The following is a 55,167-nucleotide window of genomic DNA, read 5'->3' on the forward strand; positions in this document are numbered from 1 at the left end:
GTCCCCGGCGGCTTGCCTGATCGGCATGTTGCTCAGCTACCTGATCTGGAACTGGCGGCGCCTGAGCGTGATCCTGGCCTACTTCGGTTGGGAGCTGGCACGCCTGGACAACGAACCCAAAGTGCTCCCGGAGCGGCGTAGGGCGCCCGCCAGCCAAGGTGATGTATTACAGGGACGGATCTTTGCCCTGGAACAAGCGGTCAGCCGTACCCGGGACACGCGACGCTTTATGGCCGATGGCCTGGAGTGTTTGCCGGTAGCAACCTTGATTACCGATCCCAAGGGCAACGTCCTGCTGGCCAACCGGATTGCCCGTGATGTATTCGGCAATGAGCTGGTGGCGGAAAACCTCTTGGAACAGCTCGCGGCATTGGGGTACCCACCGCTGCAGGACGGCGTTCGCCCTGCCCTGTCGGCACTGGAAATCGTCGAATTCTGCGACACTCATAACCGTAGCCTGCGCCTCGACCTGGCCCCGCTGCTGCCTGCGGACGGTGACGTGGCATTGGGCTGGCTACTCAGCCTCACAGACCTGAGCATTGAGCGCGATGCCCAGCAGCAGCGGGAAACCTTGCTGCGCTTTCTGTCCCACGACCTGCGTGCTCCGCATTCGGCGATCCTCGCCCTGTTGGATGTCCAGGACACTGCAACGCCAATATTTGCCCAGATCGAACAACAAGTCCGTCGCGCCCTGAACCTGACCGAATCATTCGTGCAGCTGGCGAAAGCCGAATCTGACGGCTACCAATTCCAGCCCAGCCTGTTCGCCATGCTGGTGCTCGACGCATTTGATCAAGTCGCGGTGCACACCCAGTTGAAAGGCATCCATCTGGTTCACGATCTGAATGAAGACGGTGAGGAAATGGTCTGGGCCGATCAATCACTGCTGACCCGTGCCTTGTTCAACCTGTTGGAGAACGCGGTTAAATACAGTCCTTCGGGGACCACCGTGACGTTGAGCCTGACCAGCAGCGAGGATGGTTTGGAATGCCGCATCAGCGACCAGGGGCGAGGAATCGCTGCACAGGACTTGCCAGAACTCTTCGCTCAATACCGGCGCTTCGCCTCCGCTCAAGGCAGTGAAGGATTGGGGTTGGGCCTGACCATGGTCAAAGCCGTCGTGGATCGCCATGGTGGGCGAATTGGCTGCGAAAGTGTGGTGGATAAAGGTACGACCTTCATCCTTCAACTGCCGTTATGGAAAGAGTGAACTGTTGCTTTTTACCTGTGCATAAAAAACCGGTCTCAAGGACCGGTTTTTTAATGCGGAAAAAACTTATGCACCTTTTCTGCTGTTTTATTAGCTTGAGAAATATGTAATCAAATCAGAAGCCTACAGGCGAAAAAGGGCAATTCGCCAACAAACCGTACACAGGTTATCCACAGAAACTCAAATCACCGGAGTGTCGACGACAACCGGCTCCGGCGGCAGCGAACCCATGGCTCTTTGTTGCGCTTCATTCCAAGCCTGGGCACGGTCGTTCAGCGCTGCAATAGCGCGTGGGCCTTCGCCCTCGGCATACATCGGTTCGCCAATCACCACAGTGATGGTGCCTTCACGCTTGGCCCAGCCGGTCTTTGGCCAGAACTTGCCGGCGTTGTGGGCAATCGGCAGCACCGGCAGGCCGGCGTTCACCGCCAAGGCCGTACCGCCACGTGAGAACTTGCCCACAGTGCCGTAGGGCACTCGCGTACCTTCGGGGAAGATCAGCACCCAAACGCCGTCCTTGAGCAGCTCGTCGCCCTTCTTGGCCACATGCTTGAGTGCCGCCTTGGGGTTGTCGCGATCGATGGCGATCGGGCGCAGCATGGCCATGGCCCAGCCGAAGAACGGCACATACAGCAGCTCACGCTTGAGCACCTGGCTCAGGGGCGAGAAGTACGCAGACAGGAAGAAGGTTTCCCAGGTGCTCTGGTGGTTCGACAGAATCACGCAAGGCTGGTCAGGGACGTTTTCGGCGCCCTTGATCTCGAAACGAATGTTCAGGAACACCTTGGTCAACCACAACGCGCAGTTGCACCAAAAGACGTTGATGAAACGATAGCGCGCCTTGAACGGCAGAAAAGGCGCGATAAAAAAGCTCAGGGTGCACCAGAGGAAAGAACTGGTGCCCAGCAGCAGGTAAAAGAAGAAGGTTCTGATGGCCTGCAAAATCGACATGGCGGCATTTACCGTTGCGGGACAACGCCCGCCTGTTAAAAGCGCGCTCCCGAACAATCCTTGGTCAGGAAGTCAGAAGGGCTGCTAGTTGTTGATAAGTTCTGCGGCAACCGCCGCCAGATCGTCAAAAATCAAGGTACCTACCGGCAGGGTTTTAGCCTGGGTCTTTTCGCCTTTCCCGGTTTTTACCAAAACTGGCTGAGAGTCGACGGCTTTGGCAGCTTCCAGGTCACCGAGGCTGTCCCCGACAAACCATAGACCAGCCAATGGCACGTTGTAATGTTCAGCAATAGTTTTAAGCATACCCGGTTTGGGCTTGCGGCAATCGCAGCCTTCATCCGGGCCGTGCGGGCAATACACCACCAGCCCAATTTCACCGCCCTGCTCGGCCACCAACATGCGCAGGCGCGCGTGCATGGCGTCGAGGGTGGCGATGTTGTAGTAGCCGCGGGCGATGCCGGACTGGTTGGTGGCGATGGCCACCGTCCAGCCCGCTTTGCTCAACTGCGCGATGGCCTCGATCGAGCCGGGCAGTGGAATCCATTCCGCCACCGATTTGATGTAAGCGTCGGAGTCGTAATTGATCACTCCGTCCCGATCGAGAATCAGCAGTTTCAACATGATCAGCCCAGTACGGAAATGTCAGCGATATTGATGAACAAGCCACGCAGACGCGCCAGCATGGCGTAGCGGTTTTTCCGCACACCCGCCTCTTCGGCATTGATCATCACCGCTTCGAAGAACGCATCCACCGGCTCACGCAAGGTGGCCAGGCGCGCCAGTGCTTCGGCGTAGTTACGTTCGGCGATCAGCGGCTTCACTGCGTTTTCTGCCTTGGCGATGGCCGAGTTCAGCGAGAACTCCTTGGCATCGGCAAACAGGCCGGGGTCGACTTCGGCATTGCCGAGGTTGTCGGCCTTGCTCAGCAGGTTCGACACGCGCTTGTTCACCGCGGCCAGGGCACCGGCTTCCGGCAGCTTGCGGAAGGCCTGAACGGCCTGCACGCGTTGGTCGAAGTCCAGCGCCGAACCCGGTTGCAGGGCACGTACCGACAGGTACACCGAAACGTCCACGCCTTCGTCTTCGTAACGCGCACGCAGGCGGTCGAAGACGAACTCCAGCACTTGTTCGGCCAGGCCCGCTTGCTTGACCTTGGCACCGAACTGGCCGACAGCGAACACCACGGCCTGGGTCAGGTCGAGGTCGAGTTTCTTGTCGATCAGGATCCGCAGCACACCCAGGGCCGCACGGCGCAGGGCATACGGGTCTTTGCTGCCGGTAGGCAACATGCCGATACCGAAGATACCGACGAGGGTATCCAGTTTGTCAGCGATGGCCACGGCCGCACCAGTGAGGGTGGTCGGCAGCTCGGCGCCAGCACCGCGCGGCATGTACTGCTCGTTCAGCGCCAGGGCGACGTCTTCCGGCTCGCCATCATTGAGGGCGTAGTAGTAACCGGCAACACCTTGCATCTCCGGGAACTCGCCAACCATCTCGGTGGCCAGGTCGCACTTGGACAGCAGGCCGGCACGCGCAGCCCAGGCAGCATCGCCACCAATGCGTGGCGCGATGTAAGCCGCCAGCTTGGAAACGCGCACGGCCTTGTCGTAGACGCTGCCGAGCTTTTCCTGGAACACCACGTTTTGCAGGCGCAGGTTGAAGTCTTCCAGCTTCTGCTTTTTGTCTTGCTTGAAGAAGAACTCGGCGTCAGTCAGGCGCGGACGAACGACTTTCTCGTTACCGGCGATGATCTGCTGCGGGTCCTTGCTTTCAATGTTGGCCACGGTGATGAACCGAGGCAGCAACTTGCCCTCGACGTCCAGCAGGCAGAAATACTTCTGGTTGTCCTGCATGGTGGTGATCAGTGCTTCTTGTGGCACGTCCAGGAAGCGTTCCTCGAACGAGCACACCAGCGGCACTGGCCATTCAACCAAAGCCGTCACTTCGTCCAGCAGGCTTGGCGGCACGATGGCGGTGCCTTCCTGCAGGCGCGCCAGCTCTTCGGTGCGCTTGCTGATCAGCTCGCGGCGCTCATTGGCATCGGCCAGCACGTAGGCAGCCCGCAGGTCAGCAGCGTAGTTGGCCGGCGAGGTGATGCGCACGGCTTGAGGATGGTGGAAACGGTGACCACGGGAATCACGGCCGGCCTTTTGGGCGAGGATGGTGCAGTCGATGACTTGGTCACCGAGCAGCATCACCAGCCATTGGGTCGGACGCACAAACTCTTCCTTGCGGGCACCCCAGCGCATGCGCTTCGGGATAGGCAGGTCGTTCAGGGAATCTTCAACGATGGTGGGCAACAGGCTGGCAGTCGGCTTACCGGTGATGACCTGGCTGAAGCGCAGTTTCGGGCCGCTCTGGTCGATCTCGCTCAGCTCGACGCCACACTTCTTGGCAAAACCAAGGGCGGCTTGAGTCGGGTTGCCTTCAGCATCGAAGGCGGCCTGGCGTGGCGGGCCGTCGAGGTTGATGCTGCGGTCCGGCTGCTGGGTTTCCAGCGCGGTGAGCAACACCGCCAGGCGACGCGGCGCGGCGTAGACCTTCTTCGCTGCGAACTTCAGGCCAGCGGTTTGCAGGCCTTTTTCGATACCGGCCAGAAACGCGTCGGCCAGGGTGTTCAGTGCCTTGGGAGGCAGCTCTTCGGTGCCCAGTTCAACCAGGAAATCTTGAGCACTCATTGTGCAGCCTCCAGCTTAGCCAACACTTCATCACGCAGGTCCGGGGTTGCCATCGGGAAGCCCAGCTTGGCGCGAGCCAGCAGGTAGGCTTGGGCGACGGAACGCGCCAGGGTGCGTACACGCAGGATGTATTGCTGGCGCGCGGTGACCGAGATGGCACGGCGAGCATCCAGCAGGTTGAAGGTGTGGGATGCCTTCAGAACCATCTCATAGCTCGGCAACGGCAGCGGCTGATCCAGTTCGATCAGGCGCTTGGCTTCGCTTTCATAGAAGTCGAACAGCTCGAACAGTTTCTCGACGTTGGCGTGTTCAAAGTTGTAGGTCGATTGCTCCACTTCGTTCTGGTGGAACACATCGCCATAGGTGACCTTGCCGAACGGGCCGTCAGCCCACACCAGGTCGTAGACCGAATCCACGCCTTGCAGGTACATGGCCAGGCGCTCGAGACCGTAGGTGATCTCGCCGGTCACCGGGTAGCACTCGATGCCACCGGCTTGCTGGAAGTAAGTGAATTGCGTCACTTCCATGCCGTTGAGCCAGACTTCCCAGCCCAGGCCCCAGGCGCCCAGGGTTGGCGATTCCCAGTTGTCTTCGACGAAACGGATGTCGTGGACCAGCGGGTCCAGGCCGACATGTTTCAGCGAGCCCAGGTACAGCTCCTGGAAGTTGTCCGGGTTCGGCTTCAGTACCACCTGGAACTGGTAGTAGTGCTGCAAGCGGTTCGGGTTTTCGCCGTAGCGGCCGTCAGTCGGGCGACGACTGGGCTGCACATAAGCGGCGTTCCAGGTTTCCGGGCCAATGGCCCGCAGGAAGGTAGCGGTGTGGAAAGTGCCGGCGCCTACTTCCATATCGTAGGGCTGAAGTACCACACAACCTTGCTCGGCCCAGTATTGCTGGAGGGCGAGGATCAAGTCTTGGAAGGTACGCACGGCTGGCGTAGGCTGGCTCACGAAATTCACCTGTTACTTGGGCTGCGATTTAAAGAGCGGGAGTATACCCGATTCGGCCGCGCCACCATCCCCTGGAGCCTTATGCCACGCTGCTTTTGGTGTTCTGAAGATCCGCTGTACATGGCTTATCACGATCAGGAGTGGGGAACGCCGCTGCGCGATGCGCAGGGACTGTTCGAGTTGCTTTTGCTCGAAGGGTTCCAGGCGGGCCTGTCCTGGATCACCGTTTTACGCAAACGCGAGCACTATCGAAAGGTCTTGTTTGGCTTTGATGCACAGCGTTTGGCCCAACTGAGCGGTGCCGAGATCGAAGCGCTGATGCTCGATCCGGGCATCGTGCGTAACCGCCTGAAACTCAATGCCACTCGGCGCAATGCCGCCGCCTGGCTGGCGCTGGAGGACCCGGTGGGGTTGCTCTGGTCGTTTGTCGGAGGGGTGCCCAAGGTCAATCATTTCAAGGATCGCAGCCAGGTTCCGGCGATTACGCCTGAAGCGGAAGCCATGAGCAAATCCCTGAAAAAAGCCGGCTTTACGTTCGTCGGACCCACCATCTGTTACGCGTTCATGCAGGCCTCGGGCATGGTCATGGACCACACTCAGGACTGCGACCGTTACGCGGACCTGGCCAACGCCGGTTAGAATGGCGGCTTTGCGCACCACACACGATCAGGAGTGACCTGTGGAAAAGTTTAAAGGCGCCTTGCTGGTAGGCGCTCTTCGGTTGTTTGCCCTGCTGCCTTGGCGCGCGGTGCAAGCGGTCGGTTCGGCGATTGGCTGGATCATGTGGAAAACCCCCAACCGCTCCCGCGAGACGGTGCGGATCAACCTGTCCAAATGCTTCCCCGACATGGACCCGGCCGAGCGCGAGCGCCTCGTTGGACGCAGCTTGATGGACATCGGCAAGTCCCTGACCGAAAGTGCCTGCGCCTGGATCTGGCCGGCCCAGCGCTCCATCGATCTGGTACGCGAAGTCGAAGGCCTGGAAGTGCTGCACGAAGCCCTGGCCTCGGGTAAAGGCGTGGTGGGCATCACCAGCCACCTGGGCAACTGGGAAGTGTTGAACCACTTCTATTGCAGCCAATGCAAACCGATCATTTTCTACCGTCCGCCCAAGCTCAAGGCGGTGGATGACTTGCTGCGCAAGCAACGGGTGCAACTGGGCAACCGCGTGGCGGCGTCCACCAAGGAAGGCATCCTCAGTGTCATCAAGGAAGTGCGCAAAGGCGGCCAGGTGGGCATTCCTGCCGACCCGGAGCCGGCAGAGTCCGCCGGGATCTTCGTGCCGTTCTTCGCTACCCAGGCGCTGACCAGCAAGTTCGTGCCGAACATGTTGGCGGGGCACAAGGCGGTTGGGGTGTTTCTGCATGCCCTGCGGCTGCCGGATGGCTCGGGCTACAAAGTGATCCTGGAAGCGGCGCCGGAAGATATGTACAGCACCGACACCGCCACTTCATGTGCGGCAATGAGCAAGGTGGTGGAGCGGTATGTGGCCGCTTACCCAAGCCAGTACATGTGGAGCATGAAGCGCTTCAAGAAACGCCCGCCGGGTGAGGCGCGGTGGTACTGATATACGGCTGACTCAAGGTTGGCACAAAACTGATGTGGGAGCGGGCTTGCTCGCGAAGGCGGTATATCAGACACAAATTCGGTGACTGACACGACCCCTTCGCGAGCAAGCCCGCTCCCACATTGGGGTCTGCCTAAGCCTGGCGGTCGAGTTTCTTCAGGAACACTGTCATTTCTTTTTCGGCCTGCTTATCGCCATGGGCCAAGGCTGCTTCAATACCCTTCTCCCAAGCCAACCGCGCCGCAGCATTATCACCCTGCCCCAACTGCGCCTTGCCCAACAGCTTCCACGCCGCCGAATACTTCGGATCAAACTCGACGCACTTCTGCAAATGCTCCGCCGCCTTGGCATTGTCCTTCAGATCCAGATAACCCTTGCCCAAACCAAACCGCAGCAGTGAATTATCCACACCCTTGGCGAGCATTTTTTCCAGGGATTCGAGCATGTCGGTCACTCCGTTTGATCAGAAAAAGCTCAGGCCCACGTGGAACAGCTTCTCCACATCGCGGATATGTTTTTTATCCACAAGGAACAGAATCACATGGTCGCCGGTGGCGATCACCGTGTCGTCGTGGGCGATGATCACTTCTTCATCGCGAATGATTGCGCCAATGGTAGTACCCGGCGGCAAGCCAATATCGCGGATCGCCTTGCCAATCACCTTGCTCGACTTCGAGTCGCCGTGGGCAATCGCCTCGATGGCTTCCGCCGCGCCTCGGCGCAACGAGTGCACACTGACGATATCGCCGCGCCGCACGTGGGCCAGCAAGGTGCCGATGGTTGCCAATTGCGGGCTGATGGCGATGTCGATATCGCCGCCCTGGATCAGGTCGACATAGGCCGGGTTGTTGATGATGGTCATCACCTTCTTCGCCCCCAGCCGCTTGGCCAGCAACGACGACATGATGTTGGCTTCGTCATCGTTGGTCAGGGCCAGGAAGATGTCGGCATCGGCGATGTTTTCTTCCAGCAGCAGGTCACGGTCCGAGGCGCTGCCTTGCAGGACCACGGTGCTGTCGAGGGTGTCGGACAAATACCGGCAGCGTGCCGGATTCATCTCGATGATCTTCACCTGATAGCGGCTTTCGATGGCCTCGGCCAAGCGTTCGCCGATCTGCCCGCCACCCGCGATGACGATGCGTTTGTAGGTCTCATCCAGACGGCGCATTTCACTCATCACCGCGCGAATATTCGCCTTGGCGGCGATGAAAAATACTTCGTCGTCGGCTTCGATCACCGTATCGCCCTGAGGCAGGATCGGCCGGTCGCGACGGAAGATTGCCGCCACCCGTGTCTCGACGTTGGGCATGTGCTCGCGCAACTGGCGCAGTTGCTGGCCCACCAACGGCCCGCCGTAGTACGCCTTGACCGCCACCAGCTGCGCCTTGCCTTCGGCGAAATCGATCACCTGCAAGGCGCCCGGGTGTTCGATCAGGCGCTTGATGTAGTGGGTCACCACCTGTTCCGGGCTGATCAGCACGTCCACCGGGATCGCGTCGTTGTCGAACAGCCCGGCGCGAGTCAGGTAGGCCGCCTCACGCACCCGGGCGATTTTGGTCGGGGTGTGGAACAGGGTATGTGCGACCTGGCAGGCGACCATGTTGGTCTCGTCACTGTTGGTGACCGCCACCAGCATGTCGGCATCGTCGGCACCGGCCTGGCGCAGCACCGTAGGAAACGAGGCACGGCCCTGTACGGTACGGATGTCCAAACGGTCGCCCAAATCCCGCAGGCGCTCCGCGTCGGTGTCGACCACGGTGATGTCGTTGGCTTCGCTGGCCAAATGCTCGGCCAGCGTGCCGCCGACCTGCCCTGCGCCGAGGATGATGATTTTCATCCGGTCACTCCCTTAAAACCATTCAGCCGCGAGCGGCGGCAATCTTGATCAGCTTGGCGTAATAGAACCCGTCGTGGCCGCCTTCCTGGGCCAGCAACTGGCGGCCATGATGCTGCTTGATCCCGGCCTGGATGTCGAGGTCCAGTTCCCGTGCGCCGCTGGTGCGAGCCAGGAAGGCTTCGATGACTTCGGTGTTTTCGGTGGGCAGCGTCGAGCAGGTGGCGTACAGCAGGATGCCGCCGACTTCGAGGGTCGGCCACAGCGCGTCCAGCAACTCGCCTTGCAGCACGGCCAAGGCGGCGATGTCGTCGGGTTGGCGGGTCAGTTTGATGTCCGGGTGACGGCGGATCACGCCGGTGGCGGAGCACGGGGCGTCCAGCAGGATGCGCTGGAAGGGCTTGCCGTCCCACCAGGTGGCGGTGTCGCGGCCGTCGGCGGCAATCAGTTCGGCGCTCAGGCCCAGACGCGCGAGGTTTTCCCGCACGCGCACCAGGCGCTTGGCTTCCAGGTCGACGGCGACGACGCCGGCCAGGTCCGCTTGCACTTCCATGATGTGGCAGGTTTTGCCACCGGGGGCGCAGCAGGCGTCCAGCACTCGTTGGCCAGGCGCCAGGTCCAGCAGGTCAGCGGCCAGTTGCGCGGCTTCGTCCTGCACGCTGATCCAGCCTTCGGCGAACCCGGGCAAGTTACGGACATCACCCGGTTCTGTAAGAACGATGCCGTCCTGACTGTAGACACAGGCCGTGGCGGCTACACCGGCTTCGCCAAGCAACGTGAGATAAGCGTCGCGGGTGTGATGACGGCGATTGACCCGCAGGATCATCGGCGGGTGCGCATTGTTGGCGGCGCAGATGGCTTCCCATTGCGCGGGCCAGAATGCCTTCAGGGATTTTTGCAGCCAGCGCGGGTGAGCGGTGCGCACCACCGGATCATGTTCCAGCTCGGCCAGCAGCGCTTCGCTTTCGCGCTGGGCGCGGCGTAGCACGGCGTTGAGCAAGGCCTTGGCCCAGGGCTTTTTCAGCTTGTCGGCGCAACCCACGGTTTCGCCGATGGCGGCGTGGGCCGGCACGCGGGTGTAGAGCAGTTGATAGAGGCCCACCAGCAGCAGTGCCTCGACATCGGCATCTGCCGCCTTGAACGGCTTTTGCAGCAGTTTGGCCGCCAGCGCCGACAAACGTGGCTGCCAGCGGGCGGTGCCGAAAGCCAGGTCTTGGGTAAAGCCGCGATCGCGGTCTTCAACTTTATCCAGTTGGGTCGGCAACGAACTGTTGAGGGAAGCCTTGCCGTTGAGTACGGCGGCCAGGGCCTTGGCGGCGGCCAGACGTGGGTTCATTGAGCGTCCACCGCTTGGCCGAGGACGATACCTACGGCAAATTTCTCACGGCGGCTGTTGAACAAATCGCTGAAGTTCAGCGCCTTGCCGCCGGGCAATTGCAGACGGGTCAGGCACAGCGCCTGTTCACCGCAGGCCACCAGCAGGCCGTCCTTACTGGCGCCGATGATCTCGCCGGGGGCTCCTTTGCCATCGGCCAAGGTGGCGGCCAGTACTTTCAAGGCTTCGCCATTGAGGGTGCTGTGGCAGATTGGCCACGGGTTGAAGGCGCGTACCAGGCGTTCCAGCTCAACGGCCGGGCGGCTCCAGTCGATGCGGGCTTCATCCTTGTTCAGTTTGTGGGCGTAGGTGGCGAGGCTGTCGTCCTGTACTTCGCCTTCCAAGGTGCCGGCGGCCAGGCCGGCGATGGCTTGGATTACAGCCGGCGGGCCCATTTCGGCGAGGCGGTCGTGCAGGCTGCCGCCGGTGTCTTGACCGGTGATCGGGGTGGTGACTTTCAACAGCATCGGGCCCGTGTCCAGGCCCGCTTCCATGCGCATCACGGTCACACCACTTTCGGCGTCACCGGCTTCAACGGCGCGCTGGATCGGTGCCGCGCCACGCCAGCGAGGCAGCAGCGAGGCGTGGCTGTTGATGCAACCCAGGCGCGGGATATCCAGCACGGCCTGGGGCAGGATCAAACCATAAGCCACTACCACCAGCAGGTCCGGCTTCAGCGCAGCCAGTTCGGCCTGGGCGTCGGCGTTGCGCAGGGTTGGCGGCTGCAGCACGACAATGTTGTTCTCAAGTGCAAGCTGTTTGACCGGGCTGGGCATCAGCTTTTGCCCACGACCGGCCGGGCGATCGGGCTGGGTGTAGACCGCCACGATTTCATACGGGCTGGCGAGCAGGGCCTTGAGATGTTCGGCGGCGAATTCGGGGGTGCCGGCAAAAACGATGCGCAGTGGCTCGGTCATGGGAAACGTCTCACAAAAGAAAAAGGCTTGCCGGAGCAAGCCTTTGAAAGAAGGGAATCAAGCTTGCTGGCGATGCTTCTTTTCCAGCTTCTTCTTGATCCGGTCGCGTTTAAGCGTGGACAGGTAATCGACAAACAGCTTGCCGTTGAGGTGGTCGCATTCGTGTTGAATGCACACCGCCAGCAGGCCTTCGGCAATCATCTCGAACGGCTTGCCGTCACGGTCCAGAGCTTTGATCTTGACGCGCTGGGGACGGTCGACGTTCTCGTAGAAGTCCGGCACCGACAGGCAGCCTTCCTGATACTGGCCCATCTCGTCGGTCAGGGTTTCGAACTCAGGGTTGATAAACACCAGGGGCTCGCTGCGGTCTTCGGACAGGTCCATGACCACGACGCGCTGATGCACGTCGACCTGGGTCGCGGCGAGGCCGATACCCGGGGCTTCATACATTGTTTCAAACATGTCATCGACCAACTGACGAACCTTGGCGTCCACTACGGCCACTGGCTTGGCGATGGTGCGCAGGCGTGAGTCCGGAAATTCGAGGATGTTCAAAATAGCCATAAGCGTAATTGCTGCACATGTGAGGTAAAGGCAAGTCGGCGCCGGGGATGGACCCCTGCTGTACCGGAGTAAGTGCCGTGGGAGAACGTCCGAGAGCCGCGAAGGCCAAGGCGTTTCACGCGAATGCACATAATAAAGGAGATTCACCCCATGAGGAAATCGCTACTCGTCTTGCTGCTGTGGGCCCAGGCCGTTGTTGGCCAGGTTCCCGCGAGCTTTCCACAGGCGGGTCAACCGCTGCCGCTTCATACGCAACAAGCCATCCAGCGCTTTTTACTGCACAACCGCATTCTCGATTCGCCCCAGGAACTGGACCACGCTCCCTATATTGTTGCAGCAGATGCCGGCCGAGTGTTGGGGGCCAATGGCGAGCGTGTTTATGCGCGGGGCGTACTGGACCCTGCCGTCCCAAGCTATGGAATCTTTCGCCGGGGCAAGGCCTACACCGACCCTGATAGCCAGGAATTGCTGGGCATCAACGCTGACGACATTGGCACCGCACGTTTTGTGACAGCGGGCGACGTCAGCACATTGGGTGTGCAGCGGGTGACCCAGGAGGTGCGTCCCGGGGAACGGTTGCTCAGGCAGCAAGCAGCCACCGACCTGGCCAGTTTGGTGGTTCAGTGGCCTGCCCGCGCCATTGCCGGGCACATCATCGACGTGCCCCGGGGCGTGACGCAGGTCGGCGTGCTGGATGCCGTGACGTTGAACAAGGGACGCCGTGACGGCCTGATGGAAGGCCATGTGCTGGCCGTGGTGAAAGCCGGAGAAACCCTTCGCGATCAAGTGACCGGCGCTCCGGTGAAGGTGCCTGACGAACCTGCCGGGAAGCTATTGGTGTTTCGCACTTACGAAAAGCTCAGCTACGGCCTGGTGCTCAGCGCGTCGCGTTCGCTGGCGGTAATGGACCGTTTTGAGGCGCATGATCAAAGGCAATAATTAGGTTGCTAAATAAGTTACCAACAGAGTTATCCACAGCTTGTTCCGATCAAGGACGATCAAATGTTACCGACGAATAACCGCGAAATTTCCCCGGCAGAGCTGGAAGCCCGACTACGCTTGCACAGGCTGCCGGAACTGGGTCCCAAGGGCTTTAAAAAACTTATCGAGGCCTTTGGTTCTGCGTCAAAAGCCATCAGCGCACCGGCGAGTGCCTGGCGTTCTCTTGGCCTCAAGGTGGCCAGCGTCGATGCCCGGCGTTGCGAGGAAGTACGTGATGGCGCCAGCGCGGCATTGGCCTGGTTGGAGCGTCCAGCCCAGCATTTGCTGATGTGGGACCAACCCGACTACCCGGCATTGCTCGCAGAATTGGATGACGCGCCCCCGCTATTATTCGTCGCCGGCAACCCGGCGATTCTGGAAAAACCGCAATTGGCGATGGTCGGCAGCCGTCGTGCCTCCAGGCCAGGAATGGACACCGCCGCCGCGTTTTCCCGCAGCCTGGCGAGTGCCGGTTTTGTCATCACCAGTGGCCTTGCCCTGGGTATCGACGGCGCTGCTCACCAAGCGGCTTTGGATGTCGGTGGACATACAATTGGCGTACTGGGCACCGGGCTCGAAAATTTTTATCCACAGCGCCACCGACGCTTGGCCGAAGCGATGATTGCCCAAGGCAGCGCCGTGGTTTCCGAGTTTCCGTTGGACGCCCCGCCACAAGCCGGTAACTTCCCGCGACGTAACCGCATAATCAGCGGCCTGTCTCTTGGGGTGCTGGTGGTGGAAGCCAGTATGGCCAGCGGTTCGCTGATCACTGCTCGGTTGGCGGCGGAGCAAGGCCGCGAGGTATACGCCATCCCCGGCTCGATCCATCACCCCGGGGCCAAAGGCTGCCATCAATTGATTCGAGATGGTGCGGTGCTGGTGGAAACCATCGAACACATTCTCGAAAACCTGCGTGGCTGGCAGGCACTGTCCCGCCCGGCGCCGATTGCGGTCACTCACCCACTGGTGGCGCTGCTGCACGCGGCGCCCCAGACCAGTGAAGCCTTGGCGATTGCCAGCGGGAGGGCGTTGTCCGAGGTGCTGGCCAGCTTGACGGAACTGGAGCTGGAAGGCCGGGTAATCTGCGAAAGCGGGCGCTGGCTTGCGCGCGGCTAGGTTTTGTAACGAAGATCGGTAAACTGCGCAGAGCTTTAGTCCGGAGAGTGAGTAATGGTCAACAGGTGGCGTGTGCGAGAAGCCGCACGAGAAATTCGCGCAGGCGCGGTGATTGCCTATCCAACCGAGGCGGTCTGGGGCCTGGGCTGTGACCCTTGGAACGAAGAGGCCGTGGATCGGTTGCTGGCGATCAAGGGCCGGTCTGTGGATAAAGGTCTGATCCTGATTGCCGACAATATTCGTCAGTTCGATTTTCTCTTCGAAGACTTTCCTGATGAGTGGATGGACCGCATGGCCAGTACCTGGCCTGGCCCGAATACGTGGCTGGTGCCCCATCAGAACTTGTTGCCCGAGTGGATTACCGGGGTGCATGACACGGTGGCGTTGCGGGTGACTGATCATCCGCAAGTGCGGGATCTGTGCTCGTTGGTCGGGCCATTGATTTCCACCTCGGCCAACCCACAGGGCCGCCCGGCGGCGCGCACGCGGATTCGTGTGGAGCAGTATTTCCGTGGGCAGGTGGATCTAGTGTTGGGCGGGAATCTTGGGGGGCGGAAGAATCCGAGTCTGATTCGGGATCTGGCGACGGGCGAGGTTGTGCGCCCTTCCTGAGACCGAGTCGCCTGCATTCGCGAGCAAGCCCGCTCCCACATTCGGCCGCATTCCAAAGGCGGAGCGCATTCAAATGTGGGAGCGGGCTTGCTCGCGAAGAGGCCCTCAAACCCGCTGAAAATCCAACGCCCTATGGCAACAGAATGGTCGACCCAGTCGTCCGCCGCGCCGACAACTCAATCTGCGCCTTCGCCGCATCCCCCAGCGAAAACCGCTGATTAATATCAATCTGCAACTTGCCACTGATGATCATCGAAAACAGGTCATCCGCCATCGCCTGCAGGTTTTCCGGGTTGTTGGCATAAGTCGCCAGGGTCGGCCGGGTCACATACAGCGAACCTTTCGCTGCCAGAATCCCCAGGTTAACCCCATCCACAGCCCCCGAGGCATTCCCAAAACTCACCACCAACCCGCGTGGCGCCACGCTGTCCAAGGACGTGAGCCAGGTGTCCTTGCCTACACCGTCGTACACCACCGGGCATTTCTTGCCGTCAGTCAGTTCCAGCACGCGCTGTGCGACGTTTTCCTTGCTGTAGTCGATGGTTTCCCAGGCACCGAGGGATTTGGCCAGCGCTGCTTTTTCCGGCGAACTGACGGTACCGATCAGCTTCACGCCCAAGGCCTTGGCCCATTGGCACGCCAGCGAGCCCACGCCACCGGCAGCGGCGTGGAACAGAATGGTTTCGCCGCCTTTCAACTCATAGGTCTGGCGCAACAGGTACTGCACCGTCAGGCCCTTGAGCATCGCGCCAGCGGCCTGTTCGAAGCTGATGTCGTCTGGCAGGTGCACCAGGTTGGCGGCCGGCAGCACATGCAGTTCGCTGTAGGCACCCAGTGGGCCGCTGCCGTAGGCCACGCGATCCCCAACCTTGAATTGAGTGACTTCACTGCCTACTGCTTCAACCACGCCAGCGCCTTCAGCGCCCAGGCCCGACGGCAAGGCCGGTGGCGCGTACAGGCCGCTGCGGAAATACGTGTCGATGAAGTTCAGGCCAATGGCCTTGTTCTGCACGCGAACCTGCTGCGGGCCGGGTTCTGCCGGGGTGTAGTCCACATACTCAAGTACTTCGGGGCCGCCATGGGCACGGAACTGGATACGTTTGGCCATCTGCACTCTCCTTAAGTCATTTCGCGTAGCCCCCTATCGGACTCCTAAGCTTGATCTTCGTCAACTGTGGCAGTAGTGGGTGCAGTGGTATCCTGTGCGCCCATTTGCCGCCGACGCCCAATGGCCTCGCGTAGCTTTGCCCGATTCAAGGTGATGTCATGACTACCCGCACCGAGGCTGTCAAAGCCTACCTGCTCGACCTGCAAGACCGCATTTGCAGCGCCCTGGAAACCTTTGAGACGGACACTCGCTTTATCGAAGACGCCTGGACCCGGCCTGCCGGCGGCGGTGGTCGTACCCGTGTGATCGAAAACGGTTCGGTGATCGAAAAAGGCGGCGTTAATTTTTCCCACGTGTTTGGCAGCGGCCTCCCACCGTCCGCCAGTGCCCATCGCCCGGAATTGGCCGGTCGCGGTTTTGAAGCCCTCGGCGTGTCGCTGGTGATCCACCCGCACAACCCCCATGTGCCGACTTCCCACGCCAACGTACGGTTTTTCATCGCTGAAAAAGAAGGCGAAGAGCCGGTGTGGTGGTTCGGTGGCGGCTTCGACCTGACGCCCTACTACGGCAACGAAGAAGACTGCATCCACTGGCACCGCGTCGCCGAGCAGGCCTGCGCGCCGTTTGGCCCGGACGTGTACTCGCGCTACAAGGCCTGGTGCGACACCTACTTCCACATCAAGCACCGCAACGAACCCCGGGGCATCGGCGGTTTGTTCTTCGATGATTTGAACGAGTGGGACTTCGACACCAGCTTCGCCTTCATGCGCGCCATCGGCGACGCCTACATTGACGCCTACCTGCCAATCGTCCAGCGCCGCAAGGCCATGGCCTATACCGAGCAGCAGCGCGAATTCCAGGAATTCCGCCGTGGCCGCTACGTCGAGTTCAACCTGGTCTACGACCGTGGCACCTTGTTCGGCCTGCAATCAGGCGGGCGCACCGAGTCGATCCTGATGTCGCTGCCGCCGCAAGTGCGCTGGAGCTATGACTGGAAAGCCGCGCCCGACAGTGAAGAAGCGCGTCTCACCGACTACTACCTGCAAGACCGCGACTGGCTGGGCGTGCTGCCCAAGGCGGCGGTCTGATGGATCGTTATGTCGTTTTCGGCAACCCCATCGGCCACAGCAAGTCGCCGCTGATTCATCGCCTGTTCGCCGAACAAACTGGCGAGCAACTGGACTACAGCACCTTGCTCGCGCCGTTGGAGGATTTCACCGGCTGTGCAAAAGCATTTTTCGCACAAGGCCGTGGTGCCAACGTCACCGTGCCGTTCAAGGAAGAGGCCTATCGCCTGGCCAACACCCTGACCGAACGCGCCCAACGGGCCGGCGCGGTGAATACCTTGAGCAAGCTCGCCGATGGCAGCCTGTTGGGGGACAACACCGACGGCGCCGGCCTGGTGCGGGATTTGACGGTGAATGCCGGGCTCAGCCTGCAAGGCAAACGCATTCTGCTGCTGGGGGCTGGTGGTGCGGTGCGCGGTGCGCTGGAACCGTTGCTGGCTGAGCAGCCGGCTTCGCTGATCATCGCCAACCGCACTGTGGAAAAGGCCGAATTGCTCGCCGAGCTGTTCGACGACCTCGGCCCGGTGTCCGCCAGCGGTTTCGACTGGCTGCGTGAGCCGGTGGACCTGATCATCAACGCCACGTCCGCCAGCCTGTCAGGCGATGTACCGCCGATTGCGGGTAGCCTGATCGAACCCGGAAAGACTTTTTGCTACGACATGATGTACGGCAAAGAGCCTACGGCGTTTTGCCGTTGGGCCAATGATCAGGGCGCCGCGGTAGCGATGGATGGCCTGGGAATGTTGGTGGAGCAGGCGGCGGAAGCGTTCTACCTGTGGCGCGGCGTGCGCCCGGATTCGGCGCCGGTATTAGCTGAACTGCGTAGGCAACTGGCCTGAAGCAAGCCCGCTCCCACAGTTTTAACCGCATTCAGTCTTCGAAATGGAGGGGGCATTTCTCCGCCCCTTCCAGTTTCTTCAACTCTTCCACCACCTGCGGCCGGGCCTTGCGCAACGCCAGGCTGCGCCCCAATCCGTTCAATCGGCGCGCTTCCTGGTGCAGCATCTCCACTCCGGAATAGTCGATAAAGTTGATCTGCTGTGCCTCGATCACCACCCGCTGGCCGTGCAGGCTCTGCAGCCGTACTTGCAGATAATGGCTGGCGCCGAAAAAGATCGACCCGCCGACCCGCAGCACGTCGTCCTCACCGTCACGCCATTGCTGGACTCGCGGTTGCGAGGTGCGCTTGAGGTAGAAAAACAGCGACGCCAGCACACCCGCATAAATCGCCGTCTGCAATTCCAGCAGCAGCGTGGCGATGCAGGTCAGGCTCATCACCGCAAACTCTGCGCGGCTGACCCGGAACAGTGCCCGAATACCGCGATGGTCCACCAACCCCCAGCAAATCAGCAGGATGCTCGCGGCCATGCTCGGGATCGGGATATGCGCGATCAGTGCCGCGCCGAACAGTGCAAACAGCGCCACCCACAGCGCAGAAAACACCCCTGCCAGCGGTGAGCAGGCGCCTGCCTCATAACTCAGGCCCGACCGGGTGAAGGAGCCCGCCGACAAGTACCCGGAAAAAAATCCGCCGACGATGTTGGATAAACCCTGGGCGCGCACTTCCTGATTTGCATCGAGCAATTGCTGGGAGCGGGCCGACAGTGAGCGCGCAATCGACAGGCTGGTCACCAGCCCGAGCATGCCCACCGCCACGGCACTCGGCAGCAGGCGCAAAACCATGTCCAGGTCCATCGGCAGCGGGCTGAAGGGCGGCAGTTTGCCGACAAATGAACTGACCAACGCCACCTTCCCGAACATCGCCGGCCATAGCCATGGGGTGAGGCTACCCAAGACCAGCGCGATCAGCAGTGTGGGCCAGCGCGGCACCCAGAGTTTCAGCAGTACACCCACCAGCAAGGTCCCGAGCCCGAGCACCAGTGGCGGGTGATTCCATTCCCCGGCATGGTTGATCAGCGCCAGCAGGCTGTTGATCGCCGTGGCCTGGCTGGGCAGATCCAGCCCCAACAGATTGGGCAATTGCCCCAGGGCGATTACCACCGCCGCGCCGAGGGTGAAGCCGAGCACCACTGAATGTGAAACGAAGTTCACCAGGGCACCGAAGCGCAGCATCCCCAGCAGCCATTGGAAGACGCCGGCCAGGAAGGTCAGCAACAGGATGAGCGTGATGTAGTCCTGGGACCCGGGCACGGCCAGCGGGCTGACACTGGCGTAGAGCACGATGGAAATCGCCGCCGTGGGACCGCAGATCAGGTGCCAGGAAGAGCCCCACAAGCAGGCGATCAATACCGGGATGATCGCGGCGTACAGGCCGTACTCCGGTGGGAGACCGGCGATCAGCGCGTAGGCAATGGATTGCGGTAATGCCAGGACTGCACCGCTCAGCCCAACGATTGCATCTCGCCCGACGCTGGCGCGGGTTTGGCGCGGGAGCCAGTTGAGGAAGGGGAAGAGTGTGTGGCGGTTGGGCCAGGGCATTGGCAACTCGGTTGAAGAGGTTTGAATCAGAGTATCAGGCTCATGATGATCGTTCCCACGCTCTGCGTGGGAATGCCGTCTTGGACGCTCTGCGTCCGCTCTTGAGTCGTGACGCGGAGCGTCACCGGATGCGTTCCCACGCAGAGCGTGGGAACGATCAGTGCATCAGAGTTTGGCTTTTACGGCGGCCAGCGCATCTTGGCCGTCGACGGTTTTAACCCCGTCCAGCCACTTGTCCAGCACCGCCGGATTCGCCTTGATCCACGCCTTCGCCGCATCAACGTTGCTCACCTTCTTGTTCACCACCTCCGCCATGATGGCGTTCTCCATCTCCTGGGTGAAACTCAGGTTGGTCAGCAATTTGCCCACATTCGGGCAGGCCTGCGCATACCCTTTGCGGGTCAAGGTGTACACGCTGCCGGTGTCACCAAAGTACTTTTCCCCGCCCTTGAGGTAATGCATCTTCAGCTGCACGTTCATCGGGTGCGGCGTCCAGCCGAGGAAGGTCACGAATTTCTGCTTCTTCACCGCCCGGGACACCTTGGCCAGCATCGCCTGTTCACTGGACTCGATCAGCTTCCACTGGCCCAGGTCGAAGTCGTTTTTCTTGATGATTTCCTGCAACGAGATGTTCGCCGGCGCACCCGAACCGATGCCGTAGATCTTCTTGTCGAACTTGTCGGCAAACGTGTTCAGGTCGGCAAAATCATGCACCCCGGCGTCCCACACATAATCCGGCACGGCGAGGGTGAACTCGGTGCCATCGAGGTTTTTCGCCAGTTGCACCACATCGCCATTGGCCACGAACTTGTCGTAGAAGCCCTGCTGCGCAGGCATCCAGTTACCCAGGAACACATCCACCTGGCCGTCCTTGAGCCCGCCAAAGGTGATCGGCACCGCAAGGGTGTCAACCTTGGCCTTGTAGCCCATGCCGTTCAACAGGAAACCGGTAATGGCATTGGTGGCGGCGATATCGCTCCAGCCCGGATCGGCCATCTTCACGGTGTCGCAGCTTGAGTCCGCGTAGGCGCCGGCACTGCTCAATGCCAACAGCGCAACGCTCAACACGGTGGATAACTTTTGCATGGCCTTCCCCTCAGTTTTATTGGTTTTGGCAGGGTTGTGGAAAACGTGCCTTGCGCTCCAGATCGTCGAGGTCGATATGGTTGCGCATGTACTGCTGACTGGCGTCTACCAGTGGCTGGTGGTCCCAGCTCTTCAGCTTGCCTTGGGTCAGCGCCTCGAATACCAGGCGGCGACGGCGTTGGCTGGCGAGCACCTGCTGGTGGATCGCCGGGATGTCCCATTTGGCCCGCGCCTCACGCAAAAACGCCTCGAACAGTGGCCGGTGTTCCGGTGACTGGCTGAGTTCTTCCCGCTCGTGCGGGTCGTTGTGCACATCGAACAATAGGCAAGGATCGTCCTCGCTGTAGATGAACTTGTAGGCGCCTCGCCGGATCATCATCAGTGGGCTGATGGTGCCCTCGGCCATGTACTCGCCGAACACTTCATCGTGCCCGCCCTGCCCTTGAAGGTGCGAAACCAGCGAGCGGCCGTCCAGCGGCAGGTTGGCGTCGAGTTGGCCGCCGGCCAGTTCCACCAGGGTGGGCAGCAGGTCGGCGGTGGACACGGCAGCGGTCACGCGGCCCGCCGCAAACTGCCCCGGCGCGCTGATCAGCAGCGGCACCCGGGCGGCCATCTCAAACCAGTGCATTTTGTACCAGAGCCCGCGCTCGCCGAGCATGTCGCCGTGGTCGCCGGAGAAAATGATGAGGGTGTCATCGGCCAGGCCCGTTTCTTCCAGGGTTTGCAGCAGCTTGCCGACGTTACTGTCGATGTAGCTGCACGCGCCGAAGTAGGCGCGGCGCGCATCGCGGATCTTGTTCACCGGCAGCGGCTTGTCCCACAGGTCATAGACCTTGAGCAGGCGTTGGGAGTGAGGGTCGAGATCTGCTTGTGGCGGCGTTGTGGGCAACGGGATGTCGTTGTCGTCGTACAGGTCCCAGAACGGTTTGGAAATGGTGTACGGATCGTGTGGGTGGGTCATCGACACGGTCAGGCAGAACGGCTGGTCGCCGTCCTCGCGGATATGGTCGAACAGGTACTGCTGGGCCTTGAACACCACCTCTTCGTCGAAATCCAGCTGGTTGGTGCGCACGCATGGCCCGGCTTGCAGCACCGACGCCATGTTGTGGTACCAGGTGGGACGCACGTCCGGCTCATCCCAGTTCACCGCCCAGCCATAGTCGGCGGGGTAGATGTCACTGGTCAGGCGTTCTTCATAACCGTGGAGCTGGTCGGGGCCGCAAAAATGCATCTTGCCCGACAACGCGGTGCGGTAGCCGAGGCGACGCAGGTAGTGGGCATAAGTCGGCACGTCGGCGGGGAAATCGGCCGCGTTGTCGTAGGCGCCGATCTTGCTCGGCAACTGCCCACTCACCAGGGTAAAGCGCGATGGCGCGCACAGCGGGCTGTTGCAGTAAGCGGCGTCGAACACCACGCCCTCAGCGGCGAGGCGGCTCAAGTTCGGCAGTTTGATAGGCGAAGGACCGTAGAACGGAAGCATCGGCGCGGCCATCTGATCGGCCATGATAAAAAGAATGTTCTTGCGCTTCATGGTTTCGCGGCATTCCATAGTCAACGTTTATGCGAACGAGCATGCAGGCCATGGAAATCGTGGTAAAGCCCATGAGAAGCAATGTCTAGGATAAGCCCAGCTTATGTATGAATCCCTCGGTAACCTGTCACTCGATCTGCTGCGCGCGTTTGAAGCCGCAGCGCGCCAGCGCAGCTTTACGGCGGCGGCGATGGAGTTGGGCACCACCCAGCCGGCCATCAGCCAGCAGATCAAGCGCCTGGAAGAACAGCTGAAGGTGCGCCTGTTTGATCGCATTTACCGTGGCATCGAACTGACCGACGCGGGCGCCCTGTTGTTCGAGCAGGTGCAGGCCGGCTTGCAGAGCATCAACCAGGGCCTGAGCGCGATTGCCGAGCAGGACCAGCACGAAGTCCTGCAGGTGGCGACGGACTTTGCGTTCGCCGCCTATTGGCTGATGCCGCGCCTGCACCGTTTCCATGAAGCCAACCCGCAGGTGGACGTGAGCCTGGTCACCAGCGAGCGCAATCACGCCGCGTTGCGCAGCGATATCGATGTGGCGGTGTTGTTCGGCGACGGCCGTTTCAAGCAGGGCGACAGCCTGTGGCTGTTCAACGAGGAAGTGTTCCCGGTGTGCAGCCCGCAGTTGCTCCAGGACCGCAGCGCGCCGCTGCCGGTGCAGAGCCTGCTGGATTTTCCGTTGTTGCACCTGCGCCAGCAAAACAACAATCAGTGGTTCGACTGGAGCGGCGTGTTTCGCGAGCTGGGCATCACCACCGCGCCCACCCCGGGCCAACTGCGTTTCGACAATTACACGCTGTTGATCCAGGCCGCGATCGCCGGCCAAGGTGTGGCCATCGGCTGGCGCCACCTTGTGGATAACTTGCTCGAGCAAAAGTGGCTGTGCCGGCCGATTGGCGACACGGTGATCTCACGCTTCGGCTATTACGTGGTGCTGCCCCAGCGCAAACGTCGCAGCCAGTTGATCGAACGTTTCGTCGACTGGTTGATGACCGAGCAAGCCAGCAGCGCACAATCACTGACCGGCCTGGCCCTGCCGTCCATTGCGGTCTAGGATTTGCCGATCATTGAGCCCGGAGCCTGTCATGCAACGTATCAAGGGCTACCACGCCCACATCTACTTCGACGCCAACACCATCGACCAGGCGCGCAAACTCTGCGAGGACGCCGCGCAGATGTTCCCGCTGCGCATGGGCCGCGTGCATGAACGCCCGGTGGGCCCGCATCCGGACTGGAGCTGCCAGCTGGCGTTCGACCCGGAATACATCGGCGTCGTACTGCCGTGGCTGGCCCTCAACCGCAACGGCCTGGTGGTGTTCCTGCACCCGACCACCGGCGACGACCTCAAGGATCACACCGACCATGCGATCTGGATGGGGGCGATGCGCACCTTGGACCTGTCGAGTTTCTAAGCCTATATATTCCCTATATATGGGACTGATATTTATATATTGAGACTTTGCCGGTCTTGGGTTTATATTCGCCTCATCCGCTCAGAACACTCAGGTGAAGCGATGCAGGCGCAATTGATCGCGCTCGATTGGGGAACCAGTTCCCTTCGTGCTTATAAGCTCGGCCCGGCAGGCGTCGTGATCGAACGACGCACCCTGGCGTCGGGGATCATGCACCTGCCCACCGAACCCCGGGACATTGCCGGTGTTCGCTGCAGCAATGGCTTTGAGCTGGCCTTCGACGCGGCCTGCGGTGACTGGCTCGACGCCCGGCCCGGCCTCCCCGTCATCGCCTGCGGCATGGTCGGCAGCGCCCAGGGCTGGAGCGAAGCGGCTTACCGCGATACCCCGGCCGACGTTGCTACCCTCGGCCAGGCACTACATGTAGTTCGCAGCCTGCGTGGCGCGACGGTGTACATCGTTCCCGGCGTGATTCAACGCGGCGCCTTGCCCAATGTGATGCGCGGCGAAGAAACCCAGGTGCTTGGCGTGCTGCAAAGCTTATCCGCCACTACCGGGAGCGATGTACTGATCGGCCTGCCGGGCAGCCATTCCAAGTGGGTCGAGGTGGTGGAAGGCTGCATCACCCACTTCGATACCTTCATGACCGGCGAGCTGTTTGCCGTGCTCAGCCAACACAGCATTTTGGGGCGTACTCAGCGACCTTCCGAAGCGTTCCAGGCGGCGGCTTTTGATCGCGGCGTGCAGGTGGCGCTGTCGTCGGACGGCCAGGCCGGCCTGTTGTCGACCTTGTTCAGCGCCCGCACCCTGGGATTGACCGGCGAGCTGGCGCCCGAGGAGCAGCCCGACTATTTGTCCGGCCTGATGATCGGTCACGAACTCATGGGCTTGCGCACCCGCCAGAATGCCCAACAGCGCGACATCGTGCTGGTGGGCACCACCCAACTCTGCACCCGCTACCAGCGTGCACTCCAACTTTGTGGCTTCCCCAGCGTGACCCTGGCACAGGAGGCTACCGAGCGTGGTCTTTGGCAGTTGGCCATGGCGGCGGGGCTGCTGCCTGCAACCTGACGAGAGGCCCGACATGCTCAAGCAAGCACTGACACACAACGGTTTGATCGCGATCCTGCGCGGCCTGCGACCGGAGGAGGCGTTGGCGATCGGCGAAGTGTTGTACACCGCAGGCTTCAGGGTCATCGAAGTGCCGCTCAACTCACCGGATCCTTATTCCAGCATCCGCATCCTGCGGGACAGCCTGCCCGCCGATTGCCTGATCGGCGCCGGCACCGTGCTGACCCCGGAACAGGTTGATCACGTCAAAGCCGCCGGCGGCCAAGTGATCGTCATGCCCCACAGCGATGCCAAGGTGTTGCGGGCCGCGAAGGCTGCGGGCCTGTACCTGTCGCCGGGTGTGGCCACGCCCACCGAAGCTTTTGCCGCGCTGGCCGAAGGCGCCGACGTGCTGAAGCTGTTCCCCGCCGAGCAAATGGGCCCGGCGGTGGTCAAGGCCTGGCTCGCGGTACTGCCTGCGGGCACGGTGCTGCTGCCGGTGGGCGGCATCACTCCGGACAACATGCAGGTATTTTTCGACGCGGGCGTCAAAGGCTTCGGTCTGGGCTCCGGGTTATTCAAGCCGGGCATGAGCGTCGCCCAAGTGGCGAGCAACGCCCAGGCCTACGTCGCGGCCTGGCATGCCTTGGGCTGATCAGCGTTCTCCATCTACAAGAGAGATAAGAAGATGAAAATCACCAAACTGACCACCTTCATCGTCCCGCCGCGCTGGTGCTTCCTCAAGGTTGAAACCGACCAGGGCGTGACCGGTTGGGGCGAGCCCGTGGTCGAGGGCCGCGCCCACACCGTGGCTGCCGCCGTCGAAGAATTGTCCGACTACTTGATCGGCAAAGACCCACGCAATATCGAAGACATCTGGACGGTACTCTACCGCGGCGGTTTCTACCGTGGCGGCGCGATCCATATGAGCGCCCTCGCCGGTATCGACCAGGCGCTGTGGGACATCAAGGGCAAGGCCCTCGGCGTGTCGGTCAGCGACCTGCTCGGTGGCCAGGTGCGCGACAAGATCCGCGTGTACTCGTGGATTGGTGGCGACCGCCCGGCCGACACGGCCCGCGCCGCCAAGGAAGCCGTGGCCCGTGGTTTTACTGCGGTGAAAATGAACGGCACCGAAGAACTGCAATTCCTCGACAGCTTCGAAAAAGTCGACCAGGCCCTGGCCAACGTTGCCGCCGTGCGTGACGCGGTAGGCCCCAACGTCGGCATCGGCGTCGACTTCCATGGCCGGGTGCACAAGCCCATGGCCAAGGTGCTGATGAAGGAACTCGACCCCTACAAACTGATGTTTATCGAAGAACCGGTGCTCAGTGAAAACTACGAAGCACTGAAAGAACTGGCGCCGCTCACCAGCACCCCGATTGCCCTTGGCGAGCGTCTGTTTTCGCGCTGGGACTTCAAGCGTGTGCTCAGCGAAGGCTACGTCGACATCATCCAGCCGGATGCCTCCCACGCCGGCGGTATCACCGAAACCCGCAAGATCGCCAACATGGCCGAAGCCTACGACGTGGCCCTCGCCCTGCACTGCCCGCTCGGCCCGATTGCCCTGGCGGCGTGCCTGCAGCTGGATGCGGTTTGCTACAACGCGTTCATCCAGGAACAGAGCCTGGGCATTCACTACAACGAGAGCAACGACCTGCTGGATTACGTACGTGATCCGGGCGTTTTCGACTACGACCAGGGCTTTGTGAAAATCCCCAACGGGCCAGGCCTGGGCATCGAGATCAACGAGGAATACGTGATCGAGCGCGCGGCCATCGGGCATCGCTGGCGCAACCCGATCTGGCGCCATGCCGACGGCAGCTTTGCGGAGTGGTAAACACCGCTAATTTGAGGTGAAAACCCGATCAATGTGGGAGCGGGCTTGCTCGCGAAGGCGGAGTGTCAGTCAACACATCCGCTGCTGGTAGACCGCTTTCGCGAGCAAGCCCGCTCCCACATTTGATTCGGTTTCTTCAGTAAGACCTGTCCTCAATAACCATAAGAAGAGGCAACCCCCATGCAATCCGAGTCCTTCACCGGGCAGGCTTCTTTAGTCACGCCCAGCCGAAAGCGCTTCTTCATCATGGTGCTGCTGTTTATCACTGTGGTGATCAACTACCTGGACCGCAGCAACCTGTCGATTGCCGCCCCGGCCCTCACCAGTGAGTTGGGGATCGACCCGGTGCATGTCGGGCTGATCTTCTCCGCGTTCGGCTGGACCTACGCCGCCATGCAGATTCCCGGCGGCTGGCTGGTGGACCGGGTGCCGCCGCGCATTCTCTACAGCGTCGCCCTGCTGTTGTGGTCGGTGGCTACGGTGATGCTCGGCTTCGCCGCCAGCTTCATCGCGCTCTTCGTATTGCGCATGGCGGTGGGTGCCCTGGAAGCCCCGGCCTATCCGATCAACAGCCGCGTGGTCACTACCTGGTTTCCCGAGCGTGAGCGGGCCACGGCGATTGGCGTCTACACCTCCGGGCAGTTTGTCGGGCTGGCGTTTCTCACGCCGGTATTGGCCTGGCTGCAACACGCTTTTGGCTGGCACATGGTGTTTGTCGCCACCGGCGGCGTGGGCATTGTGTGGGCGTTGATCTGGTACGCCGTGTACCGCGAGCCACGGGATTTCAAAGGCGCCAATGCGGCGGAAATCGAGCTGATCCGCGAAGGTGGCGGGTTGGTGGACATCCAGGCGCAGGCGGCCAAGGCGCCGTTCAGTTGGGTCGATCTCGGCATCGTGCTGAGCAAGCGCAAGCTGTGGGGTATCTACCTGGGGCAGTTCTGCCTGAACTCCACGCTGTGGTTTTTCCTGACGTGGTTCCCGACCTATCTGGTGAAATATCGCGGCATGGACTTCATCAAATCCGGCCTGCTGGCGTCGCTGCCGTTTCTGGCGGCGTTTGTCGGGGTGCTGTGTTCGGGGGTGTTTTCCGATTGGCTGATTCGCCGGGGAGCGTCGGTAGGGTTTGCGCGCAAGTTGCCGATCATTGGCGGGCTGTTGATCTCCACGGCGATCATCGGCGCCAACTTTGTTGACTCCACGGCGTGGGTGATTGCCTTTCTGGCGGTGGCGTTTTTCGGCAATGGCCTAGCGTCGATTACCTGGTCGCTGGTGTCGACCTTGGCGCCGGCAAGATTGCTGGGGCTGACGGGTGGGGTGTTTAACTTCATCGGCAATCTGTCGGCGATTACCACGCCGATTGTGATTGGCTTTCTGGCGACAGGGGATTCGTTTGCACCGGCGATTACCTATATCGCGGTGCTGGCGTTGCTGGGGGCGCTTTCGTACATCTTGTTGGTGGGCAAGGTCGAGCGCATCGAACTTTAGAGGACTGATAAGTATCTGTGGCGAGGGAGCTTGCTCCCGCTGGAGTGCGCAGCGCTCCCAGGATTTTGGGGCCGCTGCGCAGCCCAGCGGGAGCAAGCTCCCTCGCCACACTAGGTCCCTCGCCACAGCAAGCTCCCTCACCACAAAAGCAGTCCGGCTTCTAGTACAGCGCGCCATCCAGAATCTGGTAGACGATGCTGGTGCCAATCGCGATCAGCACGATGTCCCCGCCCGAGCGGCGCCATTCGTAGCCAGGGTATTGCGGCAGGTGCGACAGGGCCCGAGGGTCAAGACGCTCGCCGTAGTAGTTCGGCGGCAGGCGTTGGCCGCGCACCAGGTGGATACCGGGAGGCGGCGGAGCACCACGGCGGAAGTCGCCATGGTTATCGCGGATCACTTGCCGAACAGGGCCGAAGTCCTGAGGAGGCCCGCCACGGTGATTGCCCTGGGGCCCGCGGCGGTCATCGCCACGGTGATCGTTCTGTTGGCCTTGAGGGCCGCCACGGTCAGGTCCGCCACCTTGGTCGTACGGTGCGGCTTGCACCAGGGCGCTGGCGCCGAGCAACAGCACACCCAGACCGGCTATCACACGTTTAGGCATCTTCATCAGGGGTTTCCTCAACTGCACAAACAACAAAAAGGGATTTCGAACCGGGTTCGAAATCCCTTGGTCTTGTCAGTTTAGGTGCTGATTTGCCAGCATGATTCCTCTGTATCAGAAACTTTACCTACGGCTTACGAGCCGCTTACTTACGTGCGTTGCGCACACCTTCCGAAAGCGCCGAACACAGGGTCAATACACCGTCGATGGCCTGCTGATCATTGCTGGCGTTGGCGATGTGATCGATCAGTGCCGAACCCACCACCACACCGTCTGCCAGGCGGGCGATTGCAGCGGCCTGCTCCGGGGTGCGGATACCAAAACCGATGCTGATCGGCAGGTCGGTATGCCGACGCAGGCGGGTCACGGCTTCTTCGACGTGTTCCAGGGTCGCGGCGCCGGCACCGGTCACACCGGCCACCGAGACGTAGTACACAAACCCGGAGCTGCCGTTGAGCACGGTCGGCAGGCGCACGTCGTCGGTGGTCGGGGTGGTCAGGCGGATAAAGTCGATACCGGCAGCCTGGGCCGGGTCGCACAGCTCGCCGTTATGCTCGGGCGGCATGTCGACCACGATCAGGCCGTCGACGCCGGCTTCTTTGGCATCGCTGATGAAGCGTGGCACGCCGTACATGTGGATCGGGTTGAAGTAGCCCATCAGCACCAGCGGCGTATCGCTGTTGTCCTTGCGGAACTCGCGAACCATTTGCAGGGTTTTCGTGAGGTTCTGCTTGGCGGTCAGTGCACGGATGTTGGCCAGTTGAATCGCCGGGCCGTCAGCCATCGGGTCGGTGAACGGCATGCCCAGTTCGATCACGTCGGCGCCGGCCGCCGGCAAGCCCTTGAGGATCGCCAGCGAGGTGTCATAACCCGGGTCGCCGGCGGTGACGAAGGTCACCAGGGCGGCGCGGTTTTGTTCTTTCAGTTGCGCAAAACGTGTTTGCAGGCGGCTCATCAGTGTTTCTCCTGCTTGGACTGTTCCATGTGGTGCATCACGGTTTGCATGTCTTTGTCGCCACGACCGGACAGGTTCACCACCATCAGGTGATCCTTCGGCAAGGTCGGTGCGCGTTTGAACACTTCAGCCAGGGCGTGGGCGCTTTCCAGTGCAGGAATAATCCCTTCCAGGCGGCAGCATTTGTGAAAGGCGTCGAGGGCTTCGTCGTCGGTCACCGAGGTGTACTGGACGCGGCCGATGTCATGCAACCAGGCGTGTTCAGGGCCAATGCCCGGGTAGTCGAGGCCGGCGGAAATCGAGTGGGCGTCGATGATCTGGCCATCGTCGTCCTGCAACAGGAAGGTGCGGTTGCCGTGCAGCACGCCCGGCACACCGCCGTTGAGGCTGGCCGCGTGCTTGCCGGTCTCGATGCCGTAGCCGGCGGCTTCAACGCCGATGATTTCGACGCTGGTGTCATCCAGGAACGGGTGGAACAGGCCCATCGCGTTGGAACCGCCGCCGATGCACGCCACCAGGCTGTCGGGCAGACGGCCCTCCTGGGCTTGCAGTTGGGTACGGGTTTCCTTGCCGATCACGGCCTGGAAGTCGCGAACCATGGCTGGGTACGGGTGCGGGCCGGCCACGGTGCCGATCAGGTAGAAGGTGCTGTCGACGTTGGTGACCCAGTCACGCAGGGCTTCGTTCATCGCGTCTTTCAGGGTGCCGGTGCCGGCGACTACCGGGATCACTTCAGCGCCCAGCAGCTTCATGCGGAATACGTTGGCCTGCTGGCGCTCGATGTCGGTGGTGCCCATGTAGATCACGCATTGCAGGCCAAAACGCGCGGCGACGGTGGCCGTGGCCACACCGTGCATGCCGGCGCCGGTCTCGGCGATGATGCGCTTTTTGCCCATGCGTCGTGCCAGCAGGATCTGGCCGATGCAGTTGTTGATCTTGTGGGCGCCGGTGTGGTTCAGCTCTTCGCGCTTGAGGTAGATCTTGGCGCCGCCGCAGAACTCGGTCAGGCGTTCGGCGAAGTACAGCGGGCTTGGGCGTCCGACGTAGTCGCGCTGGAAGTAGGCCAGTTCTTCATTGAAGGCCGGATCGATTTTGGCCGCTTCGTATTCGCGGGCCAGATCAAGGATCAACGGCATCAGGGTTTCCGCCACGTAGCGGCCGCCGAACGAACCGAACAGGCCATTGGCGTCTGGGCCGTTGCGTAAATCGGTCTGGGTCTGAGTCATGGGACGCTCCAGGTAGAAAATGTGTAAGAGGCAATGACGGTCACTCTACCCCTGACGCTTGCACGTGAAAACCGATAAGATCGCCACAACCTGTCAGGAAAACTCACAGATGAGCCGAGACTTACCACCGCTGAACGCCTTGCGCGCTTTCGAGGCGACTGCACGCTTGAACAGCGTGAGCCAGGCCGCTGAGCAACTGCATGTGACCCATGGCGCGGTGAGCCGGCAGCTCAAGGTATTGGAAGAACACCTTGGCGTCAGCCTGTTCGTCAAGGATGGGCGCGGCCTCAAACTCACAGATGCCGGTGTCCGTCTGCGGGATGCGAGCTTCGAGGCGTTCGAGCGTCTGAGGGACACCTGCGCCGAACTCACACAGAGCAGTGCAGATGCGCCGTTTGTGCTCGGCTGCTCCGGCAGTCTGCTGGCACGCTGGTTTATTCCGCGTTTAGGGCGCCTGAACGCCGATCTGCCGGATTTGCGCCTGCACCTGTCAGCGGGCGAAGGCGATCTCGACCCGCGCCGCCCCGGGCTGGATGCGCTGTTGGTGTTCGCCGAGCCGCCGTGGCCGGCGGATATGCAGGTGTATGAATTGGCCAGTGAACGCATCGGACCGGTCATGAGCCCGCGATTTGCCCATTACGAGCGTTTGCGCCAGGCACCTGCCCAAGCCCTGCTGAATGAAGCCCTGTTGCACACCACATCACGCCCACAAGCCTGGCCCAGTTGGGCGCAGCACCATGGGATCGAGGCTGGCGCGTTGAAGTACGGTCAGGGTTTCGAGCATTTGTATTATTTGCTGGAGGCGGCGGTGGCGGGTCTGGGGGTGGCGATTGCGCCAGAACCGCTGGTGGCAGAGGATCTGCGAGCGGGTCGCCTGGTTGCGCCATGGGGTTTCAGTGAAACCCCGGCACAACTGGCGTTGTGGCTACCCAAGCGCGCCGCAGATGGGCGCGCCCGGCAACTGGCGCAGTGGCTCAAGGCTGAGCTTAAGCGCCAGGACGTTTAGTCGCCGCGTTTGCACAGCAAGTAAGCCGCCAACAGACCCAGCGCGCCGACGGCGACGCCAGCGGTAGTCCATGGGTGCTCTTGCGCGTAGTCCCGTGTCGCTACACCGGTTTCGCGGATTTTGACTTTGCTTTCTTCGTAAGCATCGCTGATCAGGTGACGGGAATGCTTGAGGGCGTTCTCGGCATTGCTTTTCAGGGCCTTCAAGGTTTTTCGCGACTCGTCAGAGGCATCGTCCTTGAGGCTTTCCAGAGATTTGAGCAGGCTCGAAATCTCGGCTTCCATGCTTTCCAATGACGCTTTGCGTAAAGAGGTGTTGGCCATGTGGGCTCTCCTGGAGTGATTGAGTGGCGTGTGTTGTTTCCGACTGCGGCGGTTTCAGAAAGTGCAGTAAATCTGAACTTTCATATGGGAATGGTCGCCAGAAGCAGTACGAGAATTCACTGCTAGGCTTTATTAACGACCCCAGGAGAAAACCTTATGAGTGATCATCACACCTACAAGAAAGTCGAACTGGTGGGCTCTTCCACCACCAGCATCGAGGACGCCATCAACAACGCCCTGGCTGAAGCCCACAAGAGCATCAAGCACTTGGAGTGGTTTGAAGTGACCGAAACCCGCGGTCATATCAAGGACGGCAAGGCCGCGCATTTTCAGGTCACCCTCAAGGTGGGGTTCCGAATTGCCAGTAGTTGACTGAGCCTGTTGAACTTGCGCGCTGGCCGATTGCCATAAACTCCGCTACAACCTTTAGGCACGTCGGCGTGACGAGCGGCGACGTGCTTCCTTTCGATCAACCCAAGGAAGTGACGGATGAAGAACTTTTTGTTGGCGGTAGGTTTGTTGAGCATTGCGGGCACAGCCCTGGCGGCGGGCAAGCCTTGTGAAGAGCTGAAAAGCGAGATCGCGGCGAAAATCGACGCGAAAGGCGCTTCGGGCTACTCCCTGGAAATCGTGGACAAAGGTGCTGCACCTAGTGACCACACGGTTGTCGGCAGCTGTGAAGCCGGTACCAAGGAAATCGTCTACAAACGCGGGTGATCCCGTGTTGCAGACGTAAAAAACCGACGCAAGTGCGTCGGTTTTTTTTTGATCGTTCCCTCGCTCCGCGTGGGAATGTCGCCTGGGATGCTCTGCGTCCCGCCTCACTCCTGGATTCAGCCCTTCATGATCTGGGCCAGCAGTTCGTAGGAATGAATCCGGTCGGCATGTTCGTACAGGTCACAGGTGAAGATCAGCTCATCAGCGCCGGTCTGCTCCACCAGCACCTCCAATTTGGCGCGGATCTTCTGCGGGCTGCCCACCATCGCCAGGCCCAGGAAACTGCCTACGGCGTCTTTTTCATGGGGCAGCCACAGGCCGTCCATGGTCTTGACCGGCGGGCGCTGCACCAGGCTTTGCCCACGCATCAGCGCGAGAATTCTCTGGTACACCGAGGTGGCCAGGTAGTCGGCCTGCTCATCGGTGTCGGCGGCTACCAGCGGGATACCGAGCATCACGTAGGGCTTGTCCAGCACGGCCGAAGGCTTGAAGTGGTTGCGGTAGACGCGAATCGCTTCATGCATCAGGCGCGGTGCGAAATGTGAGGCAAAGGCGTAGGGCAAACCGCGCTCACCTGCCAGTTGCGCGCTGAACAGACTGGAACCCAATAGCCATACAGGGACGTTGGTGCCGGTACCGGGTACGGCGATCACTCGCTGGTCCGGAGTGCGCGGGCCGAGGTAGGCCATCAGTTCAGCCACGTCTTCCGGGAAATCATCGGCGCTGCCGGAGCGTTCACGGCGCAGGGCGCGGGCGGTCATCTGGTCGGAGCCGGGCGCGCGGCCCAGGCCCAAATCGATACGGCCCGGATACAGGCTTTCCAGGGTGCCGAATTGCTCGGCGATCACCAACGGTGCGTGGTTGGGCAGCATCACGCCACCGGAACCGACACGAATCGTCGAGGTGCCGCCCGCCAGATAACCCAGCAATACCGAGGTCGCCGAGCTGGCGATACCGTCCATATTGTGGTGTTCGGCCACCCAGAAGCGGTTGTAGCCGAATTTTTCCACGTGCTGGGCCAGGTCCAGGGAATTGCGCAGCGACTGCGCCGGACTGCCGTTGGCGCGCACTGGCACGAGGTCGAGGGTCGAGAATTTTACGTCGGACAGCGATTTCATAAGCCTGCTTCTCCAATGGGGGCGCAGGCTTCTAAGACGAACCAAAACCTGCCGCTTCATGTGCATGTCTATGCAATGAGGGCATATACCCGAGATTCAATAGCGATGGCGAAATTTCCTACTTAATTGCTAGGTTTCTCCGACAAGATGAACTTTGCCGTGGCGTCTATCCTCAGAACCCTTACTGACGCAAAACCACCGTTCGAGGAGACCGCTATGAGTATCGTTAAAAAAGCATCCGCGCATTGGGAAGGCGACCTGAAGACTGGCCTGGGTTCCATTTCCACGGAAACCGGCGTGCTGCGCGAAGCGCCCTACGGCTTCAAGGCCCGTTTCGAAGGGGGTAAGGGCACCAACCCTGAAGAACTGATCGGCGCAGCCCATGCCGGTTGTTTCTCCATGGCGTTTTCCATGATTCTCGGCGACGCCGGGCTCAAGGCCGACAGCATCGACACCCAGGCCGAAGTGACCCTGGACCAAGTGGACGGTGGCTTTGCGATTACTGCTGTGCACCTGACCCTCAAGGCGAAGATCCCGGGCGCCAGCCAGGCGCAGTTCGACGAACTGAGCAAAAAGGCCAAGGAAGGATGCCCGGTGTCCAAGGTACTGAATGCAACCATTACCCTGGATGGCACGCTGATTAGTTGATGCAACCCTCTTGCAGGTGCGAGCTTGCTCGCTCCTGCAGGTGCAAATGTGGTCGAATAGCCGATTGCAGACTTAGCGCACACTCGTGCGCGTGCATTCAGGGAGCTTCACACATGAAACGTATTGCCTTGGCGGTTATCTGCGGTGCACTGGCCACGTCGGCGCTGGCCGCGCCGAAAGACTGTGAAGAGCTCAGGAAAGAGATTGAGGTCAAAATCCAGGCGAATGCCGTTCCGTCCTACACCCTCGAAATCGTCAGCAAGGAAGAAGCCGACAAGCACGACAGCGCCATGGTTGTAGGCACGTGTGAGTTCGGCACCAAGGCTATCGTCTACCAGAAGAACAACGACTGATCAGATGCAGTTGACGCTACGTTCTTGCGCCAGTAACTGACCCGCTTTGTTGTACAGCCGGATATTCGGGTTGTAGCCCAGTGAGCGCCCTTCCAGGCGATAGCGCTGGCCTGCCTCGAAACGGTCGTATTGCAGGGTCATGAAGCAGGTTCGGTCGGTGGTTTGCCCCATTCCGCCGAAGCTGCCGCCGGTAGGCACCTCGAAATCAAAACGCACCATCAGTTCATGGCTGCCAGGCGGCACCTGGAAGAAGCGCCCGTCGTTCAGGTTTTTTCCGTCCAGGCGTTGTGCCATCACCAGCTTGGCGCCGGGTGTCGGGGTGGCGAAGTCGACCCAGGCTTGTTGCGGATCAACCGCCGGTAGCGGCGTCGACGTGCAGGCACTGAGAAAGACTGCGGCGATGGGAAGCAGTAGCTGACGCATGTTAAGCACTCAACGGTAGGAATGGTTTTTTAAGCGGCTGCGTTCGGCAGCACGCTCCCTATGAGTATAAACACGCCACGCCATGGAAAAATTCCCCACAGGCGAGATAGTCTGGCGGGATAGTTACCGGCGAGAGGTTTGAATGGTCAGGCGTTTATTTCCCGGGTTGATGCTGCTGTTGCTCAGTGGCTGCTCCAGCGTCAGTTATTACAGCCAACTGGCAGACGGCCAATGGCAATTGCTGCGGGCCCGGGAGCCTGTCTCCGAGGTCGTCGCCGACCCGTCCCGGCCACAGGTGCTGCGGGACCACTTGGCGCAGTCGCAGAAAGCCCGCACCTTCGCCAGCAAACACCTGCACCTGCCGGATAACCAGAGTTACCGTCTGTATGCGGACATTGGCCGCCCTTATGTGGTCTGGAACGTCTTCGCCACGCCGGAATTTTCCCTGTCGCCGCAGACTCACTGCTTCCCGATTGCCGGGTGCGTGGCCTATCGCGGTTACTACAATCAGGGCGCCGCACGCGGCCAGGCGGCGTTGCTGAAGCAGCAAGGCATGGATGTGTCGATTGGTGGCGTGGAGGCCTACTCCACCCTCGGCTGGTTCAATGACCCGATCATGAGTTCGATGATGAGCTGGGGCGATGAGCGCCTGGCCACGCTGATTTTTCATGAGTTGGCGCACCAGCGGTTTTATGTGAAGGACGACACCGAGTTCAACGAGTCGTACGCCACCTTCGTCGAGCAGGAAGGCACCCGGCAATGGCGCGCAGCCCAAGGCTTGCCGCCTGCCAGCGAGTCAGCGTTGAAACAGCGCGACCAGTTCACCCGGCTGGTACTCGACACCCGCAAACGCCTGGAGCAACTGTATGCGCAGCCACTGGCGGCCGATGCCATGCGCCAGGCCAAGGCGGCCGAATTCGAGCGCCTGCGCAGTAACTATCGGCAAATGCGTGATAGCCAGTGGGGTGGTGACAAGCGCTACGACGCCTGGATGAACTTGCCGATGAACAACGCAAGGTTGTTGCCGTTTGGCCTGTATGACCAGTGGGTACCGGCGTTCGCCGCGTTGTTCCGGCAGGAAGGCGGGGATTGGCCGAAGTTCTTTGCGGCGGTGGAGAAGCTGGGCGGATTGCCGGTGGATCAGCGCAAGGCGGCCCTGAGGGCGTTGGAGGGATCCGGGCAAGTGGTTGGCCGGTAGGGCCTCATCGCGGGCAAGCCCGGCTCTCACATTTGACTGAGTTGTCTTGGCCGACCGTGATCAAATGTGGGAGCTGGCTTGCCTGCGATAGCGCATTCAAGGCCGTTGCAAAAACGCCTGATGCATCTCGGCCAATGTTTCAAAGTGCCAGGTCGGCGCCTCGGCACTCAGTTCTTCATAGCTGCCAAACCCATAACCTACCGCCGCCGCATCCAGTCCATTGCTGCGGGCGCCGATCAGGTCGTGCTTGCGGTCGCCAATCATCAAGGTACTGGCCGGGTCCAGGCCTTCTTCGGCCATCAGGTGGGCGATCAGCTCGACCTTGTTGGTGCGGGTGCCGTCCAGCTCGCTGCCGTAGATCACCTTGAAGTGTTTGGCGAAATCAAAATGCCGGGCGATTTCACGGGCGAACACCCAAGGCTTGGAAGTGGCCACATACAGCTGGCGACCTTGGCCATTCAACTCCTCAAGCAGCGGCATCACGCCGTCGAATACGCGGTTTTCGTACAGGCCGGTGACCTTGAAGCGCTCGCGGTAAAAATTCACCGCCTCCCACGCCTTGGCTTCGTCGAAGCCATAGAACTGCATGAATGCTTGTAGCAGCGGCGGGCCGATGAAGTGTTCAAGCTTGGTCAGGTCCGGCTCATCGATCCTCAGTTTGGCGAGGGCGTACTGGATCGAGCGGGTGATGCCTTCGCGCGGGTCGGTGAGGGTGCCATCGAGGTCGAACAGAACGGTCTGGTAATGCATGGGTGTCCTTGTCATTGGTCGAAGCCTTCGGCCAGGTGCAGGTCTTTGAGCTTTACGTAGTTCGCGGCGCTGTAGGTGAAAAACGCCCGCTCCTTGTCAGTCAGCGGGCGGATTTTTTTAACCGGGCTGCCGACATACAAAAAACCGCTCTCGAGTTTCTTGCCCGGCGGCACCAGGCTGCCGGCGCCGATGATCACATCGTCTTCCACCACGGCGCCGTCCATCACAATGCTGCCCATGCCGATCAGAATCCGGCTGCCTACCGTGCAGCCATGCAGCATGACTTTGTGGGCAATGGTCACATCGTCGCCGATCAACAGCGGGAAACCATCAGGATTGAAGGGCCCGGCGTGGGTAATGTGCAGCACGCAGCCGTCCTGCACGCTGGTGCGCGCTCCGATGCGGATGCGGTGCATGTCGCCGCGAATCACCGTCAGCGGCCATACCGAGCTGTCGGCGCCGATTTCGACGTCGCCGATCACCACCGCCGATGCATCGACGAAAGCCCCGGCGGCCAAGGCCGGCGTGTGATTCTGGTAGGTGCGAAGGGTCACGATAGGCTCTCTCTCTTCTGCTGATAGCTGCGGTGGGCGTTGATTGTAATTAAGATGGCCCCATCTTTGTTCTTACATGTTTCTTCAGCCAAGGTACCCACCGTGAGCGCGAACAACCCTCTTCTGCAGCCCTACGACCTGCCGCCGTTCTCGGCGATCCGTGCCGAGCATGTACAGCCGGCCATCGAACAGATCCTCGCCGACAACCGCGTCGCCATCGAAGGCATCCTGCAAAGCCAGGGTAAAAATCCGACCTGGGCCGGCCTGGTCCTGGCCATGGACGAACTCAATGACCGCCTGGGCGCCGCCTGGAGCCCGGTCAGCCACCTGAACGCCGTGTGCAACAGCACCGAGCTACGCGAAGCCTACGAGGCTTGCCTGCCGGCATTGAGCGCCTACTCCACCGAGATGGGCCAGAACCGCGAGCTGTTCCAGGCCTTCGAAGCCCTGGCCAACAGCCCGGAAGCCGCCGGCTTCGACGTGGCGCAAAAAACCATTCTGGAACACTCCCTGCGGGACTTCCGCCTGTCGGGTATCGATTTGCCGCCTGAGCAGCAAAAACGTTATGCCGAAGTGCAGAGCAAGCTCTCCGAACTGGGCAGCAAGTTCTCCAACCAATTGCTCGACGCCACCCAGGCCTGGACCAAGCACGTCACTGACGAAGCGACCCTCGCCGGCCTGACCGATTCGTCCAAGGCGCAAATGGCTGCGGCTGCCCAGGCCAAAGGCCTGGACGGCTGGCTGATCACCCTGGAATTCCCGTGCTACTACGCGGTGATGACCTACGCCCACGACCGCGCCCTGCGTGAAGAAATCTACGCCGCCTACTGCACCCGTGCGTCGGACCAAGGCCCGAATGCCGGTCAGAACGATAACGGCCCGGTCATGGAACAGCTCCTCGACCTGCGTCAGGAGCTCGCTCAACTGCTGGGTTTCGCCTCGTTCTCCGAACTGAGCCTGGCTACCAAAATGGCCGAGTCCAGCGACCAGGTGCTGAGCTTCCTGCGAGACCTGGCCAAGCGCAGCAAGCCGTTTGCTACCCAGGACCTGCAACAGCTCAAGGCCTACGCCGCTGAACAAGGCTGCCCGGACCTGCAAAGCTGGGACAGCGGTTTCTACGGCGAAAAACTGCGTGAACAGCGGTACAGCGTTTCCCAGGAAGCCCTGCGCGCCTACTTCCCGATCGACAAGGTGCTCAGTGGCCTGTTCGCTATCGTGCAGCGCCTGTACGGCATCGAGATCGCCGAGCAGAAAGGCTTCGACACCTGGCACCCGGACGTTCGCCTGTTCGAAATCAAGGAAAACGGCCAGCACGTCGGCCGCTTCTTCTTCGACCTGTACGCTCGCGCCAACAAGCGCGGCGGGGCCTGGATGGACGGCGCCCGTGACCGTCGCCGCACCCTTGATGGCGTACTGCAGAGCCCGGTGGCCAACCTGGTGTGCAACTTCACCCCGGCCGACAGCGGCAAGCCTGCCCTGCTGACCCACAATGAAGTGACTACGCTGTTTCACGAATTCGGCCACGGCCTGCATCACCTGTTGACCCGTGTCGAGCACGCTGGCGTGTCCGGCATCAACGGCGTGGCCTGGGATGCGGTGGAGTTGCCAAGCCAGTTCATGGAGAACTGGTGCTGGGAGCCGGAAGGCCTGGCGCTGATTTCCGGCCACTATGAAACCGGTGAGCCGCTGCCTCAGGACCTGTTGGAAAAAATGCTCGCGGCGAAGAACTTCCAGTCCGGCCTGATGATGGTTCGCCAGTTGGAGTTCTCGTTGTTCGACTTTGAGCTGCACGCTACCCACGGCGATGGCCGCAGTGTGCTGCAGGTGCTGGAAGGCGTGCGTGATGAGGTGTCGGTGATGCGTCCGCCCGCCTACAACCGCTTCCCCAACAGCTTCGCGCATATCTTCGCTGGCGGTTACGCTGCGGGTTACTACAGCTACAAGTGGGCGGAAGTGTTGTCGGCGGATGCCTTCTCCAAGTTCGAAGAAGACGGCGTGCTCAATGCCGAGACTGGCCGGGCGTTCCGCGAGGCGATCCTGGCCCGTGGCGGTTCCCAGGCACCGATGGTGCTGTTCGTCGACTTCCGCGGACGTGCGCCCTCGATTGACGCACTCTTGCGCCACAGCGGCCTGAGTGAGGACGCGGCAGCATGAGTGAAGCGCCTGTGAAAACCAAAAAACGCTTTATCGCCGGGGCAGTCTGCCCGGCGTGCAGCGAGCCGGACAAGTTGATGATGTGGAGCGAAGACGATGTGCCACATCGCGAGTGTGTGGCTTGCGGCTATTCCGACACGCTGAATGAACAAGGCCTGTCAGTGCCCAAGGAATTGGGCACGCGGGTCAATACATCGGCGTTGAAAGCACCGGATCCCAAGGTGCAGGCAGTGCAGTTCTTCCCCAATCCGAAGCTGAAAAAAGACTGACCGGCATGCGCCCCCTGAGCTGATGGCTCAGGGGGCGATCACCAGGGCGGTTTTTTCTGCCGCCGCGTCCTTGGCGTTGTCCGCGGTATTCAGCCAGCTTTTCATCGAGCACAGTGCAAAGGCGCTGGTGCTGCAATCGCCATTGGCCAACGCCGTGCGTAACTTGTCGATATCCGCCTTCATCATGTAGCGAACGCCGTCCTTGAAGCCTTTGCTGGCTCCAAAGCCACCGAGGGTCATTTCGTTCAGCGCTTCCTCTTTACTCCACCCCTGGACTACCACTCGGTACATCGCCGCCATCAACCCGGTGCGATCCGAGCCGTGCTTGCAATGCATCAATACCGGGCCGTTGGCCTGTGCGTCCTGAATGGCGCGCAGGGCTTCCAGTACATCGGTGTCGTCAACATGGTTGGTTCGGTAGGTCAGTTGCACTTGCTTGATATCAGACGACTTCAGCCAGTTGGCATCAGATTCGGGCAGGAAGTTGATGACCGTACCGATCTTGAGTTTTTCCAGGACAGGAACGGCGCTGCTATCCGGTAGCGCGCTGCGATAGAGGGTGGGCGACATCTGATACAGGTTGTATTGGTTTCCCACGGGCTGTGCCCATTCCAGTGAGCGAATGGAAGCAGTGTCGTCGGCGTGCGCCTGGACGGTGGTAAACAGCGCCATGAATGCCAGGCTGATGGCAGGCAGCAATTGGTGATTGAACATGGGCGATGTAACCGAATAGGGAAATGGCTGATGGGGCACAGATTCGCCTACAGGGGATCAATGCCTCGTGAGGCACTCGTCAAAGAAACGTGAACGCCCGCTATTTTTTTCCCGCTGAATCGATTCCCCTCGATCCTTAGCCTGCTATCCTTTGTAACTACTGATTTCTGCCGTGTTCTATCCTTTTGGGTCCTTTGGATCCCATTTGCTGCCAAAACTATAAGCCGCTCCCCGAAGCGGCTGATAAATCCGTGACCACATGATGAGGTGCCACCATGTCTGATCAAGATCAAGACAACCCCCGGCGTGAGTTTTTGCGCAAATCCTTGACCTTGATCCCCGTGGTCACTGTCGCCAGCACGGGCCTGGGCGGTTCGATGCTGATGGCGGTTCCCGAGCCCGCTCAAGCCAGCCCTGAAAAGGCACCTGTCAGCAGCAAGGCCTATGAGCCGAGCTATTTCACTGCCGAGGAATGGGCGTTTATCAACGCGGCCGTTGCCCGCCTGATCCCGGCGGACGACCAAGGCCCAGGCGCCCTGGAAGCCGGCGCGCCGGAATACATTGATCGTCAGATGAACACGCCCTACGCGGCGGGTGCCCTGTGGTTCATGCAAGGCCCGTTCAATGCCGACGCGCCGCCTGAAATGGGCTGGCAGAGCAAACTGGTGCCCAAGGAGATCTATCGCCTGGGCATTGCTGCCACGGATGCCTGGTCGAAAGCGATGAACGGTAAGTTATTTGCCGAGCAAGACAGCGCTACCCAGGACAAATTGTTGCAGCGCCTGGAAGCCGGTGACGCGCAATTCGACAGCGTGCCACCGAAGATTTTCTTCAATCTGTTGCTGCAAAACACCAAGGAAGGGTTCTTCTGCGACCCGGTCCACGGTGGCAACAAAGGCATGGTCGGCTGGACCATGATCGGTTTCCCCGGCGCCCGCGCCGATTTCATGGATTGGGTTGAACGCAACGAGCAATACCCCTTCCCGGCTGTATCGATCCGTGGCGAGAGGGCATAAACGTGGCGACCATCATGAAGAAAGTGGATGCGGTGATCGTCGGCTTCGGCTGGACTGGCGCGATCATGGCCAAGGAGCTGACGGAAGCGGGCCTCAACGTGGTAGCGCTGGAGCGCGGCCCGATGCAGGACACCTACCCGGACGGCAACTATCCCCAGGTCATCGACGAACTGACCTACAGCGTGCGTAAAAAGCTCTTTCAGGACATCTCCAAGGAAACCGTGACCATTCGCCATAGCGTGAATGACGTCGCCATGCCCAACCGCCAACTCGGCGCCTTCTTGCCCGGTAACGGTGTTGGCGGTGCCGGTCTGCACTGGTCCGGCGTGCACTTCCGGGTGGACCCGATCGAGTTGCGCATGCGCAGCCATTACGAAGAGCGCTACGGGAAAAACTTCATTCCCAAGGACATGACCATCCAGGATTTCGGCGTCAGCTATGAAGAGCTGGAGCCGTTCTTCGACTATGCCGAGAAAGTCTTCGGCACCTCCGGGCAAGCCTGGACGGTGAAAGGCCAACTGGTGGGCGAAGGCAAGGGAGGCAACCCTTATGCGCCGGATCGCTCCAATCACTTCCCGCTGGAATCGCAGAAGAACACTGTCTCCGCACAGCTGTTCCAGAAAGCCGCCACGGCCGTGGGCTACAAACCCTACAACCTGCCTTCCGCGAATACGTCGGGTCCTTACACCAATCCCTACGGTGCGCAGATGGGGCCGTGCAACTTCTGCGGCTTTTGCAGCGGTTATGTCTGCTACATGTATTCCAAGGCTTCGCCGAACGTGAACATCCTGCCGGCCTTGCGGCTGGAGCCCAAGTTCGAACTGCGGCCCAATTCTCACGTGCTGAAGGTCAATCTCGACAGCACCAAGCGCAAGGCGACCGGCGTGACGTATGTCGACGCCCAGGGGCGGGAATGCGAGCAGCCGGCGGACCTGGTGATCCTCGGTTCCTTCCAGTTCAACAACGTGCGCCTGATGCTGCTGTCGGGCATTGGCAAACCCTACGACCCGATCTCCGGCGAGGGCGTGGTGGGCCGCAACTTCGCCTACCAGAACATGGCGACCATCAAGGCGTTCTTCGACAAGGACGTGCACACCAACAACTTCATCGGTGCCGGCGGCAATGGCGTGGCGATCGATGACTTCAACGCGGACAACTTCGACCACGGGCCTCACGGCTTTGTGGGCGGCTCGCCAATGTGGGTCAACCAGGCAGGCAGCCGGCCGATTGCTGGCACCTCAAACCCGCCGGGCACGCCGGCCTGGGGCAGCGCGTGGAAGCGCGCCACGGCTGATTACTACACCCACCAGGTGTCGATGGATGCTCACGGCGCCCATCAATCCTACCGTGGCAACTACCTCGACCTGGACCCGGTTTACCGCGATGCCTACGGCATGCCGCTGCTGCGCATGACCTTCGACTGGCAGGAAAACGACATCAAGATGAACCGCTTCATGGTCGACAAAATGAGCAAGATCGCCGAAGCGATGAACCCCAAGGCAATCGCCTTGCTGGGCAAAAAGGTGGGCGAGCACTTCAACACCGCCTCTTACCAGACCACCCACCTCAACGGTGGCGCGATCATGGGGACCGACCCGAAAACCAGTGCCTTGAACCGCTACTTGCAGTGCTGGGACGTACACAACGTGTTTGTCCCGGGCGCTTCCGCGTTCCCACAAGGCTTGGGCTACAACCCTACGGGTCTGGTGGCGGCATTGACCTACTGGTCGGCGCGGGCAATTCGCGAGCAGTACCTGAAAAACCCCGGCCCACTGGTTCAGGCATAAGGAGCGATGACCATGAAAGCATTTGTGATTGCCTCGCTCGCCTTGATCAGCAGCTGCTCGGTCAGTGCGGCTGAAACCGACCTGGTCAAACAGGGCGAATACCTGGCGCGTGCCGGTGACTGCGTGGCCTGCCACACCGCCAAGGGCGGCAAGCCGTTCGCCGGTGGCCTGCCGATGGAAACCCCGATTGGCACTATTTACTCCACCAACATCACCCCGGATAAAACCGGCTTGGGCGACTACAGCTTCGAGGACTTCGACCAGGCCGTGCGCCATGGCGTCGCCAAGAACGGCAGTACCCTTTACCCGGCGATGCCCTATCCGTCTTATGCGAAGGTCAGTGAAAGCGACATGCAGGCGCTGTACGCGTACTTCATGAAGGGTGTAGAGCCGGTGGTGCAAGCTAACAAGGACAGCGACATTCCCTGGCCGTTGAGCATGCGTTGGCCGTTGGCCGGTTGGCGCTGGATGTTCGCGCCCAAGGTCGAGGCCTATCAGGCCCAAGCGGGCGCGGACCCGGTGATCAGCCGTGGCGCGTATCTGGTGGAAGGTCTTGGCCACTGTGGTGCCTGCCATACGCCACGGGCGCTGACCATGCAGGAAAAATCCCTGAGTGCGTCGGACGGCAGCGCTTTCCTTTCCGGCAGCGCACCGCTGGAAGGCTGGATTGCCAAGAGCCTGCGGGGCGATCACAAGGACGGCCTGGGTAGCTGGAGCGAAGACCAACTGGTGCAATTCCTCAAGACCGGCCGCAGTGATCGCAGCGCAGTGTTTGGCGGCATGAGTGACGTTGTGGTCCACAGCATGCAGTACATGTCGGAAGATGACCTGACGGCTATCGCCCGTTACCTCAAGAGCCTGCCGGCGGTGGATCCCAAGGATCAGCCGCACCAGTACGACAAGCAGGTCGCCGATGCGCTGTGGAAAGGCGATGACAGCAAGCCCGGGGCATCGGTGTATATCGACAACTGCGCGGCGTGCCACCGCACCGATGGCCATGGCTACACCCGGGTATTCCCGGCGTTGGCGGGCAACCCGGTGTTGCAGACGGCGGATGCCACCTCGTTGATCAACATTGTGTTGAACGGCGGTACGCTGCCGGCGACCCACACCGCGCCTTCGACCTTCACCATGCCGGCGTTTGCCTGGCGTTTGTCGGATCAGGAAGTGGCGGATGTCGTCAGTTTCGTGCGAGGCAGTTGGGGTAACAAAGGCCAGCCGGTGAAAGCCAGTGACGTCGCGAACCTGCGCAAGAATGATATGCAGACGACCTCTGGCGATGACCTTGGCCAGGTGACCTCCAAGCACTGATTGGAGGTTGACCGCCAAACGGCACTGGTCAGAAACCTTGCGCCTCTATACTGTATAAAAAAACAGTATAGAGGCGCGTTCATGTCCACTCCTCTGCCGCCTCGCGGGCGCGGCACGGCCACCAACCTGCACAACCGTTTTGCGCCCACTGTCAGTGTGGCGGAAGACGACGGCTGGTATCAGGAAGTGCCACAGACCCAGGGCACCGAAGTCCGTATCGAAACCGCGAAAACCATCATCACCCGCAACAGCTCGCCGGATATCCCGTTTGATCGGGCGATCAACCCGTATCGTGGCTGCGAGCATGGCTGTATCTACTGCTATGCGCGGCCCAGCCACGCGTATTGGGACCTGTCGCCGGGGCTGGATTTCGAAACCAAGCTGATCGCCAAGACCAACGCCGCTGATGTGCTGGAGCAGCAATTGTCGAAACCGGGCTACACCTGCGCGCCGATCAACCTGGGCTCCAACACCGACCCGTACCAGCCTATCGAACGCGAATACAGGATCACCCGGCAGACCCTCGAAGTGCTGCTGCGCTATCGCCACCCGGTGACGATCATTACCAAGGGTTCGCTGATTCTGCGGGACCTCGACCTGCTGACCGAGCTGGCGCAGCAACGGCTGGTGGCGGTAATGATCAGCCTCACCAGCCTGGACGACGAGCTCAAGCGCATCCTGGAACCACGCACGGCTGCGCCCAAGGCGCGGCTGCGGGCGATTCGGGTGATGCGTGAGGCGGGGATCCCGGTGGGCGTGTTGTGTTCACCAATGATTCCGATGATCAACGACAGCGAGCTGGAAAGCCTGCTGACCGAAGCGCATGCCGCTGGCGCACAAAGTGCGGCGTACATGATGCTGCGCCTGCCCTTGGAGGTGGCGCCGTTGTTTGAGGAATGGTTGGCGGCCCATTACCCGCAGCGCGCGGCCCATGTGATGAGCCTGGTGAGACAGGTGCGCGGTGGTGAGGTCTATGACAGTCGCTTTGGTGTTCGCATGCGTGGCGAAGGGCCGTTTGCCGATCTGTTGGCGCAGCGTTTCGCCAAGGCGATCAAACGGCTGGGGCTGAATCGCCGGGAAGGGTTTAATCTGGATTGCACGGCGTTTTGCCCACCGGGCAGACAGATGGCATTGTTGTAAACTGCTGGGTAAGGCGCGCGACCTTGTAGGAATAGTCGCGTTTTGATATCACTGAAAGCCCCGATCTAGAGCGGTTCATTCAGTTTGAGTTAAGTTTCGGCGGGTACCTTGTTTATCGAGTGACTAATGAGTCGGCGCTTCGGTTTGGGCGCCAGCCGCACTGGAAAACTCCCCTGCTCCAACCAAGAGGATGAATCATGAGTGACAAGGATAAACAGCCGTTGGCTGCGTCGGCTTCAGCCCCTCACGAGGCGGAGTCCGCCGATGCAGCGCTGCAGCACATCGTTGAAGGCTTTTTGCATTTCCATAACGAGATCTTTCCGCAGCAGGAAGAACTCTTCAAAAAACTCGCCACGGCCCAAAGCCCACGAGCGATGTTCATCACCTGCGCCGACTCGCGCATCGTTCCCGAACTGATCACCCACAGCTCCCCAGGGGATTTGTTCGTGACCCGTAACGTCGGCAACGTCGTGCCGCCTTATGGGCAGATGAACGGCGGTGTTTCCACGGCCATTGAGTACGCGGTACTGGCCCTCGGCGTGCAGCACATCATCATTTGCGGCCACTCCGATTGCGGCGCCATGCGCGCAGTGCTCAACCCCCTGAGCCTGGAAAAAATGCCCACGGTAAAGGCCTGGCTGCGCCACGCCGAGGTCGCCAAGACCATGGTCCAGGACAACTGTGACTGCGCCAACGAACACGAAAGCATGCATGTGCTGACCGAAGAAAACGTGATCGCCCAGTTGCAGCATCTGCGCACGCACCCGTCGGTAGCCTCGCGCATGGCCAATGGGCATCTGTTTATCCATGGCTGGGTCTACGACATCGAGACCAGCGAGATCAGGGCCTACGATGCGGATCAGGCGGCGTTCCTGCCGTTGAACGGTACCCAGCCGATCCCATCCGCGACGCCTAAAGCGCGCTTCTAAAACAATCCCCTGTCGGGTAACGCTATGGCTGCCATTCGAGCAGCCAGGCGTTGCCACGCCCGGCAAATGCCTCGGGAGAGTCATCATGCGTGCTGCTCAATTAAAAGCTGTGCTGCCACGGGAGCTGCTGGCCTCTGTGGTTGTGTTTCTGGTTGCCCTGCCGCTGTGCATGGGGATCGCCATCGCGTCAGGGATGCCACCTGCCAAAGGCCTGATCACCGGGATTATCGGTGGGCTTGTGGTGGGTTGGTTGGCGGGATCGCCGCTGCAAGTCAGCGGCCCGGCTGCCGGCTTGGCGGTGCTGGTGTTCGAACTGGTGCGCCAGCATGGCATGGCCATGCTCGGGCCGATCCTGTTGCTGGCGGGTTTCCTGCAGTTGGTGGCCGGGCGTTTGCGCCTGGGCTGCTGGTTCCGTGTTACGGCGCCTGCGGTGGTCTACGGGATGCTGGCGGGTATCGGGGTGCTGATTGTCCTGTCGCAGGTCCATGTGATGCTCGACGGTGTGCCAAAACCCTCCGGGCTGGATAACCTCGCCGGCTTTCCCGCCGCGTTGATTCAGGCTATTCCTACACTGGGCGGTGGGCTTGGCTGGCAGGCTGGCCTACTCGGGCTGTCGACGATTCTGGTGATGTGGTTGTGGGACAAATTCCGCCCGCAAAAGCTGCGCTTCGTCCCCGGCGCCTTGCTCGGCGTGGGTTTGGCGACAGTCACCAGCCTGGTGCTGGCGTTGCAGGTCAAGCGTGTGGAGGTGCCGGAAAACCTGGCGGACGCCATCGACTGGCTACGCCCCAGCGACCTGCTGAACCTGGCGGATCCCAACCTGTTGATCGCCGCGTTCGCCGTGGCCTTTATCGCCAGTGCGGAAACGTTGCTTTCGGCAGCGGCGGTTGACCGCATGCACAGTGGCCAGCGTTCCGATTTCGACAAGGAATTGTCGGCGCAAGGCGTGGGCAACATGCTGTGTGGCCTGGTCGGCGCCCTGCCGATGACCGGTGTGATCGTGCGCAGTTCGGCCAACGTCCAGGCCGGCGCTACCACGCGTTTGTCGGCGATGTTCCACGGCTTGTGGCTGCTGGCGTTCGTGCTGTTGCTGTCCAGTGTGCTGCAAAGCATTCCGGTGGCGAGCCTGGCGGGTGTGCTGGTGTACACCGGGATCAAGCTGGTGGACATGAAGGCATTTCGTGGCTTGGCGCGTTACGGGCGGATGCCGATGTTTACCTACGCAGCGACAGCCCTGGCGATCATCTTCACCGACTTGTTGACGGGTGTGCTGGTGGGCTTTGGACTGACACTGGTCAAGCTGGCGTTCAAGGCTTCACGCCTGAAAATAAGCCTGGTGGACCTGCCGCAGGATGGCGAGATGGAGTTGCGATTGACGGGGGCTGGGACCTTTCTCAAGGTGCCGGCATTGACTCAGGTGCTGTCGACGGTACCCGCCGGGACCACCTTGCATGTGCCACTCAATAACCTGAGTTACATCGACCACTCCTGCCTTGAATTGCTGGAAGAGTGGGGGCGGGCCAATGCGGCCAAGGGCTCGAAGCTGATGATCGAGGCGCGGGGGTTGAAGCGCAGGTTGGAAGGACGGGTGCGGACGACGACCGGGATAGGTTCGGCGCCGTCTGTTGGCTGACGAAACTGGATCAAAATGTGGGAGCGGGCTTGCTCGCGAAGGCGGTGTATCAGAAACACATTCAGTGACTGACACTCCGACTTCGCGAGCAAGCCCGCTCCCACATCTGATCTATGCAGGCCGGGACATTCAGGCTGGCTGGTCCAGCTCAAGGCCCACACCTAACTGCCGCGACAGGCACGGCCAGCGCTTCCACGCCGCTTCCGTGTCCGGGCTCTTGAGCTTGTCGCGGTACGTCTCGACCGACTCCAGGGCAAAGCTCTCTTCGTTGAGCATCTCATCCACGGCGTGGTGCACGGCTTCATCCAGCTGGTTGGCAAAGGTCTCGCCGATCAATTGGTGGGCAATCACGTTCGCCACCGTGGTATCCAGCGGAATCAACGGCTGGCCGAAGTGCTTGATATACAGATCGTTGACCTCTTCCACCAGGCGATGAGCCAGATAAGCCTCGTCCAGCAAACCGTCCAAACCTTCATGCCCGGCCAGGATCGCTGGCGGTTGCAGGAAGAAATGCTCGGCGATTTTCAGCACCGGTTTGATCTGGCTTTCAATACCGGCTTCGCGGGCAACATCATTGGCTGCGTCCAGCAGATCCGGGACCTGGTCGATGTAGGCACTGACAAAACGCGTCATCACGCCCTTGGCGTCGACGTCAGGCAGGGAAATCGCCGGGTGCAGGTGCGGCAACTGGACTTCCAGCTGCAGAGCAAGCTGGCCAGTGCTGGATTCGTGTTGATGGGCACGGGAAATCTGCTCGCGCAATGCGGCGGTGTTCATGAAAGCTCCAGTGATGCAGGCGTAGGAAATAGGGAGAGAATAAGGTAGCTCGTTTATACGAGCGCCTAAGACGCATTTGTCATAATTATTTCACGGTTATGCACTGTCGTTATATCAAATCGCCATCGTTCGTCGGATAACGGGCGCCATCGGTCTTGTTGTGTGGTCTGTTTCCTCATTTTCGTTCATTTGCCCGATGACATTGCGGGGTGGCGGTCGCTGTCTATACTCGGTTTTGTACGCAATTAGCTGATGACGCCCGACTGCATGAGCAGGCAAGGCTTGGCGGTTGTAAGCAGTATGGAAGCCGCTCCCTTGGCCGCAGGTGCAAACCGGCGGGATAACAAGAATGATAAGGGGAACCCGCAATGACGCGACATCCACATGTTTGGATGGGCCTACTGTTGTGGTCAGTATTCAGCCAGGCGCAAGCCGCCTGGACGACGAATATGGCGCCAGGGGCCACTGAAGTCAGTCACGCCGTGTTTGACCTGCACATGACCATTTTCTGGATATGTGTGGCGATTGGCATTGTCGTGTTTGGCGCGATGTTCTGGTCGATGATCGTTCACCGGCGCTCCACGGGCCAGGTGGCAGCCAAATTTCACGAGAGTACGACGGTAGAAATTCTCTGGACCGTGGTGCCCTTGCTGATCCTGGTGGCGATGGCCATTCCGGCCACCAAGACGCTGATCAACATCTACGACAGCACTGAATCGGATATCGATATCCAGGTCACGGGCTACCAGTGGAAGTGGCATTACAAATACCTGGGCCAGGACGTCGAATTCTTCAGCAACCTGGCTACGCCCGCCGAGCAGATCCATAACCAGGCCGTCAAAGGCGAGCATTACCTGCTGGAAGTCGACCAGCCGCTGGTGCTGCCGGTGGGGGCCAAGGTGCGTTTTCTGGTGACCGCCGCCGACGTGATCCACTCCTGGTGGGTGCCTGCGTTTGCGGTGAAGCGTGATGCGATTCCAGGCTTCGTCAACGAGGCCTGGACCCGGGTCGAGAAGCCCGGCATCTACCGTGGCCAGTGCGCCGAGCTGTGTGGCAAGGACCATGGCTTCATGCCGATCGTGGTGGAGGTCAAGTCCAAGGCCGACTACGACACTTGGCTTGGCGAGCGGAAAGCCGAAGCCGCCAAGCTCAAGGAGCTGACCACCAAGGAGTGGACCCTGGATGAGCTGGTGGCCCGTGGCGACAAGATTTACCACACCACTTGCGTGGCCTGTCACCAGGCTGAAGGCCAGGGCCTGCCGCCGATGTTCCCGGCGCTCAAGGGCTCGCCGATTGCCACCGGGCCCAAGGAAGACCACCTGCACCGCGTGTACTTCGGCAAGCCCGGCACCGCCATGGCGGCGTTCGGCAAGCAGCTGTCGGAAGTCGATATCGCAGCGGTCGTGACCTACGAGCGTAACGCCTGGGGCAACAACAAAGGCGACATGGTCACTCCCAAAGATGTGCTGGCTCTGAAACAGGCGGAAAGCAAATGACTTCCTTCATTGCGTATTCCCTGAACCGTCCCGCCCACTCGTTCGCAGGAGAAAGGCCATGAGCGCTGTGATCGATGACCACGGTCATGCCGGTGAGCACGCTCACGGCCCTGCCAAGGGCCTGATGCGCTGGGTGCTGACCACCAACCACAAAGACATCGGGACCATGTACCTGTGGTTCAGCTTCGCCATGTTCCTGCTCGGTGGCTCGTTCGCCATGGTGATCCGTGCCGAGCTGTTCCAGCCCGGCTTGCAGATCGTCGAGCCGGCGTTCTTCAACCAGATGACCACCATGCACGGCCTTGTGATGGTGTTCGGTGCGGTGATGCCGGCGTTTGTCGGCCTGGCCAACTGGATGATCCCGTTGATGATCGGCGCGCCCGACATGGCCCTGCCGCGCATGAACAACTTCAGTTTCTGGCTGTTGCCGGCGGCGTTCCTGATGCTGGTGTCCACCCTGTTCATGCCCGGCGGCGGGCCGAACTTCGGCTGGACCTTCTACGCCCCGCTCTCCACCACCTACGCACCGGAAAGCGTGACCTTCTTCATCTTCGCCATCCACCTGATGGGCATCAGTTCGATCATGGGCGCGATCAACGTCATCGCCACTATCCTCAACCTGCGTGCCCCTGGCATGACCCTGATGAAAATGCCGTTGTTCGTCTGGACCTGGCTGATCACCGCGTTCCTGTTGATCGCGGTGATGCCGGTCTTGGCGGGTTGCGTGACCATGATGTTGATGGATATCCATTTCGGAACCAGCTTCTTCAGCGCTGCCGGTGGCGGTGACCCGGTGTTGTTCCAGCATGTGTTCTGGTTCTTCGGCCACCCCGAGGTGTACATCATGATCCTGCCGGCCTTCGGCGCCGTCAGCTCGATCATCCCGACCTTCTCGCGCAAGCCGCTGTTCGGTTACACCTCGATGGTGTACGCCACGGCGAGCATCGCGTTCCTGTCGTTCATCGTGTGGGCGCACCACATGTTCGTGGTGGGCATCCCGCTGGTGGGCGAACTGTTCTTCATGTACGCCACGCTGCTGATCGCGGTGCCTACCGGGGTGAAGGTGTTCAACTGGGTCAGCACCATGTGGCAAGGCTCGCTGACCTTCGAGACGCCGATGCTGTTCGCCGTGGCCTTCGTGATTTTGTTCACCATTGGCGGTTTCTCCGGGCTGATGCTGGCGATCGCTCCGGCGGACTTCCAGTACCACGACACCTATTTTGTGGTGGCGCACTTCCATTACGTACTGGTGCCCGGCGCGATCTTCGGGATCTTCGCTTCGGCCTACTACTGGCTGCCGAAATGGACCGGCCACATGTACGACGAAACCCTGGGCAAGCTGCACTTCTGGCTGTCGTTCGTGGGGATGAATATGGCGTTCTTCCCGATGCACTTCGTAGGACTTGCCGGCATGCCGCGTCGTGTGCCGGACTACAATCTGCAGTTCGCCGATTTCAACATGGTCTCCTCCATCGGCGCCTTCACCTTTGGTGCGACGCAGATTTTCTTCCTGTTCATCGTCATCAAGTGCATCCGTGGCGGCCCGCCTGCGCCGGCCAAGCCGTGGGACGGTGCCGAAGGGCTGGAGTGGAGCATCCCTTCGCCTGCGCCGTACCACACCTTCACCACGCCGCCGGAGGTCAAATGAATACCTCCCTATCCTGTGGGAGCTGGCTTGCCTGCGATGCTGACAGCTCGGTCTTTCAGGTACACCGAGGTGATGCCATCGCAGGCAAGCCAGCTCCCACAGAAAAGCCATTCAAAGAACATTCATTCGCAGGTGGCCGCCATGCTTGAGTCCGTGCCTATCAAGCGCCTGGTCACACGGCTGCTGATTCTGGTGGTGGCAATGTTCGCCTTCGGTTTTGCCCTGGTGCCGATCTACGACGTGATGTGCAAGGCGTTCGGCATCAACGGCAAGACCGCCGGGCAGTATGAAGGCGAGCAGGTGGTGGACCCGACGCGCCAGGTGCGGGTGCAGTTCCTGTCCACCAATGCCATCGACATGGTCTGGGAATTCCACTCCAAGGCCGACGAGGTGGTGGTTAATCCCGGCGCGGTCACCGAGATGCTGTTCGTGGCCTACAACCCCACTGACAAGCCGATGACCGCCCAGGCGGTGCCGAGCATTTCGCCTGCAGAGGCGGCGATGTACTTCCACAAGACCGAGTGTTTTTGCTTCACCCAGCAAGTGCTACAGCCAGGTCAGCGCATAGAAATGCCGGTGCGCTTCATTGTCGATCGCGCCATGCCGAAGGATGTGAAGCATTTGACCCTGGCGTACACGCTGTTCGATATCACCGCGCGCCAACCGCCCGTGTCTGTCCATACCGGCGGCTAGGCGTTGCTTGCGGGCTCGATTAGGAGAACGAATACATGTCGACTCATGATACGTACTACGTACCAGCGCAAAGCAAATGGCCAATAATTGCCACGTTGGGCATGCTGATTACGGTGTTCGGATTGGCTACCTGGTTTAACGATCTGAAGGCAGCACGCCCGGAATCCCACGGCCCGCTGATCTTTTTCGCCGGCGGCCTGCTGTTGGCCTACATGATGTTTGGCTGGTTCGGCGCGGTGATCAAGGAAAGCCGTGCCGGTTTGTACAGTTCGCAGATGGACCGCTCCTTTCGCTGGGGCATGACCTGGTTCATCTTCTCCGAGGTGATGTTCTTCATCGCGTTCTTCGGCGCACTGTTTTATGTGCGGCATATGTCGGCGCCGTGGCTGGCGGGCGAAGGCCATAAGGGCATCGCGCACATGCTGTGGCCGAACTTCGAATTTGCCTGGCCGCTGCTGAACAATCCTGACCCGAAACTGTTCCCTGCACCCAAAGGCACCATCAGCCCCTGGGGCTTGCCGCTGATCAACACGATCTTGCTGGTCAGCTCCAGCGTGACCATCACCATCGCCCACCACGCTTTGCGCAAGGGCCATCGCGGCGCGCTGAAGATCTGGCTGGCGATCACCGTACTGCTGGGTTGGGCATTTCTCGGGTTCCAGGCCGAGGAATACATCCATGCCTATAAGGAGCTGGGCCTGACCCTCGGGTCCGGCGTATACGGCGCGACCTTCTTCATGCTCACCGGCTTCCACGGCGCCCACGTGACCATCGGCACCATCATTTTGTTTGTGATGCTGATGCGCATCCTGAAGGGGCATTTCAACAACGAACACCAGTTCGGGTTCGAGGCGGCCAGTTGGTATTGGCACTTTGTGGACGTGGTGTGGATCGGGCTGTTTTTCTTCGTTTACGTGCTTTGAGGTCGTTCACCAAGGCGCTTGAGACACCAGCTGGCCGCTGAAGAAACCCCAGGTGATCAACCCCAGGGTGATCACGGCCAGCACCACACGCACGGTCAAGGCAGTGACGAGGCGGTTGGAGTTGCCCTCGTCCTTGACCAGGAAGAACAAGCCACTGAACAGGCTCACGACGGTAGCAATCAGCATCAGGGCAACGGCTGCTTTGAGCATGGTGGGCTCCGGGGCTCTTTTTTGGAGGGGGCGAGCAATGAGATTCAGTATAGCCAGCGCAGCACCGACCTCTGCGGCAATGCCATGAAACCCTTTCGCCCCGGTATTGCGCCGACGCTGGTGGTGCTCGTGCTGCTGCCGTTGCTGGTATTTCTCGGATTCTGGCAGCTGTCCCGCGGCCAGGAAAAACAGGCGCTGCTGGAAACCTACGCCGAGCGCCGCGCCGCCGAGCCCATGAGCAGTACGCAATTACAGGCCACCGAAGATCCGGCGTTCCGTCGCGTGCACTTGCGCGGGCAATTCGACGCCGAGCACAGCGTGCTGCTGGATAACCGCTTTCGTGATGGCAAGGTCGGTGTGGAAGTGCTGCAACCGTTCCATGATCAGGCCAGCGGTCAGTGGCTGCTGCTCAATCGCGGCTGGTTGCCCTGGCCAGACCGTCGCACACCACCGGTTTTCACCACCCCCGAGCAACTGCTGAATCTCGACGCCTGGGTCTATGTGGCTCCCGGCGAGACCTTCCAGCTGCACGCCGATCCGGCGGGCGCACAGTGGCCGCGATTGCTGACTGCACTGCATCCCGAAGCGCTTTGGAAAGAGTTGGGCCGCAGCGGATTCGCCTATGAAGTGCGGGCTGAAGCGGGCCCCGGCACTTACGAAACCAACTGGCCCGTGGTCGCCATGGGCCCGGAAAAGCACCTGGGCTATGCCGTGCAGTGGTTCGCCATGGCAGTGGCGCTGTTCGGTCTTTACCTCTACCTCGGATGGCACAACACAAAGGAGAAGCGCCATGGGAGCGGCCATGAATCCACTCAACATGTCTGA

At 60.7% G+C, this 55,167-nt stretch carries 58 protein-coding genes (2 of these 58 running past the window's edge); 34 read left to right on the plus strand and 24 right to left on the minus strand.

All coding sequences use genetic code 11. The features are described from left to right. Positions 1–1,210, plus strand: the 3' portion of a protein-coding gene (locus tag D109_RS0116890) for a CHASE2 domain-containing protein (RefSeq protein ID WP_017477919.1). Its footprint begins 1,082 nt before the window's first position; the window shows 1,210 of its 2,292 coding nt (coding positions 1,083–2,292); its start codon lies off the left edge, out of view; the stop codon is at positions 1,208–1,210. A 180-nt stretch (positions 1,211–1,390) separates the two neighbouring features. Here D109_RS0116890 and D109_RS0116895 read toward each other — a convergent pair whose 3' ends face one another. The 4 genes from D109_RS0116895 to glyQ form a co-directional block, all read right to left on the minus strand. Further along, positions 1,391–2,161 carry a 1-acyl-sn-glycerol-3-phosphate acyltransferase gene (locus D109_RS0116895; RefSeq protein ID WP_010168506.1) on the minus strand — a complete coding sequence of 257 codons (771 nt, stop codon included), beginning with the start codon at positions 2,159–2,161 and terminating at the stop codon, positions 1,391–1,393. A gap of 84 nt (positions 2,162–2,245) precedes the next feature. Beyond that, positions 2,246–2,785: a D-glycero-beta-D-manno-heptose 1,7-bisphosphate 7-phosphatase gene (gene gmhB, locus D109_RS0116900; protein ID WP_177325529.1), complete on the minus strand. Its 540-nt coding sequence runs from the start codon at positions 2,783–2,785 to the stop codon at positions 2,246–2,248. Next, positions 2,785–4,839 (minus strand): glycine--tRNA ligase subunit beta, encoded by a 2,055-nt coding sequence (gene glyS, locus D109_RS0116905; RefSeq protein WP_017477921.1) that lies wholly within the window; start codon positions 4,837–4,839, stop codon positions 2,785–2,787. The genes gmhB and glyS overlap by 1 nt, the downstream gene beginning before the upstream one ends. Then, positions 4,836–5,789, minus strand: a complete 954-nt coding sequence (gene glyQ / locus D109_RS0116910; RefSeq protein ID WP_003213601.1) for a glycine--tRNA ligase subunit alpha — start codon at positions 5,787–5,789, stop codon at positions 4,836–4,838. Before glyQ ends, glyS begins: the two co-directional genes overlap by 4 nt. Before the next feature lie 81 nt (positions 5,790–5,870). Between glyQ and D109_RS0116915 the strand changes: the two genes are divergently transcribed. Both D109_RS0116915 and D109_RS0116920 read left to right on the plus strand, forming a co-directional pair. Continuing rightward, complete coding sequence (locus D109_RS0116915) at positions 5,871–6,428, plus strand: DNA-3-methyladenine glycosylase I (RefSeq protein WP_017477922.1); 558 nt, start codon at positions 5,871–5,873, stop codon at positions 6,426–6,428. A 40-nt stretch (positions 6,429–6,468) separates the two neighbouring features. Further along, positions 6,469–7,356: a lysophospholipid acyltransferase gene (locus tag D109_RS0116920; RefSeq protein WP_017477923.1), complete on the plus strand. Its 888-nt coding sequence runs from the start codon at positions 6,469–6,471 to the stop codon at positions 7,354–7,356. Between the two features lie 133 nt (positions 7,357–7,489). Here D109_RS0116920 and D109_RS0116925 read toward each other — a convergent pair whose 3' ends face one another. From D109_RS0116925 to def, 5 genes are read right to left on the minus strand one after another with little or no spacing between them, the layout of a single operon-like run. Next, positions 7,490–7,801 carry a lipopolysaccharide assembly protein LapB gene (locus D109_RS0116925; protein ID WP_003213608.1) on the minus strand — a complete coding sequence of 104 codons (312 nt, stop codon included), beginning with the start codon at positions 7,799–7,801 and terminating at the stop codon, positions 7,490–7,492. 18 nt (positions 7,802–7,819) lie between these two features. Next, positions 7,820–9,193 (minus strand): Trk system potassium transporter TrkA, encoded by a 1,374-nt coding sequence (trkA, locus tag D109_RS0116930; RefSeq protein ID WP_003213611.1) that lies wholly within the window; start codon positions 9,191–9,193, stop codon positions 7,820–7,822. Between the two features lie 22 nt (positions 9,194–9,215). After that, positions 9,216–10,526 carry a 16S rRNA (cytosine(967)-C(5))-methyltransferase RsmB gene (rsmB, locus tag D109_RS0116935; protein WP_017477924.1) on the minus strand — a complete coding sequence of 437 codons (1,311 nt, stop codon included), beginning with the start codon at positions 10,524–10,526 and terminating at the stop codon, positions 9,216–9,218. Next, positions 10,523–11,482, minus strand: a complete 960-nt coding sequence (gene fmt, locus D109_RS0116940) for a methionyl-tRNA formyltransferase (RefSeq protein ID WP_017477925.1) — start codon at positions 11,480–11,482, stop codon at positions 10,523–10,525. Before fmt ends, rsmB begins: the two co-directional genes overlap by 4 nt. A gap of 57 nt (positions 11,483–11,539) precedes the next feature. Continuing rightward, a complete protein-coding gene (def, locus tag D109_RS0116945; RefSeq protein WP_003213617.1) occupies positions 11,540–12,046 on the minus strand; it encodes a peptide deformylase in 507 nt (168 codons plus the stop codon). 150 nt (positions 12,047–12,196) lie between these two features. Between def and D109_RS0116950 the strand changes: the two genes are divergently transcribed. From D109_RS0116950 to D109_RS0116960, 3 genes are all read left to right on the plus strand, one after another. Beyond that, complete coding sequence (locus D109_RS0116950; protein ID WP_026078026.1) at positions 12,197–12,985, plus strand: hypothetical protein; 789 nt, start codon at positions 12,197–12,199, stop codon at positions 12,983–12,985. A gap of 63 nt (positions 12,986–13,048) precedes the next feature. After that, positions 13,049–14,143, plus strand: coding sequence for a DNA-processing protein DprA (dprA, locus tag D109_RS0116955; protein WP_017477927.1), 1,095 nt, complete (start codon positions 13,049–13,051; stop codon positions 14,141–14,143). A gap of 54 nt (positions 14,144–14,197) precedes the next feature. Further along, entirely contained in the window at positions 14,198–14,755 is a 558-nt protein-coding gene (locus D109_RS0116960; protein WP_017477928.1) for an L-threonylcarbamoyladenylate synthase, read from the plus strand. A 130-nt stretch (positions 14,756–14,885) separates the two neighbouring features. Here D109_RS0116960 and D109_RS0116965 read toward each other — a convergent pair whose 3' ends face one another. Beyond that, complete coding sequence (locus tag D109_RS0116965) at positions 14,886–15,863, minus strand: NADPH:quinone reductase (RefSeq protein WP_003213623.1); 978 nt, start codon at positions 15,861–15,863, stop codon at positions 14,886–14,888. 158 nt (positions 15,864–16,021) lie between these two features. Here D109_RS0116965 and hemF point away from each other — a divergent pair, with 158 nt between their 5' ends. Both hemF and aroE read left to right on the plus strand, forming a co-directional pair. After that, positions 16,022–16,951 (plus strand): oxygen-dependent coproporphyrinogen oxidase, encoded by a 930-nt coding sequence (hemF, locus tag D109_RS0116970; protein ID WP_017477929.1) that lies wholly within the window; start codon positions 16,022–16,024, stop codon positions 16,949–16,951. Continuing rightward, positions 16,951–17,769 (plus strand): shikimate dehydrogenase, encoded by an 819-nt coding sequence (gene aroE, locus D109_RS0116975; protein WP_017477930.1) that lies wholly within the window; start codon positions 16,951–16,953, stop codon positions 17,767–17,769. Before hemF ends, aroE begins: the two co-directional genes overlap by 1 nt. Before the next feature lie 31 nt (positions 17,770–17,800). Here the strand turns inward: aroE and D109_RS0116980 are convergent, their stop codons facing one another. From D109_RS0116980 to betC, 3 genes are all read right to left on the minus strand, one after another. Next, the gene (locus D109_RS0116980; RefSeq protein ID WP_017477931.1) at positions 17,801–19,369 is read right to left on the minus strand and encodes a SulP family inorganic anion transporter; all 1,569 of its coding nucleotides are present in this window, start codon (positions 19,367–19,369) and stop codon (positions 17,801–17,803) included. 165 nt (positions 19,370–19,534) lie between these two features. Then, positions 19,535–20,455 (minus strand): choline ABC transporter substrate-binding protein, encoded by a 921-nt coding sequence (gene choX / locus D109_RS0116985; protein ID WP_017477932.1) that lies wholly within the window; start codon positions 20,453–20,455, stop codon positions 19,535–19,537. Positions 20,456–20,471: 16 nt separating this feature from the next. Beyond that, a complete protein-coding gene (gene betC / locus D109_RS0116990) occupies positions 20,472–21,986 on the minus strand; it encodes a choline-sulfatase (RefSeq protein ID WP_026078027.1) in 1,515 nt (504 codons plus the stop codon). Between the two features lie 103 nt (positions 21,987–22,089). Between betC and D109_RS0116995 the strand changes: the two genes are divergently transcribed. The 6 genes from D109_RS0116995 to D109_RS0117020 all read left to right on the plus strand — a co-directional run bounded on the left by D109_RS0116995 (position 22,090) and on the right by D109_RS0117020 (position 27,770). Further along, positions 22,090–23,040, plus strand: a complete 951-nt coding sequence (locus D109_RS0116995; RefSeq protein WP_017477934.1) for a LysR family transcriptional regulator — start codon at positions 22,090–22,092, stop codon at positions 23,038–23,040. Between the two features lie 31 nt (positions 23,041–23,071). Further along, positions 23,072–23,398, plus strand: a complete 327-nt coding sequence (locus D109_RS0117000) for a DOPA 4,5-dioxygenase family protein (RefSeq protein WP_017477935.1) — start codon at positions 23,072–23,074, stop codon at positions 23,396–23,398. 102 nt (positions 23,399–23,500) lie between these two features. Continuing rightward, positions 23,501–24,469: a 2-dehydro-3-deoxygalactonokinase gene (locus D109_RS0117005; RefSeq protein WP_017477936.1), complete on the plus strand. Its 969-nt coding sequence runs from the start codon at positions 23,501–23,503 to the stop codon at positions 24,467–24,469. A gap of 13 nt (positions 24,470–24,482) precedes the next feature. Then, positions 24,483–25,103 (plus strand): 2-dehydro-3-deoxy-6-phosphogalactonate aldolase, encoded by a 621-nt coding sequence (locus D109_RS0117010; protein WP_017477937.1) that lies wholly within the window; start codon positions 24,483–24,485, stop codon positions 25,101–25,103. 33 nt (positions 25,104–25,136) lie between these two features. After that, positions 25,137–26,285, plus strand: a complete 1,149-nt coding sequence (gene dgoD, locus D109_RS0117015) for a galactonate dehydratase (RefSeq protein ID WP_003213645.1) — start codon at positions 25,137–25,139, stop codon at positions 26,283–26,285. Between the two features lie 180 nt (positions 26,286–26,465). Continuing rightward, on the plus strand, positions 26,466–27,770 hold the full coding sequence (locus D109_RS0117020; protein WP_017477938.1) for an MFS transporter: 1,305 nt from the start codon (positions 26,466–26,468) through the stop codon (positions 27,768–27,770). A 160-nt stretch (positions 27,771–27,930) separates the two neighbouring features. On the opposite strand, the gene D109_RS0117025 is transcribed toward D109_RS0117020, so the two are convergent. From D109_RS0117025 to trpB, 3 genes are all read right to left on the minus strand, one after another. Further along, entirely contained in the window at positions 27,931–28,377 is a 447-nt protein-coding gene (locus tag D109_RS0117025; protein ID WP_017477939.1) for an anti-virulence regulator CigR family protein, read from the minus strand. Between the two features lie 139 nt (positions 28,378–28,516). Further along, entirely contained in the window at positions 28,517–29,326 is an 810-nt protein-coding gene (trpA, locus tag D109_RS0117030; protein ID WP_010168557.1) for a tryptophan synthase subunit alpha, read from the minus strand. Continuing rightward, on the minus strand, positions 29,326–30,552 hold the full coding sequence (gene trpB / locus D109_RS0117035; RefSeq protein ID WP_003214899.1) for a tryptophan synthase subunit beta: 1,227 nt from the start codon (positions 30,550–30,552) through the stop codon (positions 29,326–29,328). The genes trpA and trpB overlap by 1 nt, the downstream gene beginning before the upstream one ends. Positions 30,553–30,661: 109 nt before the next feature. Here trpB and D109_RS0117040 point away from each other — a divergent pair, with 109 nt between their 5' ends. After that, positions 30,662–31,558: a LysR family transcriptional regulator gene (locus D109_RS0117040; RefSeq protein WP_017477940.1), complete on the plus strand. Its 897-nt coding sequence runs from the start codon at positions 30,662–30,664 to the stop codon at positions 31,556–31,558. Here D109_RS0117040 and D109_RS0117045 read toward each other — a convergent pair. Next, a complete protein-coding gene (locus tag D109_RS0117045; protein WP_003170746.1) occupies positions 31,555–31,881 on the minus strand; it encodes a YqjD family protein in 327 nt (108 codons plus the stop codon). The genes D109_RS0117040 and D109_RS0117045 overlap by 4 nt on opposite strands. 156 nt (positions 31,882–32,037) lie before the next feature. Between D109_RS0117045 and D109_RS0117050 the strand changes: the two genes are divergently transcribed. Both D109_RS0117050 and D109_RS0117055 read left to right on the plus strand, forming a co-directional pair. Further along, positions 32,038–32,253, plus strand: coding sequence for a dodecin (locus D109_RS0117050; protein ID WP_017477941.1), 216 nt, complete (start codon positions 32,038–32,040; stop codon positions 32,251–32,253). Positions 32,254–32,370: 117 nt separating this feature from the next. Continuing rightward, on the plus strand, positions 32,371–32,598 hold the full coding sequence (locus D109_RS0117055) for a DUF1161 domain-containing protein (RefSeq protein WP_017477942.1): 228 nt from the start codon (positions 32,371–32,373) through the stop codon (positions 32,596–32,598). Positions 32,599–32,714: 116 nt separating this feature from the next. On the opposite strand, the gene D109_RS0117060 is transcribed toward D109_RS0117055, so the two are convergent. Beyond that, on the minus strand, positions 32,715–33,716 hold the full coding sequence (locus D109_RS0117060; protein ID WP_008439586.1) for an LLM class flavin-dependent oxidoreductase: 1,002 nt from the start codon (positions 33,714–33,716) through the stop codon (positions 32,715–32,717). A 216-nt stretch (positions 33,717–33,932) separates the two neighbouring features. Here D109_RS0117060 and D109_RS0117065 point away from each other — a divergent pair, with 216 nt between their 5' ends. Together D109_RS0117065 and D109_RS0117070 are read left to right on the plus strand one after the other, a co-directional pair. Further along, the gene (locus D109_RS0117065) at positions 33,933–34,364 is read left to right on the plus strand and encodes an OsmC family protein (protein ID WP_017477943.1); all 432 of its coding nucleotides are present in this window, start codon (positions 33,933–33,935) and stop codon (positions 34,362–34,364) included. Between the two features lie 113 nt (positions 34,365–34,477). Next, positions 34,478–34,717 (plus strand): DUF1161 domain-containing protein, encoded by a 240-nt coding sequence (locus tag D109_RS0117070; protein ID WP_017477944.1) that lies wholly within the window; start codon positions 34,478–34,480, stop codon positions 34,715–34,717. On the opposite strand, the gene D109_RS0117075 is transcribed toward D109_RS0117070, so the two are convergent. Continuing rightward, complete coding sequence (locus tag D109_RS0117075; RefSeq protein WP_017477945.1) at positions 34,718–35,140, minus strand: hypothetical protein; 423 nt, start codon at positions 35,138–35,140, stop codon at positions 34,718–34,720. Between the two features lie 142 nt (positions 35,141–35,282). Between D109_RS0117075 and D109_RS0117080 the strand changes: the two genes are divergently transcribed. Continuing rightward, entirely contained in the window at positions 35,283–36,338 is a 1,056-nt protein-coding gene (locus D109_RS0117080; RefSeq protein ID WP_026078028.1) for an aminopeptidase, read from the plus strand. A 96-nt stretch (positions 36,339–36,434) separates the two neighbouring features. Here the strand turns inward: D109_RS0117080 and D109_RS0117085 are convergent, their stop codons facing one another. Beyond that, positions 36,435–37,088, minus strand: coding sequence for an HAD family hydrolase (locus D109_RS0117085; protein WP_017477947.1), 654 nt, complete (start codon positions 37,086–37,088; stop codon positions 36,435–36,437). An 11-nt stretch (positions 37,089–37,099) separates the two neighbouring features. Then, positions 37,100–37,642 (minus strand): gamma carbonic anhydrase family protein, encoded by a 543-nt coding sequence (locus D109_RS0117090; protein ID WP_017477948.1) that lies wholly within the window; start codon positions 37,640–37,642, stop codon positions 37,100–37,102. Between the two features lie 54 nt (positions 37,643–37,696). Between D109_RS0117090 and prlC the strand changes: the two genes are divergently transcribed. Together prlC and D109_RS0117100 are read left to right on the plus strand one after the other, a co-directional pair. Beyond that, positions 37,697–39,796, plus strand: a complete 2,100-nt coding sequence (gene prlC, locus D109_RS0117095; protein ID WP_177325525.1) for an oligopeptidase A — start codon at positions 37,697–37,699, stop codon at positions 39,794–39,796. Further along, positions 39,793–40,065, plus strand: a complete 273-nt coding sequence (locus tag D109_RS0117100; protein WP_003214872.1) for a YheV family putative zinc ribbon protein — start codon at positions 39,793–39,795, stop codon at positions 40,063–40,065. The genes prlC and D109_RS0117100 overlap by 4 nt, the downstream gene beginning before the upstream one ends. A 27-nt stretch (positions 40,066–40,092) precedes the next feature. On the opposite strand, the gene D109_RS0117105 is transcribed toward D109_RS0117100, so the two are convergent. Beyond that, positions 40,093–40,779 carry a dual specificity protein phosphatase family protein gene (locus D109_RS0117105; RefSeq protein WP_017477950.1) on the minus strand — a complete coding sequence of 229 codons (687 nt, stop codon included), beginning with the start codon at positions 40,777–40,779 and terminating at the stop codon, positions 40,093–40,095. 275 nt (positions 40,780–41,054) lie between these two features. On the opposite strand from D109_RS0117105, the gene D109_RS0117110 reads away from it, so the two are divergent. From D109_RS0117110 to D109_RS0117135, 6 genes are all read left to right on the plus strand, one after another. Beyond that, positions 41,055–41,795 (plus strand): gluconate 2-dehydrogenase subunit 3 family protein, encoded by a 741-nt coding sequence (locus D109_RS0117110; RefSeq protein ID WP_017477951.1) that lies wholly within the window; start codon positions 41,055–41,057, stop codon positions 41,793–41,795. A 2-nt stretch (positions 41,796–41,797) separates the two neighbouring features. After that, positions 41,798–43,582, plus strand: a complete 1,785-nt coding sequence (locus D109_RS0117115; protein WP_026078029.1) for a GMC family oxidoreductase — start codon at positions 41,798–41,800, stop codon at positions 43,580–43,582. 12 nt (positions 43,583–43,594) lie between these two features. After that, on the plus strand, positions 43,595–44,893 hold the full coding sequence (locus tag D109_RS0117120) for a cytochrome c (RefSeq protein WP_017477953.1): 1,299 nt from the start codon (positions 43,595–43,597) through the stop codon (positions 44,891–44,893). Positions 44,894–44,974: 81 nt separating this feature from the next. Beyond that, positions 44,975–46,033: a PA0069 family radical SAM protein gene (locus D109_RS0117125; protein WP_017477954.1), complete on the plus strand. Its 1,059-nt coding sequence runs from the start codon at positions 44,975–44,977 to the stop codon at positions 46,031–46,033. A gap of 197 nt (positions 46,034–46,230) precedes the next feature. Next, entirely contained in the window at positions 46,231–46,962 is a 732-nt protein-coding gene (locus tag D109_RS0117130) for a carbonic anhydrase (protein WP_017477955.1), read from the plus strand. An 85-nt stretch (positions 46,963–47,047) separates the two neighbouring features. Then, positions 47,048–48,595 (plus strand): SulP family inorganic anion transporter, encoded by a 1,548-nt coding sequence (locus D109_RS0117135; protein WP_017477956.1) that lies wholly within the window; start codon positions 47,048–47,050, stop codon positions 48,593–48,595. Between the two features lie 129 nt (positions 48,596–48,724). Here the strand turns inward: D109_RS0117135 and D109_RS0117140 are convergent, their stop codons facing one another. Next, positions 48,725–49,372, minus strand: coding sequence for a hypothetical protein (locus tag D109_RS0117140; protein WP_017477957.1), 648 nt, complete (start codon positions 49,370–49,372; stop codon positions 48,725–48,727). Positions 49,373–49,740: 368 nt separating this feature from the next. On the opposite strand from D109_RS0117140, the gene coxB reads away from it, so the two are divergent. The 4 genes from coxB (at position 49,741) to D109_RS0117160 (ending at position 54,132) form a co-directional block, all read left to right on the plus strand. Then, entirely contained in the window at positions 49,741–50,868 is a 1,128-nt protein-coding gene (gene coxB, locus D109_RS0117145) for a cytochrome c oxidase subunit II (RefSeq protein ID WP_026078030.1), read from the plus strand. Positions 50,869–50,926: 58 nt separating this feature from the next. Then, positions 50,927–52,516 carry a cytochrome c oxidase subunit I gene (gene ctaD, locus D109_RS0117150; protein WP_017477959.1) on the plus strand — a complete coding sequence of 530 codons (1,590 nt, stop codon included), beginning with the start codon at positions 50,927–50,929 and terminating at the stop codon, positions 52,514–52,516. Between the two features lie 141 nt (positions 52,517–52,657). Next, positions 52,658–53,209, plus strand: a complete 552-nt coding sequence (locus D109_RS0117155; protein WP_026078031.1) for a cytochrome c oxidase assembly protein — start codon at positions 52,658–52,660, stop codon at positions 53,207–53,209. 35 nt (positions 53,210–53,244) lie between these two features. Further along, positions 53,245–54,132, plus strand: a complete 888-nt coding sequence (locus tag D109_RS0117160) for a cytochrome c oxidase subunit 3 (protein WP_026078032.1) — start codon at positions 53,245–53,247, stop codon at positions 54,130–54,132. 6 nt (positions 54,133–54,138) lie between these two features. Here the strand turns inward: D109_RS0117160 and D109_RS0117165 are convergent, their stop codons facing one another. Further along, positions 54,139–54,342 carry a twin transmembrane helix small protein gene (locus D109_RS0117165; RefSeq protein ID WP_017477962.1) on the minus strand — a complete coding sequence of 68 codons (204 nt, stop codon included), beginning with the start codon at positions 54,340–54,342 and terminating at the stop codon, positions 54,139–54,141. Positions 54,343–54,426: 84 nt separating this feature from the next. Here D109_RS0117165 and D109_RS0117170 point away from each other — a divergent pair, with 84 nt between their 5' ends. Continuing rightward, positions 54,427–55,167 carry an SURF1 family protein gene (locus D109_RS0117170; protein WP_026078033.1) on the plus strand — a complete coding sequence of 247 codons (741 nt, stop codon included), beginning with the start codon at positions 54,427–54,429 and terminating at the stop codon, positions 55,165–55,167. Further along, positions 55,133–55,167, plus strand: the beginning of a protein-coding gene (locus D109_RS0117175; RefSeq protein WP_026078034.1) for a hypothetical protein. The gene runs 565 nt beyond the window's last position; 35 of the gene's 600 nt are visible here — the first part of the coding sequence; it begins with the start codon at positions 55,133–55,135; its stop codon lies beyond the right edge, outside the window. Before D109_RS0117170 ends, D109_RS0117175 begins: the two co-directional genes overlap by 35 nt.

Source organism: Pseudomonas sp. PAMC 26793 (genome assembly GCF_000313235.1).
Classification (GTDB): domain Bacteria; phylum Pseudomonadota; class Gammaproteobacteria; order Pseudomonadales; family Pseudomonadaceae; genus Aquipseudomonas; species Aquipseudomonas yamanorum.

Excerpts from the sequence above, each read along its gene's own strand:
- D109_RS0117125 (WP_017477954.1), top strand. The coding sequence starts at position 44,975 with ATGTCCACTCCTCTGCCGCCTCGCGGGCGCGGCACGGCCACCAACCTG.
- D109_RS0117005 (WP_017477936.1), top strand. The coding sequence starts at position 23,501 with ATGCAGGCGCAATTGATCGCGCTCGATTGGGGAACCAGTTCCCTTCGT.
- D109_RS0117020 (WP_017477938.1), top strand. The coding sequence starts at position 26,466 with ATGCAATCCGAGTCCTTCACCGGGCAGGCTTCTTTAGTCACGCCCAGC.
- prlC (WP_177325525.1), top strand. The coding sequence starts at position 37,697 with ATGGCCCCATCTTTGTTCTTACATGTTTCTTCAGCCAAGGTACCCACC.
- choX (WP_017477932.1), bottom strand. The coding sequence starts at position 20,455 with ATGCAAAAGTTATCCACCGTGTTGAGCGTTGCGCTGTTGGCATTGAGC.
- aroE (WP_017477930.1), top strand. The coding sequence starts at position 16,951 with ATGGATCGTTATGTCGTTTTCGGCAACCCCATCGGCCACAGCAAGTCG.
- glyS (WP_017477921.1), bottom strand. The coding sequence starts at position 4,839 with ATGAGTGCTCAAGATTTCCTGGTTGAACTGGGCACCGAAGAGCTGCCT.
- def (WP_003213617.1), bottom strand. The coding sequence starts at position 12,046 with ATGGCTATTTTGAACATCCTCGAATTTCCGGACTCACGCCTGCGCACC.
- D109_RS0117000 (WP_017477935.1), top strand. The coding sequence starts at position 23,072 with ATGCAACGTATCAAGGGCTACCACGCCCACATCTACTTCGACGCCAAC.
- D109_RS0117165 (WP_017477962.1), bottom strand. The coding sequence starts at position 54,342 with ATGCTCAAAGCAGCCGTTGCCCTGATGCTGATTGCTACCGTCGTGAGC.
- trpA (WP_010168557.1), bottom strand. The coding sequence starts at position 29,326 with ATGAGCCGCCTGCAAACACGTTTTGCGCAACTGAAAGAACAAAACCGC.
- D109_RS0117045 (WP_003170746.1), bottom strand. The coding sequence starts at position 31,881 with ATGGCCAACACCTCTTTACGCAAAGCGTCATTGGAAAGCATGGAAGCC.
- rsmB (WP_017477924.1), bottom strand. The coding sequence starts at position 10,526 with ATGAACCCACGTCTGGCCGCCGCCAAGGCCCTGGCCGCCGTACTCAAC.
- D109_RS0116895 (WP_010168506.1), bottom strand. The coding sequence starts at position 2,161 with ATGTCGATTTTGCAGGCCATCAGAACCTTCTTCTTTTACCTGCTGCTG.
- D109_RS0117120 (WP_017477953.1), top strand. The coding sequence starts at position 43,595 with ATGAAAGCATTTGTGATTGCCTCGCTCGCCTTGATCAGCAGCTGCTCG.
- trpB (WP_003214899.1), bottom strand. The coding sequence starts at position 30,552 with ATGACTCAGACCCAGACCGATTTACGCAACGGCCCAGACGCCAATGGC.
- dprA (WP_017477927.1), top strand. The coding sequence starts at position 13,049 with ATGTTACCGACGAATAACCGCGAAATTTCCCCGGCAGAGCTGGAAGCC.
- D109_RS0116915 (WP_017477922.1), top strand. The coding sequence starts at position 5,871 with ATGCCACGCTGCTTTTGGTGTTCTGAAGATCCGCTGTACATGGCTTAT.
- D109_RS0117160 (WP_026078032.1), top strand. The coding sequence starts at position 53,245 with ATGTCGACTCATGATACGTACTACGTACCAGCGCAAAGCAAATGGCCA.
- D109_RS0117110 (WP_017477951.1), top strand. The coding sequence starts at position 41,055 with ATGTCTGATCAAGATCAAGACAACCCCCGGCGTGAGTTTTTGCGCAAA.
- D109_RS0117025 (WP_017477939.1), bottom strand. The coding sequence starts at position 28,377 with ATGAAGATGCCTAAACGTGTGATAGCCGGTCTGGGTGTGCTGTTGCTC.
- D109_RS0116925 (WP_003213608.1), bottom strand. The coding sequence starts at position 7,801 with ATGCTCGAATCCCTGGAAAAAATGCTCGCCAAGGGTGTGGATAATTCA.
- D109_RS0117140 (WP_017477957.1), bottom strand. The coding sequence starts at position 49,372 with ATGAACACCGCCGCATTGCGCGAGCAGATTTCCCGTGCCCATCAACAC.
- trkA (WP_003213611.1), bottom strand. The coding sequence starts at position 9,193 with ATGAAAATCATCATCCTCGGCGCAGGGCAGGTCGGCGGCACGCTGGCC.
- D109_RS0117070 (WP_017477944.1), top strand. The coding sequence starts at position 34,478 with ATGAAACGTATTGCCTTGGCGGTTATCTGCGGTGCACTGGCCACGTCG.
- D109_RS0117100 (WP_003214872.1), top strand. The coding sequence starts at position 39,793 with ATGAGTGAAGCGCCTGTGAAAACCAAAAAACGCTTTATCGCCGGGGCA.
- ctaD (WP_017477959.1), top strand. The coding sequence starts at position 50,927 with ATGAGCGCTGTGATCGATGACCACGGTCATGCCGGTGAGCACGCTCAC.
- dgoD (WP_003213645.1), top strand. The coding sequence starts at position 25,137 with ATGAAAATCACCAAACTGACCACCTTCATCGTCCCGCCGCGCTGGTGC.
- fmt (WP_017477925.1), bottom strand. The coding sequence starts at position 11,482 with ATGACCGAGCCACTGCGCATCGTTTTTGCCGGCACCCCCGAATTCGCC.
- hemF (WP_017477929.1), top strand. The coding sequence starts at position 16,022 with ATGACTACCCGCACCGAGGCTGTCAAAGCCTACCTGCTCGACCTGCAA.
- coxB (WP_026078030.1), top strand. The coding sequence starts at position 49,741 with ATGACGCGACATCCACATGTTTGGATGGGCCTACTGTTGTGGTCAGTA.
- D109_RS0117040 (WP_017477940.1), top strand. The coding sequence starts at position 30,662 with ATGAGCCGAGACTTACCACCGCTGAACGCCTTGCGCGCTTTCGAGGCG.
- D109_RS0117135 (WP_017477956.1), top strand. The coding sequence starts at position 47,048 with ATGCGTGCTGCTCAATTAAAAGCTGTGCTGCCACGGGAGCTGCTGGCC.
- D109_RS0117055 (WP_017477942.1), top strand. The coding sequence starts at position 32,371 with ATGAAGAACTTTTTGTTGGCGGTAGGTTTGTTGAGCATTGCGGGCACA.
- D109_RS0117085 (WP_017477947.1), bottom strand. The coding sequence starts at position 37,088 with ATGCATTACCAGACCGTTCTGTTCGACCTCGATGGCACCCTCACCGAC.
- D109_RS0117075 (WP_017477945.1), bottom strand. The coding sequence starts at position 35,140 with ATGCGTCAGCTACTGCTTCCCATCGCCGCAGTCTTTCTCAGTGCCTGC.
- D109_RS0117105 (WP_017477950.1), bottom strand. The coding sequence starts at position 40,779 with ATGTTCAATCACCAATTGCTGCCTGCCATCAGCCTGGCATTCATGGCG.
- D109_RS0116965 (WP_003213623.1), bottom strand. The coding sequence starts at position 15,863 with ATGGCCAAACGTATCCAGTTCCGTGCCCATGGCGGCCCCGAAGTACTT.
- betC (WP_026078027.1), bottom strand. The coding sequence starts at position 21,986 with ATGAAGCGCAAGAACATTCTTTTTATCATGGCCGATCAGATGGCCGCG.
- D109_RS0116995 (WP_017477934.1), top strand. The coding sequence starts at position 22,090 with ATGTATGAATCCCTCGGTAACCTGTCACTCGATCTGCTGCGCGCGTTT.
- D109_RS0117155 (WP_026078031.1), top strand. The coding sequence starts at position 52,658 with ATGCTTGAGTCCGTGCCTATCAAGCGCCTGGTCACACGGCTGCTGATT.
- D109_RS0117010 (WP_017477937.1), top strand. The coding sequence starts at position 24,483 with ATGCTCAAGCAAGCACTGACACACAACGGTTTGATCGCGATCCTGCGC.
- D109_RS0116980 (WP_017477931.1), bottom strand. The coding sequence starts at position 19,369 with ATGCCCTGGCCCAACCGCCACACACTCTTCCCCTTCCTCAACTGGCTC.
- D109_RS0117080 (WP_026078028.1), top strand. The coding sequence starts at position 35,283 with ATGGTCAGGCGTTTATTTCCCGGGTTGATGCTGCTGTTGCTCAGTGGC.
- D109_RS0117170 (WP_026078033.1), top strand. The coding sequence starts at position 54,427 with ATGAAACCCTTTCGCCCCGGTATTGCGCCGACGCTGGTGGTGCTCGTG.
- D109_RS0116960 (WP_017477928.1), top strand. The coding sequence starts at position 14,198 with ATGGTCAACAGGTGGCGTGTGCGAGAAGCCGCACGAGAAATTCGCGCA.
- D109_RS0116950 (WP_026078026.1), top strand. The coding sequence starts at position 12,197 with ATGAGGAAATCGCTACTCGTCTTGCTGCTGTGGGCCCAGGCCGTTGTT.
- D109_RS0117050 (WP_017477941.1), top strand. The coding sequence starts at position 32,038 with ATGAGTGATCATCACACCTACAAGAAAGTCGAACTGGTGGGCTCTTCC.
- D109_RS0117060 (WP_008439586.1), bottom strand. The coding sequence starts at position 33,716 with ATGAAATCGCTGTCCGACGTAAAATTCTCGACCCTCGACCTCGTGCCA.
- D109_RS0117130 (WP_017477955.1), top strand. The coding sequence starts at position 46,231 with ATGAGTGACAAGGATAAACAGCCGTTGGCTGCGTCGGCTTCAGCCCCT.
- D109_RS0117065 (WP_017477943.1), top strand. The coding sequence starts at position 33,933 with ATGAGTATCGTTAAAAAAGCATCCGCGCATTGGGAAGGCGACCTGAAG.